Raw genomic sequence first — 55,884 nt, 5'->3', positions numbered from 1 at the left:
ATCCGCAATGGTCGTCGCTTAATCCGCAGGCGCGGTTGAGCCAGACTGAACGCCAGGAACAGATCGAGCAGTTGGCCGAGCAGCTCTAGATGACCCACCCCCTGTGGCAAAGGAATGTGTGGGAGCAAGGCTTGCCCGCGATGAAGACACCGCAGCCTCTGGGGAAATGAGGCGCCTGCATCGCGGGCAAGCCTTGCTCCCACAGATAAACCCCCTCGCCACAAAAGCAATCCATCAGTCGCTGATCAAGGCCTTGAGCGCCGCAGCAGCTTCGGCCAATTCCAACTCACTGAACACCTGCACACCCTGACGTTTGAGCAAGGCTGCCGTTACGCCTTCGCCAGGCACCTTCAGGCCGCTGAACGTCCCGTCGTAGGTCAACAGATTGCCGCACGACGGGCTGTTGGCCTTGAGCACGGCGATACGGATAGCGTGTTCGCGCACCCGCTCCAGCGCTTGATACGCGCCGGACAAAAACTGCGCACTGACATCATCACCCTCGGTGGTGATCACCGCCGCCTGGCCGTCGAGCACCTGCGCGCCTTGCCCACCGGGAATTTCCGCCGCCGCCCGAGGCGTGGGCAAGCCGCCGGCGACTTCCGGGCACAGTGGCACGACCCGACCTTCGTCGAGCCAGCGCTGAAGCTGATCGAACGGGCCGCTGGCACCGCCGTCGTAGCGCACGCGATGTCCGAGCAGGCAGCGACTGACGAGGATCTTTTCCATGCTCAGAACAGCTCAGTGCCACGGCGCCGGAACCAGCCGGTCAAGGACAGGCGATCCCGCGCGGCCGGCAGGACTTCATGGGGTATGTCCTCAGACAGGAACACCACCAGACAACCGCCGGTGGGTACCACGTCGTGCTCCACGCCATCGTCCAGGTACATGCGTAACTGGCCGCCATGCGCCGGCAGCCAGGCGTCGTTGAGGTAAAGCACCGCTGACACTATGCGTCGATCGTCATCGCGGAAACGGTCGACGTGCTTGAGGTAGAAAGCGCCGGGAGGGTACAGCGCGAAGTGGCTTTCAAAATCCTCCAGCCCCAGGAACAACCCGCGATTGATCGCCTCCCGCAGGCTGTCCATCAAGCCCAGGTAACGGTCGCACGCTTGCGCCTGGCCGGGCTCGATCCATTGGATACGATCACCCCGAATCCCTTCACGAATCTCCGAAAACGGTCCGCGCCCGACCGCGGCCGGGGCCAGTTCGCCTTCGGCGGCGCGCTGGCGACATTCGGCAGCCAGCGCGCGGGTCAGCGCATCCGGCAGGAAGATATTCTGCTGCGACCAGCCGCGCTCGGCCAGGTCGTCGACGATACGCAACAGCAGTGGGTGATCAGAAGGTATTTGCATGGCGCGCATAGTATTCCTGTGCCTGCAAAACCGACAGCGCCGCGCAGCGGGTTTGTCACGCTTGATGGCGCAGGTGCAGGAACTTGATACGAATTCTCGACAAGTCCCCACACCCCACGGAGAATAGTCGGCTGCTGACAGGAGTCCCTATGCGCCGTTTGCTTTTCTCATTGTTGATGTTCTGTGCGTTGCCCGCCTGGGCAGACAGCTACGACCAGTTGTACAAGGTCGCCGGCTGGCCGGAACAACGGGCGCATTTCAATGATGCCTTGAGCGCCGCGCAGCAGCGTTACCAGAGCAGCCTGCCACCGGCAGTGTTCCAGGCGCTGGTGAACAACAGCAATCAACGCTTCGCCCCTCAGGCCATGGACCAACGGGCCGAGGCGCAATTGCGCAAGAACCTCACCGACCCAGCCCCGGCCCTGGGCTTTTTCCAGTCGCCCCTGGGCCGCAAAGTCGTGGCAGCCGAGTTGCTGGCGACCCGTCGCGATCAATTGGCGAAGAACGCCAAGGGTCTGCCGAAGATGCAAGTCAGCGACAACCGCCTGTTGATCATCGGCCACCTGGCCCAGTCCCTGCCCGCCCGCGAGGCCGGCGCCGAAGTCAGCCTGGCGATTGCCGGCGTGGCGGCGGACAGCCTGAGTTCGATGATCCCCGGCCTTCTGGGTGCCGGCCAGGCCCAGGGCATGCTGAACGGTCAGCGCCAGCGTCTGATGGACCAGATCGGCACAGACTTGAACAACACGCTGCTGTACGTCTACCGCGACCTGACGGACACCGAGCTGGAAGAGTTCGCCACCTTCGCCGAGTCGGCTGAGGGCCAGGCCTATTATCAAGCGGCCTTGGCAGCGATTCGCGCGGGGTTGGCGGTGGGACAGAGTGCTTCGAGTCTTCAATGAATCTTTAGCGCCTGTGAGGCAGGCATCGCGAGCAGGCTCGCTCCCACATTGGATCTCGGACAATCACAATATCTGGATTTACCCGACACTCCTGTGGGAGCGAGCCTGCTCGCGATAGCAATAGCCCGGTCAGCGCCGAACCCGGCTCATCCGCTTCGTCAGAAACCCAAACATCTCCTGTCGCATCGCCAGTGCCTCATTCGCCAGGTGATGCCGGCCTTCGGGCAACATCAGCACCTGCGGCCGATCGAACTTGCTGCGCAACACCTGCAGGTTATGCGCCCAATCCACCGTCATGTCTGCTTGCCCCTGCACGATCAAGGGTTGACGCGGGCTGCTCGGGGCGGCTTCGATGCGCTTGATCCATTGCCCCAACGCGCCCACCCACGCGGTGGGCAGGCGCAGCGGTTGCAGCGGGTCGGCTTGCAGGAAAGGCAGGAACTGCGGGTCGGTGGAGTTCTCGCTGAAACGCCGGGCGATCCCGCTTACAAAAGGTTTGAGCAAGTAGTAACTCAGACGTGACCAGCCCCAGGCCCGAGGCCGCACCAAGGGCGACAGCAGTATGACCTGACCTTGGGCCGGGCTGTGTTCGCCCTGGTTGAGCACGTGATCAACCACAATGGCCCCGCCGGTGCTTTGTCCGCATAGATGCCAGGGTTTCGGCAGGTCCAGTGTCCCGGCCTCAGTCAGCAGGCCCTGCAACGTGGCCTGGTACTCGGCGAAATCACCGATGCTGGCGCGTTCGCCACTGGACAGGCCATGGCCGGGCAGGTCGCAGGCGATCACGGCGAATTTCTGCTCCAGCGCCCACTCGATCAAGTGCCGGTACAGCCCCATATGGTCGTAATAGCCGTGGAACAGAAACAGCGTTGCCACGGCTTTCTCCGGCCACCAGACCTGACCGACCAGCTCATATCCGTCTATTTCGAAACGCCCCAGGCCCTTGCGCAAGGTGTGGTGGGGAAAATCCAGGCCGTAGAAACGCTGATAAGCCAGCGCCTGCGCAGACAGCGGCTGCCACTGAGCCAAAGGTTGCAGGCTGGCACGCAGGTGATCGGGGTCGAAACTGACGGGCATAGGATTTCCAGGCAAAAGCGCAAAGCGCGAAACAGACTTTGTAGGCCTGCGATATTCATCTGTCGCGCCAGGCATGGCAAGCTACGCGGCCTCAGAGGATCGACTCCATGCGCCCGTCTCACCGCACGACCTTGCTTGCCAGCCTGCTTGCCCTCGGGTGCGCCGCCGTATTGTGGATCGCCTATGACTGGTTCCAGGGACGCTTTGTGCGAGCGTTCAGCGAACACACGGCGTTATTTTCCGGCGACCCTTTGCGCCTGCCCACCGACCTCGCCGGCCCTGGCCCGATCCGCCTGGTGCATTTCTGGGATCCGGCGTGCCCGTGCAACGTCGGCAATCAACAGCACCTTTCCGAGTTGGTGGAGAAATACGGACCGCAAGGTGTCGAGTTTTACGCGGTGCAAAAAACCGGCAGCCAGGGCCAATTGCCGACCACGCTGAGCAGCCTCAAACCTCTTGCAGTGCTCCCCGGCTCAAGCCAGATTCCCGCCAGCCCGGCGGTGGCGATCTGGGATCGCAGCGGCAAACTGGCGTACTTCGGCCCCTACAGCGAAGGCCTGACCTGCAACTCGAGCAACAGCTTCATCGAGCCGATTCTCGAGGCTTTGAGTGTCGGCCGGGAAATTAATGCGACTCACACGTTGGCGGTGGGCTGCTATTGCTCATGGTCGGTTTCAAACTGACCAATCAACTACAACACGTATTGCCATGTTCCTCTTGGCTGGCGACACAAAGTTAAGCTTAGTGCTGGGCTCTAGAGCTATTGCTCAAAGTAAGGGCCTGAGCTGAACCGTTTGTCGGATCCAATTTTCCCAAAGGACGGCACGACCAATCCTTTTCGACCTGTGCCCCGTACCAGGCGGGTTGTACAGGGCAATTGAGCCCGGCTGCGCCCTTAGCTGAATCGATTAACAGGGGCTGGGCCAACGTGAACTTTTTTTTAATCTCTTCTCTAAACCTCGTAACCAGCAAAATGTTGATTTCCAGTGCAGTCGCGCGGCGACGCTGACGCGAGGAAGTTTCACATGCCTTTTCATCTTTCAACTTGTCGACCCTCCTAACCAAACAATAAATGGAATCGTCAGTGATGCAAAAGCTGCTATGCGCTGCACTTTCCAACCCCTATAAAGAGGATGCCCCCAACCTCGAGGCGTTTATCCAGTGTGTCGCCCCGCTCATGATCGACGTGCTGCTGCGCGGCGAGACCGGCACCGGTAAAGACACGCTGGCAGAAAAGATCCATCGCATGTCCGGTTGCTCCGGCAAGTTCGTTGCCATCAACTGCGCCGCCATTCCCGAAACCCTCGCGGAGAGCCAGCTCTTCGGAGCCAACACCGGCGCCTTTACCGGGGCCAGCCAAAATCGCGCAGGGTTCGTCGAAGCCGCGCATAACGGCACGCTCTACCTGGACGAAATCGACAGCATGCCGTTGAGCCTGCAAGCCAAGCTGCTGCGAGTCCTGGAATCCAGGACGATCCAGCGGCTGGGCTCGACCCAGAACATCCCGGTGAACATGCGAGTGATCGCCTCCGCGCAGTGCCCGCTGGGAGAAATGGTCGAACGTGGCGAGTTTCGCAGGGACCTTTATTTTCGCCTGAATATCATCAGCCTCAAGCTGCCCCCACTGCGCAGCCGCAAGGAGCGCATCGTGCCGCTGTTCCAGTCGCTGGTGCGCCGGGAGGCCCAGGCACTTGACCGGCCCTACGTCGCACCGTCGCCAGCGCTGTTGCGCCAACTGCTCGGCTACGCCTGGCCTGGAAACATCCGCGAACTGCAATCCGCCGCCAAGCGATACGTGCTCGGCTTGCCGGCACTGCCCCGCGCCGAGCAACTGGAACACAGCAGCTCGACGCTCAAGTTGAAGGAGCACCTGCAGCAGTTCGAAAAAATCCTCATCGAGGACTGCATGCGCCGCCACCATCACTGCATCGACAAGGTCATCGCCGAACTGGGTATCGCCCGGCGCACGCTGTATTACCGAATGAAGTGCCTGCAAATATCGACGAGCTGAATGGGATCGGTGGAACCGTTTACGCACCGGTCACCACTTAACCGTCGAGACGCTCACGATCGTCTCGCCATTCCACAACCCGGAGATACGACTATGAGTTTTGGTGGACTTTCACTCGCGGCTTCCACGGCTGCCATGCAGCAGATGGATGCTACCTCGGCTGCGATGACAACCATGAAATCCCAATTCGACCAGAAGAAACTGGTCGCCGACACCATGAACGCAATCGCGGCAGGGTCGATGGACACCGCAACCAAAGCCATCACCGCCATGGGGGAGGCCTCGAAAAACATACGATTCTGACCCTCTCGCTTCAGCCCCGCTCCGGCGGGGTAACCTCAAGCGCGATGCGAGGAGGCCCTATGCACATCGACTTGCCAGACAGCCTTCATGCCCAGAGAGACCTGCCCCATGACGAGCCCACGCGGCGCCCCGCTCCAACTCCGCCCGGCCTGACGAACGTGGTCGCCGAGCACCTGGCGCTGCAGGGGGCCGGCGACCGGTTGCGGGAGTCGCTCGTCCAGTGGGGCGACGAACAGCGTTCGGCGGGCGGACAGTCTCGGTTCGGCTGGCCGAGCCCCCAGGACAGATTGGCCGCAGAGACCGACGATCCTTTGCGCCTGGTACTGGAAGACATCCTGGAAGAAATCAACGGTGGTACCGGCTCCAATCTCGACGTCGACATCGATGATGCCTATTCCAATGAAGACCTGTTCAACGATTTGGCACAGATGCTCGCCCATCGCCGGCAGCCCATCGGTGACAACGATGTCGACAGCCAAAGTGAATTCGGGAGTGCCAACAACCCCTTCTGTGGCGCGCTGTTCGGCGCCTGGGAGATGGAGGGCGATCACGCCACCCGGCGCAGTCGTCATGACGCGAGCCTGTCGCTGCTGCTCAAGATCATCGCGGTCCTGGGCCGAAGGAAGCTGATGACGCTGTTGGACATCGACGAAGGTGACGGCCAGGCGCGGTATGAACCAGACGACCAGGACCTGTTGTTCGAGATTGCTGCATTCATGGACCAGCACCCGGCGCGCTATCCCCCACCGGCGCCCCCCGACGCAGAACGGTGGACGTGGACGGAACGCATTGCCCGCGGCACAGCGCTGGATGCTCACGAAACTCGATTGTTCCAGCTTGCCCTTGAAGAACTGGACTTCGCCCTCGCCCGCTTGGCCGGCCAGCAGCCCTCACCGCGCCAGCGCGCCCGGCGCGGCCGGGAAGAAATCGAGTTTCACCTGAGCGTCACCGGTAGCGCTCGCAACGTCTTGAGGCTGATGTACGCCTGAAGGCACCCACTCTTTGAATGCTCAAACAGGCCTTTTGAAACAGGAGAAATTCCATGGACATACACGCCATCGACCCCAGCGACCTCGCCTCCACTTCCGCCAAGACGAGCGCCAGACCACAGGCGAGCGCCGAGACCAGCGATGTCAGTTGGTTCAACGCACAAATGCGCGAAAAAGCCCCCGCCCCGAACAGCGAAAACAATGTCGCGGCACGCATCATTGACTCGTTGTCGAACCGCTCCGGCGAACTGCAGCGCCTGGGTGATCGCGCCAACCGGGACATGCTCAAGGCCGTCCGCACCGCCGACCCACAGGATATGTTGCAGTCGAACCGGTCGTTGTCGTCCTTCCACCTGGAAAGCCTGATGACCGCAAAAATAGTCAGCAAAGGCTCCCAGGCGATCGAGAAGCTCACCAATCTTCAGTAAAGGGAAGGCCGGTCATGTCTATGCGCGCGTTCTCAACACTGTTGCTGTGCCTGCTGCTCATCGGCTGCGACGAACGGACGGCATTGCACAGCCATCTTTCCGAGCAGGATGCCAACGAAGTGATTGCCGAGCTGGCGAACAAGAAAGTGGAGGCGAGCAAACAAGTCGACAAAGACGGGCTGACCGTGCTGGTCGAGCCTGCCGACATGAACAGCGCCGTCCGGGTACTCGAAGCCGCAGGCCTGCCACGTCGCTCCCGTTCCAGCCTGGGGGAGATATTCCGCAAGGAAGGGGTCATTTCTACGCCGATGGAAGAGCGTGCCCGCTACATCTATGCGCTGTCCCAGGAACTCGAATCGACGCTTTCACAAATAGATGGTGTGGTGCTCGCACGGGTCCATGTGGTCCTGCCAGAACGGGTGGCCCCAGGTGAGCCGGTCCAACCCGCATCGGCCTCGGTCTTTATCAAGCACACCCGTGCCCTGGACCCCGACAGCATTACCCCGCGCGTACGCAACCTGGTCGCCAGCGGGATTCCCGGCATGGCCGACGCCGCTCAGAACCCGACCAAACTATCGGTGGTATTCGTTCCCGCCGCGCCGTATCAGGAACGGCGCAAGATGGCGTATTTCGGCCCCTTCCTCATGCAGGCCGACGATATCGGCTATTGGCGGGCGGTGACCGTGACGGCAAGCATCACGTTGCTCGCTCTCCTGGTGGGCGCCTTGTATGGCCTCTATCGGCTATGGCGCAACGGCGTGTTGCTGCTGCCACGATTTCTCGATCACAAACTCACCAAGCCAGGCGGGACACCCGCCGCCGCCCAAAGCAGCGCGACACCTGGACTGTTTGCCGTGAAAACCCCGGGGATCAAGCCCGACAGTAACGGGACCGCCGCATGACGGTGGAAATTGAATGGGTTCGCTGGTGGAGCCAGGCATGGCGCGAAGCAGACCGGGACTGGTATTCATCGGCGCTTTGTCATCTGACCGCGCTGCAAATCGACACCCTCTCCCGAGGGCACCATGCGGCGCTTGCGCGCAGCTTCGGTATGACGCCGTGCACGCCACCACAACCCAGCCCGGCGCTGCAATCACTGTTCTGCGGCACGCCCCGGACCTTGCCCCTTGCCTGCGAATTGGTGGCGAGCACCTGCGCACCGTTAACGGCAACACAGGCACTTTCGGCGCAGGACCAGGCCTGGTGCGAGCGCACCGCCAAAGCCCTGCGCCCAGGACACTGGCTCGAACAAGGCCAGGATCCGCTCGCACTGCTGCGCGCCTGGCTGGGTGAACGGGCCTGGGAACGTGCGCGCCTGGCGTTCCCACGCGACAGAATCCTCGCTATCGAATCGGTACCCGCCCCTCAACCGCCCGCCGCCAAACTCAACACGCTTTGGCAGTCCGCTTGCTGGAAGGCTGAGCAAAGCCTGCCACCCTCGGCCCCGATCCAAACGGAGAGACACGATGCTCGCTCGGCGTTCGCTTGAACTGCGCCCCGATGGCCAGGGCTTGTCGCAGCCCTACATCGCGCGCGAAACCCTGGTTGATTGTGCCCGCGCCCAGGTCGTCCTCGAACAGGCCCAGGTGCAGGCTGCGCAATTGCTTGAACGCGCCAGCGCAGAGGCGGACGCGACCGTGCTGCAGGCTCAAGCGCGATTCTGGGAAAAGGCTGAAACCTTGCTCGCCGCGTGGGAAGCCCAGCGCCAAGCCATGTGGGAGCGGATCGAGACGAGTGCTGCACATTTGGTCAACGAGGCCCTGGGGAAACTTTTGGACGAAGTCCCGGAACAGGTACGCATCGATGCGCTCGTCCGCCAGATTGCATCTCGCCAGGACGATCCGGTCAGCGCCACCCTTCGCTGTCATCCTGAAGACCTGGAAAACCTGACCCAGAGCCTGGGCACCGACGGCCGACGCCCCTGGACACCGGTGGCCGACGCCGACATGGCACGACATCAACTGAAGCTGGAAACGCCAGGCGGCACATACCTGCTCGACTGGCCCACCGCCGTCGAAGCCCTGCGCCTGCCCGAACCACAACACATCACCGCAAGCTGACCCACCGCTTTCGCGAGCAAGCCCGCTCCCACAGGGGATTCGGAGTGACTGCCATGCCTGTGAACACCCCGGAAAAAACTGTGGGAGCGGGCTTGCTCGCGAAGACGGCGGTACAGCCAACATCTTTACCAACTGACCCATCGCCTTCGCGAGCAGCCCCCAAACACATCCCAACGCCCATTTTTTCCTCATTTACGCGGAACCGCCAACGGCATACCCACCACTCACACCGTGAACATGCCTAGCCCAGAGGAATCGCCCATGTCTTCCACCGATGCCGTCCAGCGTCGCCTCGACACCTACTTCCAACGCGCGACCGACAACGTCAACAACGCCGCGATGAACGCGGCAGAAACCCAGTCGCTCGACGACATGCACTCCTTCGTGACCAGCATGAACGGCATGTCCGTCGCAGTGAACGCGGCGACTCAACAGACCACGGCCCATCACAACCTCGCCAAGGCGATCATCGATGCAATGCCATGAGCTGCGAACACAGCTCACCCGCTGGAGCACCAGCGTCGATGGTCCAGAGCACTTCACTGTTGTCATCGACGATGGCGAAGCAAGGTTCAGCAAGCTCGAAGAAGGCCTGCTGGCATCGGTCGAACTGACCGCACCGGTGACCCATGAGGTGGCTCTGGAAGACCTGCTTCGGCTGGCGCACCCAAGCCTCTCGCGATTTCCCGGCGCGCTGGCCCGTTCGCCCCAAGACAGTCGGTTATGGCTGGTGGCGCAACAGGCGCCGGGCGGGCACATCGACGACTTGATCGAGGTGCTCGAAGCACTGCTCAACCAGCGTGACACCTGGCAATCCATTCTCAAAAAAGACCAACGTGCTGTTGCGGCGCCTGTGGCGCGACGCCTCTCGCACTCTCACTTGCTCGGAACAGGAATCCGTCATGCCTAACAGGTGGCTTGCATCGTACCGCTTGATGACCGCAGGCAAGGTACACCTTCGCCAGTTGGTCGCACGCCGCTGGGCGAAACCTTCGCTGATCGCACTGGTATTGGCCGGCGCGCTTGGCGCGGGCATGCCGGCACAAGCGGCCATACCGACCGATTGGAAAAACACACCTTACGCCTACGACGCCCAGAGCACACCGCTGGCCAAGGTACTCGGCGACTTTGCCAACACCTTCGCGGTGCAGCTGGTGCTCGATGGCACGGTCAAAGGCACCGTTGACGGTCGGATGCGCGCCGAAAGTCCCCAGGCGTTCCTCGACAGGCTCGGCCTCGAAAATCGTTTCCAGTGGTTCATGTACGGCACCACGCTGTACGTCAGCCCCTTGCAGAACCAGGACTCAACGCGCCTGGAAGTGTCCGCCGATGCCGTGCCGGACATGAAGCAAGCCTTGACCGACATCGGTCTGCTGGATCCGCGTTTCGGCTGGGGTGAATTGCCCGACGAAGGTGTGGTCCTGGTCTCCGGCCCGGAGCGCTATGTGCGCTTGGTCGCGCAGTTTGCTGAAGCGCGCAAGACCCCCGAAGAAAAGCAGGAAGTGATCAGTTTCCCACTGCGCTATGCCACCGCCGCCGACCGCAACGTCAAGTACCGCGGCGAAACGCTGGTCATTCCCGGGGTCGCCAGCATCCTGAAAGGTTTGCTGGAAAGTCGCAGCGCCGTGTCGGGGGGCATGCAGAAGGCCTCGCCTCAAGCATCGTTCCAGAACATGCAGACCCAGCAATCGATGACCATGGGCAACATCGAGCAGTTGGCACTCAACGGCATGGGTCGTCCAAACACCCACCGTGTAGCGTCCGGCGCGAGCGGCGGTGGAGGCGGCCGGGGCAGGATCCGCGTCGAAGCCGACGTGCGCAACAACGCGGTGCTCATCTACGACGCGCCCAAGCGACGGGAAATCTATACGCCACTGATTCGCGATGTGGACGTACCGCGCAAGCTGGTGGAGATCGATGCGATCATCCTCGACATCGACCGCACGCAACTGGCCGAGCTGGCCTCGAACTGGAACGTCGAGAGCGGCGACCTGATCGGTGGGGCCTCGATGATTCGTCCAGGCGCCAGCTCAACGGTATTCATTCAGGATTACGGCGATTTTTCCGCGCAACTGCGGGCCCTGGAGGGCCGTGGCCTGGCCTCGGTGGTCGCGAACCCGTCGGTACTGACCCTGGAGAACCAGCCGGCGGTCATCGACTTCAGCCGGACCGAGTACATCTCGGCCATCGGCGAGCGTGTGGCCACCATCGAGCCCATCACGGCAGGCACCAGCTTGCAGGTCGTGCCCCATGCCATCGAGACCGGAGGCCGCAATCAGATCCAGATGTTCCTGGACATCGAGGACGGCCGCATCGAACCCTCAGAGGTCGGCCAGCAGACGCCCAGCGTGCGCCGGGGCGTGGTCAGCACGCAGGCCGTGGTGGGGGAAAGCCGGTCGTTGGTGGTCGGCGGTTTTCATACCGAAGAGACCGGCGATAACCTCGAACGGGTGCCGTGGCTGGGTCGCATCCCGCTGATCGGGCCGCTGCTGTTTTCCTCGACCACGCGCGAGACCAGCCGCCGCGAACGAGTCTTCATCCTGACGCCCCGCCTGATCGGTGACCAGGTCGACCCGTCCCGCTACATCTCCACCCTTGACCGCGAACAGGTCGACAGCGCCATGGCTCGCCTGGAAGAGCGTCGCAACGGCACCCGTCCCATCGGCCGAATCGAGGTCAGCGATGTGCTCGCCCAGCTCGCCGACGGCAACATTCCTGCCACGTTCAAGCAAGCGGCGTCGATTCCTTATTCGCCCGACACATTGTGCGCGTTGCAACCCGGGTTATCGCTGGACGCTGCACGGGCCCAATGGTTCGCAGGCCCCGATTACGGCATCGCCGTGGGCGTGGTACGCAACGACGACCAGCAGCGCTTGCGTTTCGACGAGGCGAGCTGCGGCAGCCGCTGGGCCTTGGCCACCTCTGCCTGGCCAAAGGTGTGGCTTGAGCCCGGTGAGGAAACCGAAGTGTTCGTGGTCATGAAACAACCCACGCGCACGCCAGGCGGCGAGCGCCCTTCTCTTCTGCAAACCAGCGCGAGGACCCTGCCATGAGTCGCACGCCATTGCTGCTCGTTTTATTGCTGAGCCTGCCGGTGTTCGCCGGCTGCGCGAACCGCTCGGGCTGCCAGGGCGATGCCTGCAGCCGCGCCGAACCGGAAAACGGTCGGCTGGTGATCTGGTGGCCACCCGGTATGCGCGGCGGTCTTGGCTCCCCCGAACACCCACTGGACCATACGGTCGTCCCATTGGAGAACTGAAACGCTATGTCTTTTTCGGTACACAGCGTAAGCACTCGCCAGGCCTTTCAGAAGAACATCATCGCCGGCATCGCGACGTATTGGGAAATAGCGCCAGGCATTGAGTTCTGTCTGCGACGCGAGCCTCAAAGCGTGGGGCTCGCCTTACAGATACAAAGCCAGGCACTGCGCGCAAACCAGATCCAGCATGCGCTCGAACGGCGCTTCGCCCACCCGACCGACTACGCGCAGCTGTTCGTATTTCTCGATCCGCAGCGAGCACTCGTGGTCTGGCAGGCGCTGCCCGACGCACCGCTATCCACTGAACTGCTCGATGAAATCCAGTCCCGTCAGTTGTCGCTGCTGGGCCTGGAAGACCTCGATGACTACTCGGCCACGTATTGAGGGCAATGCTGTTCGCCCAGGAGCAACGCTGAACCCGTGGCCAGAGATTGCTCCCGCTCGGCTCTGTAGGAGCTGGCGAAGCCTGCGATCTTTTGATCTTTTGATCTTTCGCTTGAGATTCAAGTGTCTTTGAAAAGATCGCAGCCTCGTTGCACTCGACAGCTCCTACACAGCTCCTACACACAGCTCGTACGGCCCAGCGGGAGCAATCTCTGGCCACAGTGATTCATCCAGAGACTTTATGAGGGAGGTTTCCCATGACCGTTGCACCGCTTGCCCAGCGCTTGATCTCGGCCCTCGCGGAACATCTGCATGCGGACTTGCAGTTGGAGGGTGGCGTATGCGCGCTGTATGACACGAGCAACCGCGAAGCCGTGGTCATCGAGCTGCCCGATCGCGGCGATGTCGCCATTCTCCATTGCTCGATCGATGTACCTGCCCACGCGCCCGGCTTGCACAAGCGCTTGCTGGAACTCAACTTTCGACTGGATCTGCTCGGCGGCAGCTGGCTGGCCCTGGACGACAAGGGCAGCGTTCGCCTGTGTGCCCATTGCCCGCTGGTGATGCTCGATGAGGTGCAGTTCTGCCATTGGATCGTAGGCTTCATCGCCCAGGTCGGCGAGGTTCGTGCACGCTTGGCGGTGCCTGCAACGCCGGGCGGCCCTCGTCCGGCCTCGCTCAACACAAGCCGCACCCGACTGGGATAGACGCCCGTGGCCTGGAATTACTACCGCGGGACTCTGTAGGAGCTGGCGAAGCCTGCGATCTTTTGATCTTTTGATCTTTCGCTTGAGATTCAAGTGTCTTTGAAAAGATCGCAGCCTCGTTGCACTCGACAGCTCCTACACAGCTCCTACGCAGCTCCTACAGAGCGCCTACACAGCTTTACGCAGGCTCATCGTTTTATCGAAGCTTCATCGCCTCGCCACCCTCCTGCATGACTTTTCTCGCGCTGTCCATGAAGCCCTTGGTGACCTCCGTCACCGTATCGCTCATCAACTTGGTCATGTCGGCGGAGCTTTTGATCAGCATCATGGTGCTCTGGCGCTCTTCCATGCCCATTTGCATATTGAACTGCTTTTCCATCAACTGCTTTTGACGGGTTTCCATCTCGCTCATGAAAGAGTCCGGGGTGCGAGAGGCCGAAGTGGGGCTGGACGTTTGCGCGTCATCCAGCGGTTGAGTGTCATTCGGTGCCGCCGCGTGGTTGGCGTCTCGCGTTCGGGAGCGGCCACGCTGATGCACCGCAGGTGGCGCCGAGGACGAACGTCCTCGGTCATGCAGGCTTTGGGTGCCTTGGCGTTGCTGCGCGTCGCGGGAGCGCTGGCTCAACGAGGGTGAGCGCGATGGCGATAAGCTGTCGGTGCCGTGCAGGGCACCTGTGCCCCTTAAGGGGCTTGTCAGGGAACTGGGATCAGCCATGGGAAATCCTCCACGAGTCGATGTCGGTGTGGTGGGCACTGTCGGCAGGCCGGTATCGGCCGGCCGAACCTGGCTCACTCCCTGAGTGGCAACCGCGTGTGCATCGGTTCCATCGACCTCAACGCAGGTTCAACTCCGGAATCTCGATGACCTCGCCCTTGGCCTCGTCATCCAGTTCGCGCAGCACCCGATAAATATGGGCAACCGCTTGGAGCGTCTCCCGGGGGATATAACCACCGACGTCTTCGCGGTAAATCGTGCGCGCCAGCCAGATGCACTGAATAACCGGGACCCGCGCCGCCTTGGCCCGTTCGATCATCGCCCGGGCATCGGCATCGACACCTTTGACGATCAACTGCGGCAGTGCCGTTTCCTCGGGGCGATACAGCAACGCGACGGCAAAGTGGGTGGGGTTGACCACCAGCATGTCGGCTTCTTCCACCGGCTTGGTTTCTTTGCTGACGGGCTGGTCGACCAATTGCCGGGCCAGGCTGCGGCGGTGCATTTTTACGTGGGGGTCGCCTTCCATTTCCTTGAACTCCTTGCGCACCTCCTCCTCGCTCATGCGCAGGCGCTTGGCGAAGAAATATTTCTGCAGGCCGAAGTCGAGAATCGCCAGCACCAGCAATACGGCCAGGCAAATGTGCATGATGTGTCGAAACAGGCTGGCCAAGCCGCGCCAATAGCTGTGCAAGTCGCCGTTGACCAGATTGATCAACGCGCCGAGAGCCGGAAAGGTCACCAGATAAATCACAGTGCCGATAAACACAGCTTTGACCAGCCCCATGAACAGGTTGATCAACGCCTGGCCGGAGAACATCTGCTGGGCCTGGTTCATCGGGTTCAAGCGGTTCGGGTCCGGCTGCAGGGCCTCGGGCGCGAACAGGAAACCGAACTGTATCCAACCGGCCACCAGGCGCGTGACGATCGCCAGCCCCACGGTCATCACGGTGAAATTGAGCAACACACCACCGGCATGGGCCAAGGTTTCCTCGAAGGCACGCACGAAGTCGACATCCAGTCGATGCAGCGGGAACGCCACCATGTTTTCCAATGCCTGCATGCTGTCGTCGGCCTGGGTCAATGCCACTTCGGTGATCGCAGCAAGCACTAGGAGGCTGCTCAAGTCCTGGCTTTGGCCGACCTGGCCCTTGTTGCGCGCGTCACGAATTTTCTTCGGTGTCGCCTGCTTGGTCTTTTCGCCACTGTCTTCGCTCATGCCCGAAGCCCTCCTTCAGGGTGCCTGCAACAACAAGTGCAGCAGATGCCGGATTTCCCCATAGCGGTCAAGACGGCCCGTCATCGCGTCCCACAGCGTGGGCAGGTAGAACAGCAGGAAGCCCAGGCCGATCAGGCTCTTGGCCGGCATGGCGAGGACGAACACCTGCAATTGCGGGCTATACAGGCTGAGCAGCGCCAAGCTGAACTCCACCAGCAACAGCAAGCCGATAAAGGGCGCCGCGTAGAGCATCATGTGCATGAACATTTCGGCGAGCAGCCCGAGAAACACGCCGAAGCCATCCGCGCCAGGCAATGGAAACCAAACGGTGGGCGACCACACCAGATAGCTGTCCCAAATCACCTGGGTCAACGTGCCAATGCCCAGGGTGGCGACCAGCAGCAAAACTGTCATCTCCTTGAACAGCAGGCCCAGGGGCGTGGTGTCGGTGCCGAGCGCCGGGTTCAACTGGCCACCGATGAGCGCTCCGCGCTGGTTGTCCAGCAAGGCGCCCACCGATTCGAACAACCAGAACGGCATCGCCAGCAGCACCCCGAGCAAAAAACCCAGCACCAGTTCCTTGAACATCAACCCGGCCAGCGACAGCCAATTGACCTGCGCGTCGATCAGCGCCTGGCGAATACCGGGCGCCGGCAACATGCTCAGGGCAAACACAACGGCATGGCGCGGCAAGCCTCGCAGGTGCTGGAAGCAAAACACCGGGACCAGATAAGCAACTGGATAAATGCGCGCCATGCCGAGCGCGATCGACAGCAGCAAGTCGAAATACGGGACAAAAGCCTGGGCCGTCATCAGGTGTTGGCCATCATTTCGAATGCCCGGCGAAGCAGTCCCAGCAACTCCACACCGATCCAGCGGCCCGTGACCAGCAAGGTCACACCGACCGCCACCAGCTTGATGCCGAAGGGCAAGGTCTGGTCCTGGATCTGCATCAATGCCTGCACCAGGGAGGTCAGCACACCGACGACCACCGCCACGATCAAGGGCGGCGCGGAGAGCAGCACCACCAGCAGCATGCCTTCCTTAAACAACGTCAGCGCGTCCATCGCACATCCTCAAAGATAGGAATAGAAGAGGCTGTCGAGCAATTGCGTCCAGCCCTGCACGAGGACAAAAATCAGCAGTTTGAGCGGCAACGAAATGGTCATCGGCGCGACCATCTGCATGCCGAGCGCCAGCAGCAGGTTCGATACGATCAGGTCGATGACAATGAACGGGATATAAATCAGGAATCCCATCTGGAAGCCGGCCTCGAGCTCCGACAGCATGAAGGCCGGGATGAGCAGCATCAGGTCGTCACGGCTGGCCTGCTCGGCGCGCTCCTTGGGCCACATCCGCTGGGTGTTCTCCAGCAAGTGGGCGAGGATGTCCGGGTTGGTATTGCGCGACATGAAGGCCTGCAACGGTTTTACCGCGTTCAGAGCAGAACTTTGCAACGCCTCGGTACTGCTGAAATCCAGCGGCCGCTCCTTCAGCTCTTCGGCGATGTTGTGTCCCACCGGCGCCATGATGAACAGCGTCGCGGCCAGTGCAATGGCATACAGGGCCATATTGGGCGGCACCTGCTGCACGCCGATGGCGTTACGGGTGATCGTCAACACGATGGTTATCTTGAGAAAGGCGCTGCAGATGATCAGCAGCAGGGGGACCAACGAAATCCCACCGATGAACAGCGCCAGCAGAAAGGGGTCGATCCCCTGGAAGCTCATCCAGCCACATCCACGCGAGCGATTTGCAGGCCCAACCGGCCATCGACCTCGACCAGCTCGCCATGGGCCAGGGCACGCTCGCCATAGAACAGTGCCGCTGCCCCCGGTGTCACGCCCTGCACTTGCAGCACGGCGCCGGGCACCAGATTGCGCAGCTCGCCCAAGGTCAGGTGCAAATGACCGCAGCGTATCGTGAGCGCCAGCGGCAGATCGTCGAAACGCTCCGGGAGATCGGCAGCGACCGGCTCCGCCATCGGCGCCTCCTCGGTTTCAGCAGCGGCATAGGCCGGCTCCGGGTGATCGGCCGTCTCGGGGGCTTGGGCGTCAGGTTCGTAGGCGGTGGTATCGTCCCAGTCCGGCGTCAGGATATCGGTGTCGGCGGTGGTGCTCATAACGGTCTCCTCCAGAGCGAGCAAGGTCAGGCGTAACGGCGCGGCACGGCTGTGTACCCGCACCTGCAAACAATGCCGGCCCAGGCGAATCAGCCCTTGGCCGGATGAGTCGAACAGAGGGGTTTGCGGCACCAACACATCACCGGGGCGCAGCGTCGCCAACTGCCCGGCAGCCAGCGCCAGGTGTCCCAGCTCCAACGGCACATGCAGCGCAAAGCCCGCGATCCCTGGCGCGGTTCGCCGCTGCCAAGGCGTAGCGCCAAGCAGCCCCAGCAGGACCGAACCGGTCATTTCCAATTGGCTCGTGACGCGGGCCGTGCCCACCCTCACGTCGAGCCGGCAGGCAATGCCCTGCACCGCGGGCCCGGTCGCTGGTTTGATAAAGCCGAATGCCTGGCGCAGGGGCTCGCTCAGGGTTTGCTGGAACAGCGACCAGAACCACGCGTCATCCGGTCCGGACTCGGCAGGCAAGACCACCGGGCACTCACCGAACAGGCTCAGCACCGCGCCGGGTTCGTCCAAGGTAAAGACACCATGGGCACACCCCAGCACACACGGCGTCCCCCCAGCCGCGCCACCTGGGGTCAGCTCCAGCAGGCCCGTCTCCCCCGCCACCTCGAAGGGCAAACTGACGCCGATCCCCAATAACCGCCGGGCGGTGGCGTCCTCGATGCTCACAGGCGGCAGTGTCAATGCATGTACCGTCATGTCGTGCTTGCCTCCTCTTCCCGCGCCACGCGCAGGTGCACCGGCTGACCCAGGCTCTGGGTCAGCGCGTCTTCGAGGCGGCCGGATCGACTCGACAGCCGCGCCTGTACGTCTGCACTTTCGCCGCTCAAGCCGATGTCCCACCCGGACGCCTCGCCTAGCCGCCGGGCGGATACCTTGATGCGGCCCAGGTTGGGAAGATGCAGTAGCAGGTCCAACTGCTGGTCGAGCGTGGCGCGCAGACGTGGCGTGAGTTGGTCGACAAAAGCCTCCACTTCACTGCTCGAAAGATTCACCAGGCCCGACAGCGAACCGCTGCCTGCGGTGTCATCCTGCGCGCCACCCCGTGGCGCATCGACCCACTGGCGAAACCAGTAACCGTCACTGCGCCCTGCCGTCACGTCGGGATCACGCCCGGTGGCAGGGTCGGACTCGCGTGCCGCCGGACGGCTTGCCCGGCTCACCTGGGCGGGCGGTTGCTCATACGCCCGCGGTGGATGCCGAACGGGGGCAGCCGAGGGGTTGCTGTGCGGTGTCGGCCCACCGCGCACAGTGCGTTCATTCATCGCTGGGGACCTCCACCAAGTGCTCCAGCATTGCGCTGAGCTTTTCCAGATCTCGCCGACGCCCTTGTAGCCGCTGCTGGGCAGCGGCCGTGTGCTGTGCCTGTTGCACCTGTTCATCGTCCAGTGCCTGCAATGCCCGCGCTTGCTCGGCCAGTTCGCCGATCAAGCGACGTTCCTGGGCACTCCAGGCATTCAGTTCGCACACGCTCAGCGCCCGGCCACGGTGTTCGCCGTACAACGCCTCGCGCTGCACGGCCTGCTGCTCACGACTCGCCTGCATGCGCGCCCGCGCGGCAACAACCGCGGCTTCGCGCTCACGCAAAAGCTCACGCTGCTGGCGCCACGCCCGTTCGGCTTGCGCTTCGCGGTGGCGGCGTATCGGCGCCAGGGCGTCCAGGTCAACCCGGGACATAAGCGGTCAACTGCTGCAGGTGGGCGAGCGTGGACGCAAAGGGTTCCGGCTCGCGCAGGTCCTGGCGCAGGAAAGCGTCCAGGGCGCCATGCGACTCCACCGCCAGATCGGTCAAGGGGTCGGCACCGGCCTGGTATTCGCCCAAGCGCAACATCAATTCGATTTGCTCATAGGCCGACAGCAATCGACGCAGATTGATACCTGACCTCAGGTGCTCCGCCTCGGCCACGTTGGCCAAGGTTCGCGACAGGCTGGCCAGCACGTCGATTGCCGGATAGTGGCCACGCTCCGCGAGCTTGCGCGACAGTACGATGTGACCGTCGAGCAGCGAACGCACTTCATCCGCCACCGGATCGTTCATGGAGTCTTGCTCGATGAGCACCGTATAAAACGCGGTGATGGCGCCCTCGTTGGTCAGCCCGGCCCGCTCGACCAGACGCGGCAGCAAGCTGTAGACCGACGGCGGCAGGCCGCCGCGCCCCAACGGCTCGCCCGCGGCCAGGCCTATTTCACGCTGGGCCCGGGCGAAGCGGGTCAGCGAATCGATGAGCAGCAGCACGCGCTGGCCTCGGGCACGAAACCCCTCAGCCAATGCCGTCGCGGTGAACGCTGCACGGGCGCGTTCCATGCTGGAGCGGTCGGAGGTGGCACACACCAGCACCGCACGGGCACGCAGTTCATCATCCAGCTCATGGTCGAGAAATTCGCGCAGTTCACGCCCGCGCTCGCCGATCAGGCCGAACACGATGACATCGCAGTCAACGTTGCGGGCAATTTCCGCCAACAGTGTGGTCTTGCCGCAACCGGCGCCGGCGAACAGCCCCACACGCTGGCCTTCACCGAGCGTCAGCGGGCCGTCGATGGCCCGTACGCCGGTCATCAAGGGCCGTTGGATGCGCGGTCGTGCGGTGGGCGCCGGGGCCTCGCCAATCACCGGTGATGCGTGCTGCACGTGCGAACCGGCGAACGCTCCCGTGCCGCCGTCCACCAGTGGCCGGCCGAATCCATCCAGCACCTGGCCAAGCAACTGCGGACCCACGCACACCCGATGCGGCATGCCCAGCGGCTCCACCGCCGCACCGACCCGAACGCCCTCCAGGCCGCCCAAGGCGCTGAGCAAGGCATCGTGCTGGTCGAAGCCGACAATTTCGGCGAGCAGTGGCTCGCGTGCGTCACGCTCGACCCGGCAGAGATCGCCGATCTGCGCCCCCGGCAGTCGGCACTGCAACAGAATGCCGCTGACCCGCTGCACCCGTCCGCGCACCATGACCGGCGCGAAGCGACGCAAATGCGCCAGTTGCCCGGCCTCCCAGGCCGCCAGTCGCGCAATGGCCGCCTGTGTCATCACCAGGTGACCTCGTAGCGTTGGTCGCCTTCGAAGGTGACTTTACCGCTGTCGATGGCGGTCAAGCGCAGGCCATCGATCTGGTCGCCCAGGAACAACCGACGTCCATCGGCGGTGACCACGTGGCCATGCTTGCCACCCACGATCTGGGCGATCTGGAACGGCAACTGCGTCAGCTGCTCCTTCACGCTGGCCGTGATCCCGATGGGCGTCTCGTAGCGGTCATGGAAACGTTCGATCAGCCGCTGGACCACCGCCAGGCGTGGGCGCGGCAACTCGCCCACCAGGACCAGCCGGTCGCCCTGGCTCTCGACCCGCACACCGGCACCCAAATCACGTTCCTGGAGCATGCGATCCAGCGCCACGCGGACCGCCTCGACATTGGCCAATGCCACCTTGCTGTGTTTGAGCTGCTGGGCCGGGCTGCGCGCCACGGCCTGCGTCGGCTGGCTGGTAAAGGCCCAGGCGCTGGAGGCGACGGTGATCACCGCCGCGGCGATTGCCAGGCGTTTGGACCACGATGGCCGCACGGCGAGCCTGCGGGTTTCCCGGTCCGCCGCCAGACCCGCGGCGTCATCCAGCGCCGCCTCTTCGGGCCAGGGTTGATCGGCCGGGGCCAGGCACAGCCAGACGCCTGCCACGGCAAACGGGGTATTGCTCTGCAAGGGCTCGGCCGCTGCCCAGGGCTGACCTTGAGCATCGCAAACCGCACCCTCCAGCAGCTCCAGCAGCCATTGCCCCTGCACCTGCCGAAGGGCCACGTGACGCCCACAGATGCCCGGATCGTAAAGCGCCAGGTCGGCATCCTCCGCCGCCCCCACCACCCATTGCTCGCCAACCAGGGGCAACGCCGCACCCCGGTGCAGACCACTCAATACGCGCAGTTCGAACATGGTCAGTTCCTCAAGGGGCGACAGATACTCGCCCACGATCCGGTTGTACGACGGGGCACCGGCGGCCCCCGTCCTCTGTCACAGCCAGGCCATCGAACGCACCTGGATTTGCATCGTTACGTGGAGGCTCCGTTGCCGGTGCGCCGAGACCAGCCCGTCACGCCGCATCCTCCATCCGGAGTTTTTCTTGCTCAAGGTCAAAGCGTCCCAGCACCGTGACCTGGGCGTTGCTGTGCAACTCGCTGAAGGCGAGCACGGGCACATGATTGAATTCGTCGCGCAACAAATCGCGCAGCGGAGCCCGCAGGTCTTGCGCCACCAACAGCACGGCCACGCGCTTGGCACGCAACGGGAAACCTTCGCGCAACTGCATCACCAAGGCGCGGGTATGCAGGCTTTCCAGGGCAAAAAAGGTTTCCGTCTGGGTCTGGCGCAGCGCGTCGCGCAACAGGCCTTCGGTTTCCGGTGTCAACAGCCACACGTGCAGGCCGTCTTCGTCGCGGTACTGGTGATAGATCTGCGACTTCAGGGCGATGCGCGCGTAGTCCGTCAGCGCACCGACGTCACGCTCGTGCTGCCCATGCTCGATCAAGGACTCGGCGATCAGGCGCACCGCGCGCAGCGGGACGCCTTCGCCGGCCAGGCGCTGGAGCACGGCGGCGAAACGGGCCAATGGCATGGTCCGCTGCAGCTCCTGCACCAGCTCTGGCTGGCCCGCTTCGAGCCAACTGAGAATCGACTTGCTCTCCTGAAGCCCCAAGAATTGCGGGCCGGTGGCAAACATGGCGCGGCTCATCCGCTCCACCAGCAACTCGGCGGCAGACACTGCCTCCACGCGCTCGTCCGCCAGCAGCGGATCGTCAGGCGTCAGCCATAACCACTGATGCTCGTCACGCACCTCGCTGCCGACCTGCCCGTCGAGCGGTTCGAACGGCAGCGGCCCGCGCGCCACGGCCACACGCTCACCGAAGGTTGCCCGCAACATCGGCACCTCGTGCACACAGAAGCGGAACTCGTCGTCCTCCAGCAGCGCGCTGTATTCGATCTCAAAGGGCGGCAAGGTCAGGCCAAAGCCAGCCACCAGCGCATTACGCTTCTTGCGGATCGCCTGGATGACCTCCCCGGCCGCCGCGTTGCCTTCCATGGCTTTGGAAAACTGCAAAAGAAAGGCACGGGTCGGGTCGAAGCTGCGCAGGTCTTCAGCGCCGTTCTGGGCGGGGGCCACGACGTCGATTGACTGCTCGCTCTGGCGCGCCTGCCGTGCGCGGGCGTACAGCTGAACGATGCCCGCGGTGCCGGTGATCAAGGCGATAACGACGAACACCAGCGTGGGCATGCCAGGCAGGGCCGCGAAGCCGAGCATTCCCACCGAAGCAATCACCCAGGCCTTGGGTTCGGCGGTCAACTGCTGGGCGATTTCCTTGCCGACGCTGCTACCCGCCGGCTGCCCTTCGGGCGACACCCGGGTGATGATCATGCCCGCAGTGAGCGAAATCAGCAGAGCCGGAATCTGCGCGATCAGACCGTCACCGATGGTCAACACGGCATACAAGTGCATCGATTCGGACGCGCCCATGTCGTGCTGCATCATCCCGATCGAAAAGCCGCCTATGAGATTGATCACTACGATCACCAAGCCCGCGATGGCATCGCCCTTGACGAACTTCATCGCCCCGTCCATGGCACCGAACAGCTGGCTTTCCTTGTTCAATTCCTCGCGGCGACGCCGCGCTTCGCTGACATCGATCAGGTTCGCGCGCAGGTCGCTGTCGATGGACATTTGCTTGCCTGGCAGCGCGTCCAGCGTGAAACGCGCCGCCACTTCGGCGACCCGCTCCGAGCCCTTGGTGATCACCAGGAAGTTGACCACCGTCAGAATGAGGAAGATGACCAACCCGACCGCCAGGTTGCCCCCCACCACAAAATCGCCGAACGCCTGGACGATATGACCGGCGTCGCCCTGGAGCAGGATCAACCGGGTGGTCGCCACCGACAACGCCAGCCGAAACAGCGTGGTCAGCAGCAGCACTGCCGGAAACGAGGAAAACGCCAACGGCCGTGGCAGGTACAGCGACAGCACAATCAGCAGGCAGGAGATGCAGATGTTGATCGCGATCAGCGCATCGACCACCGGGGTCGGCAAGGGCAGGATCAGCATGAACACGATGCCGAGCACCACGAACGCCGCAACCACCTCGATGCGCCGCACCGCTTCATTGGCGACTTTGTTCAACAGGGCGATCATGAGCGCGCTCCAATCACCGGGGCAGCGGTCTGGCAGCGGGGCTCGTCACGGGAGCGCTCATCGAGCAGCACCAACAGGTTCTTCAGCGCGGTCTGTCGACTTTTGCTATCACGCCAGAGTGGCAGCGGCAAACGCTTGAGCAAGGGGTACAGGCCGTTCAGGGAGACCAGTTGGTCCCGCTCCGCTGCTCCGCCCAATTCACGCCCGATACGCCGTACTTCCGCCGCCGACAGACCACTGCTGACAAACCCCAGCATGCGCTGGAGCAACAGCACGGCCGTGAGCTGGCTGGCCGGGCAACTGTAGGCCAGTTGCTCGAGCAAACGGCGGCAGCTGTGCAGGACACTGCCCAGTTGCGTCGAGGCGGCCAGGCCGATCAACAACGTGCGCAACAAGGCGGTAGGACGTGACGGTGTGTGCGCAGCGATGTCGTCAGCCAGTGCCCGGCGCATCATGTCCAGCCCCGGCACGAACGCTGCCTCGCCGAACAGCCCAAGCAATGCCTGCATCATGGTGGACAACGACTGCTTGAGCACCACGGTGTCGTAGTAGAGCCGCCTTACCGCCTGGCGCAGCTCGGGATCACCGCCCGAAGCGCGCAAAGCCTCGGCGATGTTCATGCCCGCCTGGATCTGTGCCGCATAACGTTCGCGCAATAACTGCAGGTAGTCGCGAGCGCGCTGGGCTTCGACGAGACGACCTTGTACTTGGGCATCGCGCAAGGTTTGCTGCAGGATCAGGTCGGTACGGGCCGGGTCACCACCGGTGGACTGCACCACCTCTTCAAGCACCGGCTCGCCACACAGCAACATACCGGCCTGGGCCGCCATTGCCCCCAGGCTCTGCTTGCCTGGATGACCGAGTTGGTCGTACCACTCCTCCAACTGCTCGCGCGTCTCGACCCGCACCTGGCCCACCTCGCTGCGGGCGTTGCGTATGCGCCGCTGGCTCAGCGCCTTGGTATTGCGCTCCACGTGATGGCTGAAGGTCATGCCGACCTCCTCCATCGAATTGGACTGCACGGCCTGGAGCGATTCGACAGGCTTGCCCATGCCCACCAGGGCCGAAGCGGCCTGGGCGAGGTTGACGGCAGTATGCGCATTTGTCGGGGCTTCTACTTTCATGATGGCCGTGAGCGTGGTTTCGGACGCTCAGTGGGTGGCGGCGATCCAGCATTCAGTTCCATCACCGGCATGGCCTTTTTTGACCGATTCGGGTGGGTTGTCGGCAGGTCCCTTCCCGAGCGTTCGCTCGGTGCAATTTCATGCAGTGAAACTCGGCGCGGCTGTGCACCTCCTTGCACAAATAGAGCAGAAGCACTAAATAAAAAACCTTATTTATCAAATTGATAAGTCATTAATCTGGCTTGGCACAGGTCCTGCTGATAGGGGAAACGTCGACATGTTGATCGACGCTATGGAACCTATTCAGAGGGATTTATTGATGAACAGCCTGAACCTCATGGCCCCCCCGCAAACCTCCCCGGCACCCGCAGGTGCGCCAGGCATCTGCTTCGGCGAGGAACGCAAGCTGCGTCTGTTTGTGCAAAAACGTGTACTCAATCAAGACGACGCCGACGACATCATCCAGCTCACGTACCTGGAAGCCTGGCGCAACCAGCAGAAGTTCAAAGGGCTGGCAAAGCAGGACACTTGGTTGTGTGGCATCGCCCTCAACCTGATCCGCAACCACTTCCGCCGCTTCTACGCGCAGCCACCGCTGAGTACTTTCGACGAAAGCGAGTTCCACGAGTCCAGTGACGACATTGACCTGAGTGAACTGTGCGACAACCGTCGGCTGTTGGACCGTACGCTGTTAGCCATGGACGCGCTGTCCAAGGACATGCGCGATACCCTGTGGACCGCCGTGGACACCGAGAGCAGCTACCGCGATGCCGCCGAACGGCTGGGCGTCCCCATTGGCACCGTGCGCTCAAGGTTGTTTCGCGCGCGTGAACAACTCAAACGAAGCGTCTATGGAGAAGCCCGGCCATGACCCATAATCGTTTGAACAGCCGGCCCGACCTGCCACGCGGCGTGCGCCGCTACACCCCCGACGACTTGCCGGTGATGACAGCCATCTTCAACGAAAGCGCTCTGGGAGGGACAAGTTCCCCCGTACTCAGAGCATTTTCCCTGAAGGAAATGACGTTCTTCGTCGACTGTTTCGTCAAGGAGGGTGACCCGATCTATGTGCTCGAGCGTGGCGGCGAAGTCGTCGCCTGGTTGATCGTCAACCGCTTCTGTTGGGGAGCCCAGGCCTGCCGACTGACCGGCGAAGTGTCGATCTACGTGCGCAACGACCACATCGGCAGCGGCGTAGGCATCCGCCTTGGCCAAGCCGCAGTGGTGTTGGCCAGGCAGTATGGTTTCGAGACGCTGGTGGCCTGGATTATCGAGCACAACGAAACCAGCAAACGCGGCGTACAGGGGCTTGGCGCCACGCAATGGGGACGTTTCCCCGGCATTGCCCGGTTCGCAGATAGCCGCGCGGACGTCGTGCTCTATGGACTGCACCTGACGCCAGGCGACACGGCGCCCACCACCCTTTCAGCGCCGGCGCAAAACGAGGAGGCCAGCCTGGCGTGAGTCTGCGGCTCGTCCGGCTGGACGTCGGATGAGCCGCCTCTTTCTCAGGCATGGGCCTGCGCTCATTCGAGCCTATGCCATTTTTTGCACAAGCCCTGTGACTCCCGCTGGAGGCACTGCGTAGGAGCTGCGTAGGAGCTGTCGAGTGCAACGAGGCTGCGATCTTTCCCCAGACACTTGCATCTCAAGCGAAAGATCAAAGGATCAAAGGATCAAAGGATCAAAGGATCAAAGGATCAAAAGATCGCAGGCTTCGCCAGCTCCTACAGAACCCAGCGCGAGCTTGCTCGTTCTCATCAATCCACCGACCAACACACCGGCAACCCGGCCGGCCCCCTGAAGTTGGGCACATAGCGCCAGCGTACAGCGCCGGGATCGACCGCCAATTGCAGCCCAGGGCAGCGCCGAAGAAGTGTATTCAAGCCAATTTCCAGCTCCTGCCGGGCCAGCGAGGCGCCCAGGCAGTAGTGCGTGCCTTTGCCGAAAGACATGTGCGGGCAGGCCGGGCGAGTGATGTCGAGCGTGTCAGGATTTGCACACAGTCCTTGGTCACGATTGGCCGAGCCCACCACCGCAATCACCAGTTGCCCGCGCAGCAAGCGCTGCCCGGCCAGTTCGGTGTCCCGGGTGACGAAGCGAACCATGGCCCGCTCCACCGAGGAGTCATAGCGCAGAAACTCTTCGACCGCACCAGGCATCAACGCCGGCTCGTCACGCAATCGCGCCAGCGCCTTGGGGTGCTGCACGAGCATGTGCACAGCATTGCCGATCATCGACGCCGACGTTTCGTGCCCGGCGATGATCAGCAGCGCGATCATGCTGCACAGCTCACTTTGGCTGAGCATGCTGCCCTCTTCCTCGACCTGCGCCAGCGCCGAAACCAGGTCGTCGCCCGGCTGTGCTCGACGCTGGTCGATCAACGCAAGCATGTAGCCGGCGAATTCGTTGTAGCAACGCTGCAACTCGCTCAGGTCATGCCCCACCTGCTGGACGATCATGTGGGACCAGCGGCGGAAATCGTCACGGTCTTGCGCGGGGACGCCAAGCAGTTCGGCGATGACGGTGATCGATAACGGAAATGCATATTGGCTCACCACATCCATTTGCCCGCTCGACCGCACTGGCTCCAGCAACGTCTCGGCGATCTGTTCGATACGAGGCCGCAGGGCGTTCACCGCCTTCAACGTGAAGGCCTTGTTGACCAGGCGACGCAAGCGGCGATGACTGTCGCCATCGCGGTTGAGCATGTGGTCGTTAAGAAACGCGATGGATTGCTCGCCGCCGAGCATCGCGGCGAACTGCGCATCGATCCGCGACGGGTCCCGGGCGAAGCGCTCGTTGTCCAGCAGCACCTGCTCGACTTCCCGCGCACCGGTGACGTACCACATCGGCAACTGTCCTTCGGCCTGGCTGAGGAACACCGGGGACGCCTGGCGCAGCGCCGCATAATGCCGATAAGCTTCGCCGCGAAACGCGTCGCTATTCAAATCAAGGGTACGCTCGTAAGCCATGAACACTCTCCAGGGGTATGAATCGTTGCTCCTGAGTGGCAGGGCTCGCCAAAAAAGATCCCACAGGGGGTCGTCCTATCGATGAACCGTTTGCACGGCCAGCGTCACTCAAAGGGAAACACCAACCCTGCGTGGAGCCGACATGACGCGTGCACTTGTTATCCATGGCCAATGCGACACTCGCTTCGAACCGGTCAAAGAGGCTTTTATCCAGCTGATGCAGAGCCCTTTCGAACGCGGCGCCGCCCTTTGCATCCAGATTGACGGCGAAACCGTTATCGATCTGTGGGCCGGCATTGCCGGGCCGCAACCGGACAGCCATTGGCAGCGCGACACGCTGCTCAATCTGTTTTCCTGCACCAAGCCCTTCACGGCGGTGGCGATCATGCAACTGGTCGGCGAAGGACGCCTGGAGCTGGACGCGCCGGTCTGCCACTACTGGCCAGCCTTCGCCAACGCCGGCAAAGCGTCGATTACCCTGCGCCAGGTGCTTTGCCACCGTGCCGGGCTGCCGGCGCTGCGCACGCCCCTGGCACCGGAAACCCTCTACGACTGGACCACCATGACGGACCTGATCGCCGAGGAACATCCCTGGGCCGCGGCCGGCGAACAGCAGACCTATTCGCCCTTGCTGTTCGGCTGGATCCTCGGCGAACTGCTACGCCGGGTGGATGGCCTGCCGCCGGCGCAAAGCATTCACCAACGGGTGGTGGCGCCGCTCGGACTGGACTTCCACCTCGGCCTGGACGACGCGACCATCGCGCGCTGCGCCTACATGGCACGCACCAAAGACGAGATCGACGATGAAGCGTTTGGCAGGGTGCTCAAGGACGTGCTCAACGAGCCGACCGCCATGAGCGCACTGGCCTTCGCCAACCCGCCCATGGTGCTGGGGCGCAGTAACGAAGCCGGCTGGAAGCGCATGACCCAACCGGCAGCCAACGGACACGGCAATGCCCGCAGCCTGGCGACGTTCTATGCCGGCCTGCTCGACGGGCAGTTGCTGGAATCGCCGCTGCTCAACGAAATGTTGCGCGAGCACAGCGCCGAATACGACCCCACCATTCAAACCCCAACACGTTTCGGCCTGGGCATCATGCTCAACCAGCCGGACGTGGCGAACGGCAGCTATGGCATGGGCAACGAGGCATTCGGCCACATGGGCGCCGGGGGCACCATCGGGTTTGCCGACCCTGAACGCGGGGTGGCGTTCGGCTTCGCCTGCAACACCATTGGCTCCTACGTCTTGATGGACCCACGCGCTCGCGGCTTGGCCAATGTCGCGATGGGCTGCCTGTAGACCCCGGATGAGCGACTCACACCCCTGGCGGCACGGCCACCTCCACCACCTGCGGCTGGGCCGTGCCAGTATCGGGTGAGGCAACCACCTGTTCTTCGCTAGCGGCCACACGAGGCAGCGCGGCCTTGGCGATCATGTCCGGTTGGGCCAGCAACCTGCGCGACGCTTCCAAGGGCATCAACAAGCGCCCCCTGGCCCGGCCACGCGCGGCAGGGTTGAGCATGTGCAACTCTCGCTCATGCACACCGGACAACCGCGCCAGGTGTGCCAGGTCCACGGACTGCGCCAAGGCGACCATCTGGAAGTACGGCTGGTCGGCAATGGGCGCCAGGCTCACGCCATAGTCTGCGGGTGTATTCACCAGTTGCGACAGCGCCAGCAGTCGCGGCACATAGTTCTGGGTCTCACCGGGCAACGACAGGTTCCAATAGTTGGTCGCCAGGCCACGGGCGCGATTGCGCTTGATGGCGTCGCGTACCCGCCCTTCCCCGGCGTTGTAGGCGGCCAGCGCCAGCAACCAGTCGCCGTCGAAGTAATCGTGCAGGTAGGACAAATAATCCAGGGCGGCCCGCGTCGATGACGGAATGTCGCGGCGCTCGTCATAGTCGCCTCGCTGTTGCAATTGGTACCGGCGCCCCGTAGCGGGAATGAATTGCCAGAGGCCGAGGGCTTGGGCAGGCGATCGGGCGTTTGGATTGAACCCGCTCTCGATAGCCGGCAGCAGCGCCAGTTCCAGCGGCATGTTGCGCTTGTTCAGTTCGCCCACGATGAAGTGCAAGTATCGGCTGCCGGCGCGTCCGGTCTGGGTGAGGAACGCCGGACGTGCCATCAGCCAGCGGCGCTGCTCATCGATGCGCGCCACCCCCTGGGTCTTGGCCTGCAAGAAAAACCCCTGGCGCATGCGCGCCCACAGGCTGCCGCCACTTTGCGGGGCTGACTCGCCGATCTGGATGATCGTGTCCGTAGGCGCCGGCTCAAGCCAGCGCAGTTGCGAGCGGTAAGGCTCATTGGCGAAAGGATCGCCGATGGTCAGCTGCGGTTCGAGGTGCTGGCAACCATACAGCAAGGTCCCCACGGCCAGCATGGACAACCCTTTGGGGACGAATCGAAGGGCCGGCAAAGGTGCAAGTGATCGGGACATGGGCGGTCAACCTTGAATGAGGTGGCGCCATTGGGTGGCAGATCGCAGGACAGCGGTTCCACGCGGCTCACTCAGGCATCGGGCTGCAGCGGCGCTCGGTTGGAACCGAAATGCCGCAGGTGTCACTCACCATGGGCAGCAGGCGCTCGTCGGCGCCTGGATGACAATGCGAGGTCACTCATGGCGTCACCCACCTATTGCAAGCTGATCGATCAGCTCTGCGAACTCACGATGATTCCTTCCCCGTCAGCGTTCTACGAACAGGCAAACCTGTCGGTCAAGGATGTGGACTTTTCCCTGAAACACACCCCTGGCGTGGGCGAGGGAGATGTCTTTATCTACTGCGGCTTCGGGCCGTTGCCTGTGGCGAATCGCGAAGCGGTCCTGCAACGGCTGCTGGAGACCAACCTGTACCTGCTGAGCGGGGCGTTCTGCCCTTCCCTGTCTTACAACCGCGACAGCGAACAAGTGATCCTGATCGGCCACGTCCCCCTGGAAAACCTCACGGCCGAGCGCCTGCTCGGGCTGATGGGCGGCGCCGCGGACATGGCGTTGATTTGGCGAGATGGCTACTTCTTCGACGCCGCCAGCCCAAACGACGCCGCCAAGACCACCCAGCACAAACCCACCCCCCGTAGCACCGGGCTCAACAGCGCCCTGTCAATCTAGGAGAGCACGACATGCCAGATTTATCAGTAGGACGAAGCACCGGTTCGGCGGCGCTGCACCAGCAGGACGATCGAATCACGCCGGCGGGAACCAGCCTGTCCGGGCAGGTTCGTCCCTCCACCAATCCCCTGGTGCCTTATCACTTCGAAGGGAAACCGACCGACAAGACCCAGCAAACGCTCAAGACCAGGCAGCAGCGCCTGACAGGGCTGGTCAACAACCTCAGCGAGAAAACCCCTGATAGTGATCCCATCGGCTATGCCCGCGAGCATATGAGCCTGGAAGGCAAAGTATTGGGCTACGCGCCTGGCACAAGCTATCAAGACGTACAAAAACATTTGGGCGAGCTGGGCGGCACGGTCCACCCGATGCTCTCGGGCCAGGAAGAAACCGAGGCATTCACCAAGGACTTCGACGAGTACCTGAGCAAGAACGAGGGCGACCGGAAAGAAGGCGGCGGTTTCAAAGCCGTCTGGGACAAACATTGCGAGCGCATGGGTAACACCCTTGGCGCCTATCATTCGTTGTGTCAGGAAGTCATCGATAGTACCTCGCAAGAAAAGGATCTCCCGCCTCTAAAAAGCAGCCATGACGCCTTTCGCGGCTATGCCAAAGGTGTCATGCAAGCCATGACGCAAGACATGCCCACGCGCTTGAATACCTTTATGGAAAGCCGAATCGAGCATGCGCAAAGTGCAGCGACCAACGAGAGCCTTTCCCAGCCCAAACGAGACCAGGCGACCGCTGAACTGAGCCAGTTGACCAAGGTCCAGGAGGAACTTGGCGAGTTCCTGAAAAAGGAGGACGACAACCCTAGCGAACTGGCAAAAGCAACGAAGAAAAACGACACATTGAACACCGCACTGAAGAACGTCGGACGCCAGGACTATGTCGCTGACCTCAAGACCCACAGTGGATTCTTGACGGGCTTGGCGGTATTTGCCGACGCGGGCATCCCGCAGGGCTTCGCCTCCTCGGCTCACTTCGGTGCCAGCACCGCGGCAATCGACGAGCAACTGGAGGGTACGCACCTCGCCGCACATTCTGCGGGAACGTCGGCTGTCCTGGGTGCCGCCCATAAAGTGGTCAGCGACAGCGCACGCCCCATAATCCAGACCATCGTCGACAAAACCATCGGCAGTGGCCTGGAAAAGGTTGATCCGCTGTCGGTGTACCCCAAGGCCCTGCAGGACATTACGGTGGGCGGACGTCGGGTCGCTAATCCTCAACGCGAGGCCATCGACAGGGCGCAGGAAGACAAGCGCACCGGTTTCCTGCTTAAACAAAACGCCAATAACTTTGGCACCATCAGTGGCGACTTCACCGGTTACCTCGCTTTCGGCGCGGCTCACGCGGTACGAGAGACCCTGAATCAGTTCACGAGCGTGAGTGCCTCGGGCATCGGCGCTCGCAGCCTCGCCTCCGCCGTCGGTGGCGCCTTCATGGCCGGCGGCCAGGCAGTGGCCAAATACTCTCAAACCCACGGTGACGAGAAGATTCCAACCTATCGGGTCAAAAACGAAACGCGCGAATGGAAGGAGCTGCTGCCCAAGGCATTTGCCGAATCAAGCAAAGTGCTGCCGACCAACATGACCAATATCAGTGACTATGCCAACCGGATCGTTGGCGTAAGCGCAGGTATTACCATGCGTACCGCAGTGGGAGACGCCGCAGCGGTAGGGGAAGATGCCGAGACGCTGGAAAAAATGCAGCAGATCATCACGACCTTCTTCTCCTCGGGCCTGACGTTGCTTCCGTTCTTCGCCAACAGCGTAGCGGCACCGCTGGAAAACAAAGCGCTGAACGACGGCAAGGACGACCTGACCGCGCGCGCAAACGTACCGTGGCAGAACATCACCAATCCAAACCGGGACAGCCTGCCCCATACCCAACCCCCAGGTTTGGGACGCGCTGGCGAGAACCTCTATACCGTCACTCGCGGCGCTAGCCAGCTGGCTACGCAAGCCACTGTCGCCGGGCTCAACGTAGGTGCCGAGTGGATTCAGAGCTTGGCCACGAGGCCTAAAAACCCTGGCGCTGGCGACAATATGGAGCTGGCGGAACGAGGCGAGGCGCGTCCCCAGGGCGGGCCGTCCAACGAACCCGCACCCAACACCCGGCCAAGCTGATGAACCCGTCGGGCCATCCTTCGCTGGCTTGACGCTCACCGGTTGAAACCGCCCTCCTAAGCCGGCCGCAGGAACCTCCTGTCGCCGGCCCTCGCGACACACGCCGACTCATATCCCCTTGCGATTCGCGGCGCCGGCCTTCAAAGCCCAGCCGCTGCCCGAGACCTTCCACCGCCTATACTCCCGCCCGCGAGTCGACTTGGGGAAAATCCCTCCGACGGACGATGCGCTGAGAAGCAGCCGTATGCTAAACAGGGAATCAACAGCGAGACCATGGAGCCGCTGTCACCAGAATAAGGACTCACCATGAAACGCACCCTCATCGCCTTTCTGTCATTGGTCGTCACCACCATCATCGTCGCGGGCGGCTACCTCTACAGCAAACAGCCCACCCGCCAGGGCACCGTGCAGTTGCAAGGCCTGCACGGCTCGGTGACGGTGCGCTACGACGAACGCGGCGTGCCGCATATCCGTGCTGAAAACGAAACCGACCTGTACCGCGCCCTGGGTTATGTCCATGCCCAGGACCGGCTGTTCCAGATGGAGATCATGCGCCGCCTCGCCCGTGGCGAACTGGCCGAGGTACTGGGGCCAAAGCTGCTCGACACCGACAAACTGATGCGCAGCCTGCGCATTCGCGAACGCGCCGCGACCTACCTGACGGAACAGGACCCACAGTCCCCGGCCTGGATCGCGATGCAGGCTTACCTCGATGGCATCAACCGCTTCCAGGAAACCCACACCAGGCCGGTGGAGTTCGATGTGCTGGGCATCCCCAAGCGTCCTTTCACCGCAGAGGACACCGTGAGCATTGCCGGCTACATGGCCTACAGCTTCGCGGCAGCGTTTCGCACCGAGCCGCTTTTGACCTACGTACGCGATCAACTGGGCAGCGACTACCTGAGCATTTTCGACCTCGACTGGCAGCCCAAGGGTGTGCTGGCCGCAGGTCACAAGAGCGGCCTGCCCCTGGCCGCTGCCGACTGGAAAGACCTAAACGCCCTGGCTCGCCTGAGTGAACAGGCCCTGGCCGAAAACGGCTTGCCGCAGTTCGAAGGCAGCAATGCCTGGGCGGTCTCCGGCAGCCGCACCCACAGTGGCAAGCCGCTGCTGGCAGGCGACCCGCATATCCGCTTTTCCGCGCCCTCGGTTTGGTACGAGGCGCATCTGTCAGCACCAGGCTTTGAACTCTATGGGCATTACCAGGCGCTGATGCCGTTCGCGTCGTTGGGCATGAACAAGGATTTCGGCTGGAGCATCACCATGCTCCAGAACGACGATCTGGACCTGATCGTCGAACGGGTCAACCCGGATAATCCCGAACAGGTCTGGTATCGCGACCAATGGGTGGACATGACCCGCAGCGAACAACAGATCGCGGTCAAGGGCCAGGCGCCGGTGACGCTGCAACTGCGCCAGTCGCCCCATGGCCCGATCGTCAACGACGCCCTCGGCGCCCACGCCGGCAAGACGCCCATCGCCATGTGGTGGGGGTTTCTGGAAAGCCGCAACCCGATCCTCGAAGCCTTCTACCAGCTCAATCGCGCCGACACCCTGGCCAAGGCTCGCAGCGCGTCAGCCAAGATCCACGCGCCAGGGCTGAATGTGGTGTGGGCCAACGCCAAGGGGGATATCGGCTGGTGGGCCGCGGCGCAATTGCCCAAGCGGCCGGCCGGCGTGAAGCCGGGCTTCATGCTCGATGGCGGTAGCGCAGAAGCGCAAAAGGAAGGTTTCTACCCCTTCAGCAGCAACCCCCAGGAAGAAAACCCGGCGCGAGGCTACATCGTGTCGGCCAACTTCCAGCCAGTGTCGGCCAGCGGCATGGAAATTCCGGGTTATTACAACCTTGCCGACCGCGGCCAGAAACTCAACCTCCAGTTGGGCGACAAGCAGGCCAAGTGGGACATCGACACCACCCGTGAACTGCAACTGGGCACCACCACCCCCTACGGCCGGCGCTTGCTCGCGCCTTTGCTGCCGGTGCTGCGTAACGAGGTCAGCGACCCCCAGGAGCGCAAATGGGTGGAGCAACTGGCCCAATGGCAGGGTGACTATCCGCTGGACTCCATCAGCGCCACGCTGTTCAACCAGTTCCTGTTCAACCTGGCCGACGCCGCCCTGCACGATGAATTGGGCGACGGGCTCTTTGAAACCGCGCTGTCGACCCGGGTGATCGACGCCGCCCTGCCGCGCCTGGCGGCATCAGAGGATTCGCCTTGGTGGGATGATCGCACCACCCCGGGTAAGGAGACCCGTGCCGAAACGGTGATGAGCGCCTGGAGCAAGAGCCTGGCGCACCTGAAGACCACCCTGGGTGAGGATGCCAGCCAATGGCAATGGGGCAAGGCGCACACCCTGACCCATGGTCATCCGTTGGGCCTGCAAAAGCCGCTGGACCGGATCTTCAACGTCGGCCCCTTTGCTGCCCCCGGCACCCATGAAGTGCCCAACAACCTCTCGGCCAAAATCGGTCCGGCGCCCTGGCCGGTGACCTATGGCCCTTCCACCCGGCGCATCATCGACTTCGCCGATCCGGCGCACAGCGTCACCGTCAACCCCGTTGGCCAAAGCGGCGTGCCGTTCGACAAGCATTACGAGGACCAGGCCGAGGCTTACATCGAGGGGCTGTACTACCAGGCGCATCTGGCCGAAATAGAGGTGACGGCCAATACCCGCAGCACCTTGAAGCTGCTGCCGGTCGGGACCGAGCCCTGAGCCCAATGACGGGCAGTGCTTTTCATCAATTAACAGGCTTGGTCGTTATTTATGGTCAAGACTGGAAGGGTTTAACCCAATCCCTCTCTATGGAGTCTACCCAATGTTCATCAACTGGACCGAGCTGCTGCCCACCATCAAAAGTGCCTTCGGCGCCCTGGGCAAAAGCAACCCGAAAATGGTCAAGGCCTACATGGCCCTGGATGAAGCCGCGGCCGATAATAACGTGCTCGATGCCAAGACCCGGGAGCTGATCTCCATCGCCGTGGCGATCACGACCCGCTGTGACGGTTGCATCGGCGTGCATACCGATGCGGCCATCAAGGCCGGCGCCACCCGCGAAGAAATCGCCGCCACCCTGGCCACCGCTGTTTCGCTGAATGCCGGTGCGGCGTATATCTATTCCTTGCGGGCGCTGGAAGCGCATGATGCGTTGAAAAAATAAGGGCAGAGGTGCCTAAACCATCGCGCCGAAATTCAGCCTGAACTGTTGCGGTGTCACGCCCAACCTGCGATTGAACACGCTGCGCATGTGCTGGGCATCACGAAAACCGCATTGATAAGCCACGGTCTTGAGCGGCGCACGACTGCTTTCCAGCATGACCCGCGCCGCGTCCACCCGGGCCCGTTCGACAAATTGTGCCGGCGTGACCTTCGCTTCCCGGGCAAACACTCGCGAGAAGTTGCGCTGGCTCATGTTCGCCGCCGTGGCCAGATCGGCGATGGTCAAATCACCGTTGAGATTCGCCAGGACATACGACTGAACCTTGGCCACCGCCGAGGTCGGTTCGGCGTGGGGGACGAGAAAGGGGCTGAACTGCGATTGGCCGCCCGAGCGCTGGGTAAAGACCACCAGGCGCTTGGCGACGTTCAGTGCCACGTCCGGGCCGTGGTCCTGCGCCAGCAGGAACAACGACAGGTCGATCCCCGCCGTGACCCCGGCCGAGGTGCAGAGCTTACCGTCCTGGATGTATAAACGATCCGCTTCGACCCGTGTCGATGGACACATCTGCGTCAGCGCCGCGGCGTCGTTCCAGTGGGTGGTGACAATGCGTCCCTCGAGCAGTCCGGCCCGGGCGAGCAGGAACGCACCATTGCAGATCGAGCCAAAACGACGGGCCCGAGCGCAGGCATCGCGCAGCCAGGCGTCGAACGCTGCACCAAAACTCATCGACGGCAACTGGGGCCCGCCCGCGACCAATAACAGGTCATAGGCCTGTAACGCCTGGCCGAAATGTCGGTGGGCATTGAGAGATAATCCATTGGAGCAGGACATCGCTCCATGCTCGACGCCGATCACTTCCAGCCCATAGCGATCCTTCGGGGCGAGGAAACTATTGGCTTCGCAGAACACATCCAGGGGGCCGGTGACATCCAGTGACTGGACACCCGGGAACACCACGATGGCAACGGTTCTTTGCATGCTCTTGCTCACCTTTCCAGACTGACCCCCGCACCCTAGCCAATCCACCAACCAGAAGCCAGTTGGCACGAAACCCAGGGTCATTGGCCGGGATCGCAGCCATGGCGCGATTGTCCCGGTGTCCGCCTGCGAACAGACTCAAACCTCCGGCGCCATCAAGGCGCAACGCCAGGAGCAGAACAGCATGAACAGCATCGCCGGCATCAGCATCCCCGACAGCGCCCTTGCCCGCGCTACCACTGAATACATCCGCGATATCGAGTCCGAACTGTTGTACCACCACTCGCGTCGGGTGTTTCTTTTCGGTGCCTTGAGCGGCGAACGACAGCAGTTGGCCTACGACCCGCAATTGCTCTACGTCGGCGCGATGTTCCATGACTTGGGACTGGTGGATGGCCACCGCAGTGATGACGAACGTTTCGAAGTGGATGGCGCGAATGCCGCTGCCGCTTTCCTCAAACCCTACGGGTTGAGTGATGACGACATCGAACAGGTGTGGCTCTCCATCGCCCTGCACACCACGCCAGGCGTGCCTAAACACCTGCGCCCGACCGTCGCCCTGGTCACCGCCGGCGTGGAAATGGACGTCCTGGGCATGGACTACGCCGCTTTCCCCGCTGCGCAACGTGATGCTGTGGTGCACGCGCATCCGCGGGGCGAAGGGTTCAAGGAATGCATCATCTGCGCATTCGCCGACGGGTTGCGTCATCGCCCGCAGACCACCTTCGGCAATGTCAAAACCGATGTGTTGGTGGATCAGGAGCCGGGCTTCAGGCCGTTGAATTTTGTCGAAATCATCCGCTCCTCACCCTGGAGTTCGTAATCCAACCACCCTTTCATCGACTGATACACGGCTTCGCGAGCAGGCTCGCTCCCACATTGGACTTGGGCCTGACCCCGGATTTGTGGGCAACAAAAAGACCTGTGGGAGCGGGCTTGCTCGCGAAGGCGGACTGACATTCAACATCTTCGTCGACTGTCACACCGCTTTCGCGAGCAAGCCCGCTCCCACATTTTGACCGACGCTGGGTTCAGACTGGCGCGGGCGCCCGGCGCGGGTCTGGCTGTTTCCAGGAGTCGGCGGCGCTCTCTTCGATGGCTTGCTGGATCGCTCGCTTGCGGTTCTCTTCGGCGCGACGGCTGAAGTACCAGACCAGGAAAGTCACCAACGATACGGCCAGCAGAATCAGGCTCGCCACGGCGTTGATTTCCGGCTTGACCCCCAGGCGTACCGCCGAGAACACTTCCATCGGCAAGGTGGTCGAGCCTGGGCCGGAGACGAAACTCGCCAGCACCAGGTCGTCCAGCGACAAGGCGAACGACATCATGCCCCCCGCCGCCAGCGAGGGTGCGATCATCGGGATGGTGATCAGAAAGAACACCTTCCACGGCCGCGCACCCAGGTCCATGGCCGCTTCTTCGATGGACAGGTCCAGTTCACGCAAGCGCGCCGAGACCACCACCGCCACATAGGCCGAGCAGAACGTAGTGTGGGCGATCCAGATCGTGACGATGCCACGCTCCTGGGGCCAACCGATCATCTGCGCCATCGCCACGAACAGCAGCAACAGCGACAGACCGGTGATCACTTCCGGCATCACCAGCGGTGCCGTGACCAGGCCGCCGAACAGCGTGCGGCCCTTGAAGTGGGTGATGCGCGTCAGCACGAAGGCCGCCAGTGTACCCAGGGCCACCGCAGCGATCGCCGTATAGCAGGCGATTTCCAGCGAACGCACGACCGACCCCATCAACTGGCTGTTATCCAGCAGACCGACGTACCACTTGATCGACCAGCCCCCCCACACCGTTACCAGTTTCGAGGCGTTGAACGAGTAGATCACCAGGATCAGCATCGGCGCATAAATGAACAGCAGACCCAGCACCAGCATCAGGCTTGAAAAACTGAAGCGCTTCATTCCTTGCCCTCCATTTCTTTGGCCTGACTGCGGTTGAACAGGATGATGGGCACGATCAGGATCGCCAGCATCACCACTGCCAGGGCGGACGCCACCGGCCAGTCACGGTTGTTGAAAAATTCCTGCCACAGCACTTTGCCGATCATCAGCGTTTCCGGGCCGCCCAGCAGTTCCGGTATCACGAACTCGCCCACCACCGGGATGAACACCAGCATGCCGCCAGCGATGATGCCGTTCTTGGACAGGGGCACGGTGATTTTCCAGAAGCTGTTGAAGGTGCTCGACCCCAGGTCGGACGCCGCTTCCAGCAGACTGGGATCGTGCTTCACCAGGTTGGCGTAGAGCGGCAGGATCATGAACGGCAGGTACGAGTAGACGATGCCGATGTACACCGCCAGGTTGGTGTTGAGGATCTGCAGCGGCTCGCTGATCCAGCCCATGGTCATCAAAAAGCCGTTGAGCAGACCGTTGTTGCTGAGGATGCCCATCCAGGCGTAGACGCGGATCAGGATCGCGGTCCAGGTCGGCATCATGATCAGCAGCAGAAGTACCGTTTGCAGGTCCTGGCGGGCCTTGGCGATGGCGTAAGCCATCGGGTAGCCGATCAGCAGGCACAAGACAGTGCTGATCAGCGCCATCTTCAGCGAGCCAAGGTAGGCAGCGATGTACAGATCATCTTCGCTGAGCAGCACATAGTTACTGAAGTTGAGCAGCACCTGCAGCTTCTGGTCGATGTAGCTGTAGATCTCGGTGTACGGCGGAATGGCCACATCGGCTTCGGCAAAACTGATCTTCAGGACGATGAAAAACGGCAGCATGAAGAACAGGAACAGCCAGATGAAGGGCACCCCGATAACCAGTTGACGGCCACCGGGTGTTATTCGGTCGAGTCGGCGTTTGAATTTGCGCATGTTCATGAGCGAAGCACCACGCCGCTGTCGTCTTCCCACCACACGAATACCTGGTCGCCCCAGGTCGGACGCTGGCCACGGCGTTCGGCGTTGGCGACGAAGGATTGCACCAGCTTGCCGCTTGGCAACTCGACGTAAAACACCGAATGGCCGCCCAGGTAGGCGATGTCATGAACCTTGCCGCTGGACCAGTTGTGCTCGCAGTCCGGCTGTTCGGCGGTGACCAGCAGTTTTTCCGGGCGGATGGCGTAGGTGACCGACTTGTCCTGCACCGAGGTACTGATGCCGTGGCCCACGTAGATGTTGCGGTCCAGGTCCTTGCAGGTCAGCACCGCATGGCCTTCGGCGTCTTCCACCACTTCGGTCTCGAAGATGTTGACGTTGCCGATGAACTCGCAGACCAGCCGGCTGGTGGGGGTTTCGTAGATATCGATCGGGCTACCGATCTGGGCGATCCAGCCCAGGTGCATGATCGCGATGCGCTCGGCCATGGTCATGGCCTCTTCCTGATCGTGGGTCACCATGACGCAGGTTACGCCAACCCGCTCGATGATCTCGACCAGCTCAAGCTGCATCTGCGAGCGTAGCTTCTTGTCCAAGGCACCCATCGGCTCGTCGAGCAGCAACAATTTTGGCCGCTTGGCCAGGGAACGGGCCAGGGCCACACGTTGACGCTGGCCGCCGGAGAGCTGGTGCGGCTTGCGCTTGGCGTACTGGCTCATTTGCACCAGCTTGAGCATTTCGGCCACGCGGGCGTCGACCTCGGCTTTCGGGATCTTGTCCTGTTGCAGGCCGAAGGCAATGTTCTGCGCCACGGTCATGTGGGGAAACAAGGCGTAGGACTGGAACATCATGTTGATCGGCCGCTCATAGGGCGGCATGTCGGTGATGTCTACACCGTCGAGGAAAATGCGCCCCTCCGTGGGCCGTTCGAAACCCGCCAGCATGCGCAGCAAGGTGGATTTGCCCGATCCCGAACCGCCGAGCAGGGCGAAGATTTCGCCTTTCTTGATTTCCAGGGACACATCGTCCACGGCAATCGTCTCGTCGAACTTTTTCGTGACCCGGTCGATTTTGACCAACACCTGCTTGGGTGTCTGGTCGCCCTCGAGGGCTTTCTTATAGGCGCCGGAGGCAACTGCCATTTACGAAACTCCCACAAAATTTGCAGCTCGCCCTGCGCGGACGAGCCTTGGAATAGTTAAAGCGCTTGACGCTATTTGCCTGACTTGACCCTGGTCCAGCTGCGGGTCATGACACGCTGGATCTTGGGCGGCAGCTCGGAGTTGACATACAGCTTGTCAACGACCGCTTGCGGTGGGTAAACCGCTTCGTCGGTGCGCACTTGCTGGTCCATCAACTCGCCGGCCTTGGGATTGGGGTTCGCATAGCCAACGGAGTCACTGACTTGGGCGATCACCTCAGGCTTGAGTAAATAGTTGATAAAGGCGTGCGCTTCTTTGACATTGGAGGAATCGCGCGGGATCGCCAGCATGTCGAACCAGAGGTTGGCGCCCTCCTTGGGAATCACATAAGCGATCTCGATGCCCTTTTTCGCTTCTTCAGCACGTTCGCGGGCCTGGAAGATGTCGCCGGAGAAACCGGCAGCCACGCAGATCTCGCCATTGGCCAGATCGGAGATGTATTTGGAGGAGTTGAAGTAGGTTACGTAAGGCCGGATCTTGAGAAGTTGAGCCTCGGCCTTTTTGTAGTCTTCAGGGTTCTGGCTGTTGGGGTCCAGCCCCAGGTAATTGAGCATTGCCGGGATCATCTCGTCGCCCGAATCGAGGAACGAAACGCCACAGCTGGAGAGTTTCTTGATGTTTTCCGGTTCGAACAGCATCGCCCACGAGTCGATCTTGTCGACGCCCAGTGCAGCCTTGACCTTCTCGACGTTGTAGCCGATGCCGTTGGTGCCCCACAGATAAGGCACGGCGTACTGATTGCCCGGATCATTCTTTTCCAGGCGCTTGAGCAGCACCGGGTCCAGGTTGGCATAGTTGCTCAACTGCGACTTGTCGAGTTTCTGGAACGCCCCAGCCTTGATCTGCTTGCCCAGAAAATGGTTGGACGGCACGACCACGTCGTAGCCGGTACGGCCGGCCAGCAATTTGCCTTCCAGGGTTTCGTTGGAGTCGAAGACGTCGTACACCGGCTTGATCCCTGTGGCCTTTTCAAAGTCCGCCAGGGTGGTCTCGCCGATGTAGTCCGACCAGTTATAAATATGCACGGTGGAGGCAGCCTGGACGCTGACGGCAAGCGTCAGTCCGGCACCGATCAACATGGCATTGCGTAGCAAAGAAAAAACAGGCACGTGGAGGTCCTCTTAAATAGTTGGGCCCAAGTTGCCCCCCGTTACCTGGCAGCGATGTGCCCTGCAACAAAACCGGCGCGCAACTTACCCTCGATAAACCGATCCAGCAAAACTTTTAGTCATTTAATTGTTCCTGTTGCCGCCGCCGCGATGCCGGCGACAACAGGAAGATGCTTCAGACCGGCTTATTTACCGGACTTGATCTTGGTCCAGCTGCGGGTGATCAGACGCAATGTGGCGGCATCCAGATCGCTGATTGCGTACAGCTGCTTCTTCACTTCGTCAGACGGGTAGATGCTCGGATCGCTGGTGATGTCCTTGTCCACCAGTGGCGTGGCCGCCTTGTTACCGTTCGGGAAACGTACGGCGTTGGTGATTTCAGCCATGATTTGCGGCTGCATCAGGAAGTTCATGAACTTGTAGGCGGACTCGACGTTCTCGGCGTCCTTGGGAATGGCGACCATGTCATAGAACGTGCCGGCGCCTTCTTTTGGAATGACGTAGCTGAGCTTGACCTTGTCTCCGGCTTCCTTGGCGCGCTCCTTGGACTGTTCGAGGTCACCGGAGTAGCCCACGGCCACGCAGATGTTGCCGTTGGCCAGGTCCGAGATGTATTTGGAGGAGTGGAAATAGGCAACCGAAGGACGAATCTTCAGGAACAGGTCTTCAGCGGCCTTCAGGTCGGCCTTGTCCTTGCTGTCGGTCGGCTTGCCCAGGTAATGCAGTGCCGCCGGAATCATCTCGGTCGGTGCATCGAGGAAACTCACGCCGCAGCTCTTGAGCTTGGCCATGTTTTCCGGTTTGAACACCACGTCCCACGAATCGATCTTGTCGATACCCAGTGCGGCCTTGACCTTCTCCGGGTTGTAGCCAATACCGATGGAGCCCCACATGTACGGGAAGGCATATTTGTTGCCCTTGTCGCTGGCGTCACCCACGGCTTTGAGCAAGTCCGTATCCAGGTTCTTCCAGTCCGGCAGCTTGGACTTGTCCAGCTCCTGGTAAACGCCGGCCTTGATCTGCTTGGCCAGGAAGTTGTTCGACGGCACCACGATGTCATAACCGGACTTGCCCGCCAGCAATTTGGCTTCCAGGGTCTCGTTGCTGTCGAACACGTCGTAGACGACCTTGATCCCCGTCTCTTTCTCGAACTTGGCGACCGTGTCCGGGGCAATGTAATCGGACCAGTTATAGACGTGCAGCACTTTGTCGTCCGCCTGAACAGGACTCGCCATCACGCCCGTCAGGGACATGGCGAGGAGGGTCTTGCCAGCCATCTTCATACCTAATGTCTTCATGCCTAATGCCTTCATGAAAAATGCTCCAGTTATTCTTCTTAGCCGTCGTTCAGCAGCCGGCTCGCGGGCAACTTGAACAGCCGGTAGTCTGGCAAGTTACAGGCCAGCCTTTCAACAAAAGCCCAGCCTTTTGTTTACGCTGGACGAGGCCCGTACGGGCGCCTCGCTCAGAGCCTAGCACTTAGCCTTGCAACGCACTGAGCGTCAGGTCCAGGCAGTGCCGCGCCTTGGCCACCAGCTCATCGATCTCGGCCTTGCTGATCACCAGCGGCGGCGCAATGATCATGGTGTCACCCACGGCGCGCATGATCAGCCCGTTATCAAAACAGAACTGCCGGCAGATCATGCCCACACCCCTGCCTTCGTAGCGCTTGCGCGTGGCCTTGTCCTGAACCAGTTCAATCGCCCCCAGCAAGCCGACACCGCGCACCTCACCCACCAGCGGATGATCGTTCAGTTCCCGCAGGCGCTGTTGCAAATAGGGTGCCGTTTCGCCATGAACACGCTCGACGATCTTTTCGTCGCGCAGAATGCGGATGTTTTCCAAGGCCACCGCAGCGGCTACCGGGTGACCGGAATAGGTAAACCCGTGGTTGAAGTCGCCGCCTTCGTTGAGCACCGCCACGACATCGTCGCGCACGATCAGCCCGCCCATGGGGATGTAGCCGGAGGTCAGGCCCTTGGCGATGGTCATCATGTGGGGTTTCAACCCGTAATGATCGGTACCGAACCACTCACCGGTGCGACCGAAACCACAGATAACTTCATCGGCCACGAACAGGATGTCGTACTTGGCGAGGATTTCCTTCATGCGCGGCCAGTAGCTGTCCGGCGGCACGATGACTCCGCCCGCGCCCTGGATCGGCTCGGCGATGAAGGCACCGACATTGTCCACGCCGATTTCCAGGATCTTTTCTTCCAACTGGTTGGCCGCCCATACGCCGAACTCTTCCGGGCTCATGTCGCCGCCCTCGCCGAACCAGTATGGTTGGGCGATGTGGACAATGCCGGGGATCGGCAGGTCGCCCTGCTCGTGCATGTACGTCATGCCGCCCAGGCTCGCGCCGGCCACGGTCGAGCCGTGATAACCGTTCTTGCGGCTGATGATGACTTTTTTATTCGGCTGGCCCTTGATCGCCCAGTAGTGGCGGACCATACGCAGCATGGTGTCGTTGCCTTCGGAGCCGGAGCCGGTGAAGAACACGTGGTTCATGCCTTCAGGGGCGATGTCGGCGATGGCTTTGGACAATTCCAGCACCGGCGGGTGGGCGGTCTGGAAGAACAGGTTGTAGTACGGCAGCTCGCGCATCTGCTGGCTGGCGGCGTCGGCCAGTTCGTCGCGGCCGTAGCCGACGGCCACGCACCAGAGGCCGGCCATGCCATCGAGGATCTTGTTGCCTTCACTGTCCCACAGGTAAACGCCCTTGGCGTGGGTGATGATGCGCGGGCCTTTCTCTTTGAGCTGCTTGAAGTCGCTGAATGGCGCCAGGTGGTGATCGTTGCTCAGGGCCTGCCATTTACGGGTTTGCGGATTGTTGCCGGTCATGCGAATTCTCCTTGTGTATCGGTGGGGACGGAACTGCCTGAGGCAGTCCCGCCCGGCGCTTCAGACGGCAAAGAGCAGGAATTCCCGCTCCCACGAACTGATGACGCGCTTGAAGTTTTCATGCTCGGCCCGCTTGACCGCGACGTAGCCTGTGATGAATTTCTTACCCAGGTACTTCTCGATGGTGGCGCTGTTTTCCATGCGCTCGAGGGCATCTTCGATGGTCAGTGGCAGACGCAGGTTGCGACGCTCATACCCTCGTCCCACCACCGGCGCGCTCGGGTTGATGCCTTCGACCATGCCGATGTAGCCGCACAACAGGCTGGCGGCGATCGCCAGGTACGGGTTGGCGTCGGCGCCCGGCAGACGGTTTTCCACCCGACGGTTCTGCGGCCCGGCTTCCGGTACGCGCAGGCCCACAGTGCGGTTCTCTTCACCCCATTCCACGTTCACCGGCGCCGAGGTGTCGGGCAGGAAACGGCGGAACGAGTTGACGTTGGGGGCGAACAGCGGCAGCAGCTCGGGGATGAACTTCTGCAGGCCCCCGATGTGATTCAGGAACAGCGTGCTCATGGTCCCGTCGTCATTGGAAAAGACGTTCTTGCCGGTGTCTTTGTCGATGATGCTCTGGTGCAGGTGCATCGCACTGCCGGGCTCGCCGGTCATGGGCTTGGCCATGAAGGTGGCGGCTACGTTGTGCTTGAGCGCCGCCTCGCGCATGGTGCGCTTGAACACCAGGATCTGGTCGGCCAGGGACAAGGCGTCGCCATGACGGAAATTGATTTCCATCTGCGCCGTGCCGTCCTCATGGATCAGCGTATCGAGGTCCAGCTCCTGCAGTTCGCACCAGTCATAGACGTCCTCGAACAACGGGTCGAATTCGTTGGCCGCTTCAATGGAGAACGACTGGCGGCCGGTTTCCGGGCGACCGGAGCGGCCAATGGGCGGCTGCAATGGGAAGTCCGGGTCGTCGCTGCGCTTGGTCAGGTAGAACTCCATTTCAGGCGCGACGATCGGTTGCCAGCCCTTGTCGGCATAGAGCTTGAGCACTTTCTTGAGCACGTTGCGCGGCGACAGTTCGATGGGGTTGCCATGCTTGTCGTACGAGTCGTGGATAACCTGGGCGGTGGGCTCGATGGCCCACGGCACAAGGAACACTGCGTTTTCGTCCGGGCGGCACATCATGTCGATGTCGGCAGGGTCGAGCAGTTCGTAATAGATGTCGTCTTCGACATAGTCGCCCGTAACGGTCTGGAGCAGAACGCTCTCGGGCAGGCGCATGCCTTTTTCGGCAATGAACTTGTTGGTCGGCGAGATCTTGCCCCGGGTAATGCCGGTCAGGTCGCCAATCATGCATTCGACTTCTGTGATCTTATGGTCTTTCAACCAATCGGTGAGCTGGTCGAGGTTGTTACTCATAAATGCCTCTAGGCGTGAGTTTCCTGGCTGCTATTAGTAGTCAGGCGTTGTTTGACGCATCGGCGTCGCGTTGTGTTGCCCTTGCCCGGCAGGCATCGCCAAATGCCTGGAAAATCGCAAGGTAGTACGGATTGGAGCTGACCTCCCATTCAGGATGCCATTGCACACCTAAAGCAAAAGCCTTGCCTTGTGCCATCGAGACGGCCTCAATCAAACCATCAGCCGCCAGCGCTTCGGCCCGCAGGGCTGGCGCCAGGCGCTCGATGCCCTGGCTGTGGATCGAGTTGACCTGAATCACCTGCGGCAGCCCCAGGCCTGCCAGGATACCGTCAGGCTGGATATGTATGGCATGGGCCGGGCCGTACTGGACATCCACCGATTGAGTGTCATCTTCACGATGATCGATGAAGGTTCCCACTTCATGAACGTTCTGATGCAGGCTGCCGCCAAAGGCTACGTTCATTTCCTGGAAACCACGGCAGATACCCAGCACCGGGATACCCGCATCGACAGCGGCGCGGATCAACGGCAGGGTGGTGGCATCGCGTGCAGGGTCATGATCAGTGCCCGGCGCGCTGGCGGGGCCTTGATAATGAACAGGTTCTATATTGGAAGGAGAGCCGGTAAAAAGAATGCCGTCCAGGGCGTCCAGAATATCGGACGGGGAGAACAGATCCGCCAGCGACGGGATCAGCAGGGGCAAGCCCTTGGCGGCTGTCGCGACAGCCCGGGAATATTTGTCGCCGCTGATGTGATACGCATGCAGGCCAATCTGCCTGGAGCAGGTGGTGACGCCGATTAACGGCAGGCGAGACATGAAGCACCCCGGTATTATTGCTGTTATGGGTTTGAATCGAGCTTAGCCTTGTTCATTTTTTTACACAACACCCCCGTAAAAAATACAACACGGCCCGCTCAAGCCTGCGGGCATCACCGCCCCCAAAGGGAAAAAAACGCCCCAAATTGCCTCAAAAAAGCCCCGCAGGTGCTTTTTTAGAGCAAAAAAGGCCCTGCTTGACTTCGGCATGCCGTTCGGGTTGACTGGGTTTAGAAGAGATCAATGATTGATATTTTTAACAACAAAGGTGTTGCATCATGTCGGTACCCCCGCGTGCCGTTCAGCTTAACGAAGCGAACGCGTTCCTTAAGGAACATCCTGAGGTTCTGTACGTTGACCTTCTGATTGCGGATATGAATGGTGTGGTGCGCGGCAAGCGCATCGAACGCACCAGCCTCCACAAGGTTTACGAGAAAGGCATCAACCTGCCGGCCTCTTTATTTGCCCTGGATATCAATGGCTCCACGGTGGAAAGCACCGGCCTGGGCCTGGACATCGGCGACGCTGACCGGATCTGTTATCCAATCCCCGACACCTTGTGCAATGAACCCTGGCAGAAGCGCCCTACCGCGCAACTGTTAATGACCATGCACGAACTTGAAGGTGACCCTTTCTTCGCTGACCCTCGCGAAGTCCTGCGCCAGGTCGTGACCAAGTTCGATGAACTGGGCCTGACCATTTGCGCGGCATTCGAGCTGGAGTTCTACCTGATCGACCAGGAGAACGTGAATGGACGCCCGCAACCGCCCCGCTCGCCGATCTCCGGCAAACGCCCGCACTCGACACAGGTCTATCTGATTGACGACCTCGACGAATACGTCGATTGCCTCCAGGACATTCTGGAAGGAGCCAAGGAGCAAGGCATTCCCGCCGATGCCATCGTCAAGGAAAGTGCCCCGGCGCAGTTCGAAGTGAACCTGCACCACGTTGCCGACCCGATCAAGGCCTGCGACTACGCGGTACTGCTCAAGCGCCTGATCAAGAACATCGCCTACGACCATGAAATGGACACCACCTTCATGGCCAAGCCGTATCCGGGCCAGGCGGGTAATGGTCTGCACGTTCACATTTCGATTCTGGATAAAGATGGCAAGAATATTTTTGCCAGCGAGGATCCCGAGCAGAACGCCGCACTGCGTCACGCGATCGGCGGTGTGCTCGAGACCCTGCCGGCGCAGATGGCTTTCCTCTGCCCGAACGTGAACTCCTACCGTCGTTTCGGCGCACAGTTCTACGTGCCGAACTCGCCGACCTGGGGCCTGGATAACCGCACCGTGGCCCTGCGCGTACCCACAGGCTCCGCCGATGCGGTGCGCCTGGAACACCGCGTGGCCGGTGCCGACGCCAACCCGTACCTGCTGATGGCCGCCGTACTGGCGGGCGTGCACCATGGCCTGGTCAACAAGATCGAGCCCGGGGCTCCGGTGGAAGGCAACAGCTACGAGCAGAACGAGCAGAGCCTGCCGAACAACCTGCGTGATGCCCTGCGTGAGCTGGACGACAGCGAGGTCATGGCCAAGTACATCGATCCGAAATACATCGATATCTTCGTGGCCTGCAAGGAAAGCGAGCTGGAGGAGTTCGAACACTCCATCTCCGACCTTGAGTACAACTGGTACCTGCATACCGTGTAAGCGGGTTGCAATAAAAAACGCCACAGGCCTTTTTTGGGGCTGCGGCGTTTTTTTATGTCTTTTGCTGGATGCCCGCCTTCGGCGGATCGCGAGCAGGCTCGCTCCCACATTGGCCTCTGCCGACTACATCTGCGTGTTCGCTGCAGTTCCGTGTGGGAGCGAGCCTGCTCGCGATGACGGCTTGGCAGACAACACAGAAGCCGGCTCGTACAATGCCCGGCAGCCCCGCAGGAGACACCCATGACGCGCACCGCCACCCCTCGCAAGCCTCGCGCCCGCAGCCAGGCCCGGATCGACTCGATTCTCGATGCCGCCCGCACGCTGCTTGCTGCCGAAGGCGTGGCCAGCCTGTCGATCTACAGCGTCGCCGAGCGCGCCAGCATCCCGCCCTCCTCGGTGTATCACTTCTTCGCCAGCGTCCCGGCTCTGCTTCAAGGGCTGACCGCCGACGTCCACGCCGCCTTTCGCGCCTGCCTGCAAGTGCCGATCGATCATCACCGACTGAACCACTGGCACGACCTGTCGCGGCTGGTGGAGCAACGCATGCTCGCCATCTACAGCGAGGACGCCGCCGCCCGCCAACTGATCCTGGCCCAACATGGCCTGACCGAAGTCATCCAGGCCGACCGTCAGCACGATCTCGAACTCGGCGAATTGTTGCACAAACTCTTCGCTCGCCATTTCGAGCTGCCGACATTGCCCAATGACGTTGATGTGTTCGCCCTGGCCATGGAACTGGGCGACCGCGTCTACGCCCGCTCGGTGCAACAACACGGCCTGATCACCCCGCGCATGGCCGAAGAAGGCATGCGGGTGTTCGATGCTTACCTAGGGTTGTATTTGCCGCCGTATTTGCCCAAGCGTGAGAGCGTCTGACGCGACCTCAACGCTTCATGCGATGGGCACTCATAGCGGCGGCGACAAGGCTCATATCCTTTTGTTGTGGGTCGCGCAAAACCCGCTCGCCCACCTTAAAAAAGCCTTCTAAACGACCCGATTTCTTGACGCACAGAGCCCTCCTGTGGGAGCGAGCCTGCTCGCGATGGCGTCGGATCTGCCAGTGACGATGTCGACTGATAGACCACTATCGCGAGCAGGCTCGCTCCCACAGGTTTTGCGTTTTCCTCAGCGATTGGGCTGCGGGGTGAGGCGCAGGTATGGCTTCACGGCGCGGTAACCCTTGGGAAAACGCTGCTTGAGTTCTTCCTCATCCTTGAGCGACGGCACGATTACCACTTCATCGCCATCCTGCCAGTTGGCCGGTGTCGCCACCTTGTAGTTGTCGGTCAATTGCAACGAATCGATCACCCGCAGGATCTCGTTGAAATTGCGCCCGGTGCTGGCCGGATAGGTGATGGTCAGGCGAATCTTCTTGTTCGGATCGATCACGAACAGAGAACGCACGGTCAGGGTGTCGCTGGCGTTGGGGTGGATCAGGTCATACAGGTCCGAGACTTTACGATCAGCGTCAGCCAGAATCGGGAAATTGACCACCGCGTTCTGGGTTTCGTTGATGTCCTCGATCCATTTGTGATGCGAGTCCACCGGGTCTACCGAGAGGGCGATGGCCTTGACGCCACGCTTGTCGAATTCACCCTTGAGGTTGGCGGTCAAGCCCAGCTCAGTGGTGCAGACCGGGGTGAAGTCCGCCGGGTGGGAAAACAACACGCCCCAGCTATCGCCGAGCCATTGGTGGAAGCGGATCTTGCCGGTGCTGGAATCCTGTTCGAAGTCGGGGGCGATGTCGCCCAGTCTGAGGCTCATGTGCAGCTCCTGATGGCGTGCTTGGGGAGCCCACTGTGCCTGCGTTTGAATGGGCTTAGAAAGACCGAATGTCGATTTGTTTATAACGTTTTCAAATATTAAATAACTGTTCACTGGCGCCGGATCGCCATCGGAGCCAGGATTGCCCTGAGGTTCGAGAAGGCCTCGATTTGCTGAAAGAAGAGAAGGTTCGAGGAAGGCTACAGGGGTGGGCCCAACTCGAAAATGCAAAAAGCCTCGCCCGGCGTGTTGCCGGGCGGGGCTTTTTTTCGATTTTTTTATCGGCTTTTTTTGCGCTCCCGGTGAGTAAATTATTGACCCGCTGTCTGGGCGAGCGGCTAGGATAGGCAGCATGAACACTCAAGCCTTGTTGACTCATCTGCAAAACCATTTGCCTGATTTACTCGCGGTATACCTGTTCGGTAGCCATGCGCAGGGGACCGCAGGACCGGACAGTGATGTCGATATGGCGGTGCTCTTGTCCGGCGAGGTCGACCCTGTGTCGTTATGGCAGCTTTCAGGTGATTTGGCGGATATCGCGGGCAGTCCGGTGGACTTGATTGACCTGCGTGCGGCAACTACCGTCATGCAATACCAGATCGTGACCCGAGGCCAGAGACTCTGGGCCAGAGACGTACAGGCGGGGTTGTTCGAATGTTTTATTCTCAGCGAAAAGACCGCTCTCGACGAGGCTCGGGCAGACCTGCTCAAGGATATTCAGAAAGAAGGCATCGTGTATGGCCGATGACGTACTGATCAACAAAGCTGCGAGCATCGAGCGTTGCGTCTCGAGGGTACGGGAGGAATACGAGAAGGATCCCGCTACATTTACCACCGATTTCACTCGCCAGGATTCGGCAGTCCTGAATATCCAGCGTGCGTGTGAAGCGGCACTGGACATGGGACAGCATCTGATTCGACGTGAGCGATTGGGTGTCCCGCAAAGCTCCCGGGATGTGTTCGAGTTGCTTTTCCAAAATGGCTGGGTGGAAGAAGGTTTGGTGAAAAATCTGAAGAACATGGTGGGTTTTAGGAACATCGCCGTGCATGACTATCAAGCTCTGCAACTGCCAATCATGGTTGCAATCATTACCCAGCACCTGGGTGATTTCCTGGCGTTCAGCGCGTTCATCCTGCGTAAAGACGCCACCCAGTCCGCGCCATAGCGCTGACCCAAAAACGCAAAAAGCCCCGCCCGGTGTGTTGCCCGGGCGGGGCTTTTTTACTTCGCTACGTCTTACATGAAGTTGTAAGTGTAGTTGAAGATCACGCGAGTCTGATCCTGATCGGCGATACCAGTGCTGCTGCCACGGTAGGTGCCGTGACGCAGGGTAGTGCCGAACCCTTTCAGAGGGCCTTGTTGGACGACGTAGTCCAGGCGCAAGTCGCGTTCCCATTCGGAGGAGTCGCTGCCGCCCGTGGCGGATTTGATGTCGTCACCATGGAGGTAAGAAATCGAGGCTTTCAGACCCGGAGCACCCAGCGAAGCGAAGTCGTAGGAGTACTGACCGAAGGTCGTGTTCTCACCTGCGCGAACGAACTGGTGGATCATGCTGTCGGTGAAGAGGTAGAAGCTCGCACCACCGGCCCCTTCATTAGCCAGACTGCCTTGGTTCATGTAGACAAAACCACCGTCATCACCGATTTGCTGATGACCCAACAGGAAGGCACTGCCACCCAGGGTGTAGGTGAACATGGCGCTCCAGGTCTTGTTATCGACCTCACCGGGGTTCTTGGCATAACCACCGTTGTTGCTGAACCGATAGCCGGCATCACCGTTACGGCCATCCGAGCTGCTGTCGAAGTAACGCAGGTCAGTCTTGAACGATTGGTTTTCGCTGATCGGAAAAACGTGTACCGCACCCAGGAAGTGCTGCTTGTAATAGTCTTGCAGGTTGGCGTAGTAGTACTGGAAGGTCAGGTCTTTTGTGACCTTCCAGTCGGCACCAGCATAACGGAACTGGTTGCTTTCCTCGGTACCGCCAGCCACTGCCAGACCGGTGCTGTTGCTCGACGCACGACCTGTGGCGTGCTCCAACTGACCGGCATTGAAAGTCACCCCGTCAATTTCCTTGGAGGTGATAGTGCCACCTTCAAAGGTCTGTGGCAGCAGACGAGCATCGTTGGCGATCAGGATCGGCAGGTTAGGTGCCAGTGCACCACCTACGTGAGCCTCGGTCTTCGAGAAGAGCGCTTTCACATTACCCGACAGACGACTCCAGTTATGCACAGCCGAACCATCGGTGTCGCTTGGAACAAAGGAGTTGTTATCCGGGTGATGACCTCTGCCGCCATCCAGATGGATACCTACCAGCGCCTGGGCATCGATACCAAAACCCACGACCCCTTGGGTGAAGCCGGACTTGTAGTCGAACTTCAGACCGGTGGCTGTCTCACGCTGGTCGGCACCGCCTTCACGGTTATCGTTATTGAAATACATCGTACGAGAACTGACAGACGCCTTGCTGTCCTCGATAAAACCAGCGGCGCCTGCCTGCTGCGCCAAAACCCCGACAGCCACGGCCAGGGCCAAGGTGGACTTGTTCATGCTTCGCTCCTTTCGTTTTCTAATTCTTGTGTGTCTTTGGTTCCGGACCGAACGCCCGGAGTCCGCGGATGCTTGATTAGTGCCAGACGTGACTGGCAAGTCAATCGTAACCATTTGTGACTACGACTATGGTCTAACCCCGCGACACCGGCCCGCAGAATAATGGTTTGTTTATAAATCTAAAAAGAATTGTTTCATAAGTTTTCAGCTCATCTGGAAATATAACCGCCATCAAAGCGTCATCCAGCCGTGACATGGCATATCGGCCAGTCTGGGGGATTACTGAATGTTTTTTATTGATAGAGGTTTTGCACTGTAGCGATCCGGGGAAACGCGGCTGGCTCCCAAGTCCTGAAATGCAGCACTCATGGACAAAACAGCGTAGCTACGATCTTGATAGATTCCAGCCTGATGGGTCATTGTCTGGAATCAAGAAGGTCGCCGCTACGCGGTTCAATCCGATGTACGGCTCACCCAGGCATGGCGGCTACAGGGCTTTTTCGAAGATTTTCGAATTACGCTGATAGTTGTACAGCGATGCCCGCGCCGCTGGCAGGCGCTCGACACTGCTGGGTTCAAAGCCACGCTCGCGGAACCAGTGGGCCGTACGGGTGGTGAGTACGAACAGCGTCTTGAGCCCTTTGGTCCGAGCCCGGTTTTCGATCCGCTCCAGCAGTTCATCGCCACGACCGCCATGGCGGTATTCCGGATTGACCGCCAGACACGCCAGTTCCCCGGCATCCGAGTCGGCGATCTGGTACAGCGCCGCGCAGGCGATGATCATGCCTTCGCGTTCGACCACGCTGAACTGTTCAATCTCGCGCTCCAGTACTTCGCGGGAGCGACGCACCAGAACCCCCTGTTCTTCCAGCGGACTGATCAGGTCGAGCAAACCGCCAACATCTTCGATGGCCGCTTCGCGCACCACCTCAAATTGTTCCTGGGCCACCAGCGTACCGCTGCCATCGCGGGTAAACAGTTCGGCCAGCAACGCACCGTCTTCGACGTAGCTGACGATATGACTGCGAGCCACACCGCCGCGACAGGCCTGGGCCGCTGCATCCAGTAGCTCGGCCTGATAGTCGCTGCCCAGCCGTTGCATGTGAGCCGGAACCTGTTGCGGGCGCAACTCGCGCACCAAACGACCGTCTTCGCCGATCAGCCCCTGCTCGGCACCAAACAGCAGCAGCTTGTCGGCGGCCAGGTCGATGGCCGCCCGGGTGGCGACGTCTTCGCAGGCGAGGTTGAAAATCTCCCCGGTCGGCGAATAGCCCAACGGTGACAACAGCACGATGGAGCGTTCGTCCAGCAGGCGATTGATGCCCTTACGATCGACCCGACGGACTTCGCCGGTGTGGTGATAATCCACGCCTTCAAGTACGCCGATGGGCCGCGCCGTCACCAGGTTGCCGCTGGCGACCCGCAGGCGCGAACCCTGCATCGGCGAGGACGCCATGTCCATCGACAGGCGCGCCTCAATGGCTATGCGCAACTGGCCGACAGCGTCGATCACGCATTCCAGGGTTGCTGCGTCGGTGATGCGCATACCGTGGTGGTAATGCGGCGTCAGGCCCCGCGCGGCGAGACGGGTTTCGATCTGTGGGCGCGAACCATGAACCAGCACCAGGCGCACGCCAAGGCTGTGCAGCAACACCAGGTCATGGACGATGTTGCCGAAATTAGGGTGTTCGACCCCATCGCCGGGCAGCATGACGATGAAGGTGCAATCACGGTGGGCGTTGATGTAGGGCGAAGCGTGACGAAGCCAATTGACGTATTCGGGCATGAACCTGGGCCTGTAATAAATAGCAGCCGAAAAAAGACGAAACGGAACGCACAGCGGGCTGATGGTTATCGTCGGAACAGGCTTGGCGACACGCGCGCTCTCCTCATGAATACGGGCCCGGATGCGGGAAATTTAGCCGGCCGTGGCCGGTGCCAGGCAGTAATGTTCGATCAGTTGCCGCAATAGCTGCACGGTAGGTTGCAAACGTGACATTTCAAGGTACTCGCCCGGTTGATGGGCGCAGGCGATGTCGCCGGGGCCGAGCACCAGGGTTTCACAGCCAAGATGCTGAAGATAAGGCGCTTCGGTGCCGAACGCCACTGCTTCGGCACGATGGCCGGTGAGTCGCTCGGCCACACGCACCAGTTCGCAGTCTTCGGCCTGCTCGAAGGGGGGCACTTCGGGGAACAGCGGAGCGTAGTCGATCTTGACTTTATGGCGCTCGGCGATGGGATTGAGCTTCTGTTGGATGGCCGCTCGCAACACGTTCGGGTCCATGCCAGGCAATGGCCGCAGGTCGAACTCCATGGAGCACTGGCCGCAAATCCGATTAGGGTTGTCGCCGCCGTGGATGCAGCCGAAATTCAGGGTTGGCTGTGGCACGGTGAACTGCGGGTTACGATATTCGCGCTGCCATTGCAGGCGCAGGCCACGTAACTCGCCCATGGCGTCGTGCATGGCTTCGAGGGCGCTGTGGCCCAGGCTCGGATCGGAGGAATGACCGCTGCGCCCGAGGATGT

General features: G+C 61.3%; 58 protein-coding genes (2 of these 58 cut by a window edge). 28 read left to right on the top strand and 30 right to left on the bottom strand.

The window, feature by feature from the left end:
- Positions 1 to 89 carry the 3' end of a GTPase/DUF3482 domain-containing protein gene (locus tag MA884_RS08095; protein ID WP_256229948.1) on the top strand. Its footprint begins 1,285 nt before the window's first position, so the window shows 89 of its 1,374 coding nt (coding positions 1,286–1,374); its start codon lies beyond the left edge, outside the window; its stop codon occupies positions 87 to 89.
- Positions 90 to 234: 145 nt separating this feature from the next.
- On the opposite strand, the gene MA884_RS08090 is transcribed toward MA884_RS08095, so the two are convergent.
- Both MA884_RS08090 and MA884_RS08085 read right to left on the bottom strand, forming a co-directional pair.
- Positions 235 to 726, bottom strand: coding sequence for a DUF523 domain-containing protein (locus MA884_RS08090; RefSeq protein WP_256229947.1), 492 nt, complete (start codon positions 724 to 726; stop codon positions 235 to 237).
- 2 nt (positions 727 to 728) lie between these two features.
- Entirely contained in the window at positions 729 to 1,361 is a 633-nt protein-coding gene (locus MA884_RS08085; protein ID WP_256229946.1) for a 2OG-Fe(II) oxygenase, read from the bottom strand.
- 140 nt (positions 1,362 to 1,501) lie between these two features.
- Between MA884_RS08085 and MA884_RS08080 the strand changes: the two genes are divergently transcribed.
- Entirely contained in the window at positions 1,502 to 2,251 is a 750-nt protein-coding gene (locus tag MA884_RS08080; RefSeq protein WP_256229945.1) for a DUF2059 domain-containing protein, read from the top strand.
- A 129-nt stretch (positions 2,252 to 2,380) separates the two neighbouring features.
- On the opposite strand, the gene MA884_RS08075 is transcribed toward MA884_RS08080, so the two are convergent.
- A complete protein-coding gene (locus MA884_RS08075; RefSeq protein ID WP_256229944.1) occupies positions 2,381 to 3,328 on the bottom strand; it encodes an alpha/beta hydrolase in 948 nt (315 codons plus the stop codon).
- Positions 3,329 to 3,435: 107 nt separating this feature from the next.
- On the opposite strand from MA884_RS08075, the gene MA884_RS08070 reads away from it, so the two are divergent.
- From MA884_RS08070 to MA884_RS08005, 14 genes are all read left to right on the top strand, one after another.
- On the top strand, positions 3,436 to 4,011 hold the full coding sequence (locus tag MA884_RS08070; protein WP_256229943.1) for a DUF6436 domain-containing protein: 576 nt from the start codon (positions 3,436 to 3,438) through the stop codon (positions 4,009 to 4,011).
- Between the two features lie 404 nt (positions 4,012 to 4,415).
- A complete protein-coding gene (locus MA884_RS08065; protein ID WP_256229941.1) occupies positions 4,416 to 5,339 on the top strand; it encodes a sigma 54-interacting transcriptional regulator in 924 nt (307 codons plus the stop codon).
- Between the two features lie 93 nt (positions 5,340 to 5,432).
- Positions 5,433 to 5,642, top strand: coding sequence for an ATP-dependent helicase HrpA (locus MA884_RS08060; protein ID WP_256229940.1), 210 nt, complete (start codon positions 5,433 to 5,435; stop codon positions 5,640 to 5,642).
- A 59-nt stretch (positions 5,643 to 5,701) separates the two neighbouring features.
- Positions 5,702 to 6,631: a type III secretion protein gene (locus MA884_RS08055; RefSeq protein ID WP_256229939.1), complete on the top strand. Its 930-nt coding sequence runs from the start codon at positions 5,702 to 5,704 to the stop codon at positions 6,629 to 6,631.
- Between the two features lie 53 nt (positions 6,632 to 6,684).
- Positions 6,685 to 7,059, top strand: a complete 375-nt coding sequence (gene sctI, locus MA884_RS08050; protein WP_256229938.1) for a type III secretion system inner rod subunit SctI — start codon at positions 6,685 to 6,687, stop codon at positions 7,057 to 7,059.
- A gap of 14 nt (positions 7,060 to 7,073) precedes the next feature.
- On the top strand, positions 7,074 to 7,961 hold the full coding sequence (gene sctJ, locus MA884_RS08045; RefSeq protein WP_256229937.1) for a type III secretion system inner membrane ring lipoprotein SctJ: 888 nt from the start codon (positions 7,074 to 7,076) through the stop codon (positions 7,959 to 7,961).
- On the top strand, positions 7,958 to 8,548 hold the full coding sequence (locus tag MA884_RS08040) for a hypothetical protein (RefSeq protein WP_256229936.1): 591 nt from the start codon (positions 7,958 to 7,960) through the stop codon (positions 8,546 to 8,548). The genes sctJ and MA884_RS08040 overlap by 4 nt, the downstream gene beginning before the upstream one ends.
- Positions 8,526 to 9,119, top strand: a complete 594-nt coding sequence (sctL, locus tag MA884_RS08035) for a type III secretion system stator protein SctL (protein WP_256229933.1) — start codon at positions 8,526 to 8,528, stop codon at positions 9,117 to 9,119. The genes MA884_RS08040 and sctL overlap by 23 nt, the downstream gene beginning before the upstream one ends.
- Before the next feature lie 261 nt (positions 9,120 to 9,380).
- The gene (locus MA884_RS08030) at positions 9,381 to 9,605 is read left to right on the top strand and encodes a type III secretion protein HrpF (protein WP_256229932.1); all 225 of its coding nucleotides are present in this window, start codon (positions 9,381 to 9,383) and stop codon (positions 9,603 to 9,605) included.
- Complete coding sequence (locus MA884_RS08025) at positions 9,592 to 10,029, top strand: type III secretion system chaperone (protein ID WP_256229931.1); 438 nt, start codon at positions 9,592 to 9,594, stop codon at positions 10,027 to 10,029. Before MA884_RS08030 ends, MA884_RS08025 begins: the two co-directional genes overlap by 14 nt.
- Complete coding sequence (sctC, locus tag MA884_RS08020; protein ID WP_256229930.1) at positions 10,022 to 12,172, top strand: type III secretion system outer membrane ring subunit SctC; 2,151 nt, start codon at positions 10,022 to 10,024, stop codon at positions 12,170 to 12,172. Before MA884_RS08025 ends, sctC begins: the two co-directional genes overlap by 8 nt.
- Complete coding sequence (gene hrpT / locus MA884_RS08015; RefSeq protein ID WP_256229929.1) at positions 12,169 to 12,378, top strand: HrpT family type III secretion system protein; 210 nt, start codon at positions 12,169 to 12,171, stop codon at positions 12,376 to 12,378. The genes sctC and hrpT overlap by 4 nt, the downstream gene beginning before the upstream one ends.
- Before the next feature lie 6 nt (positions 12,379 to 12,384).
- Complete coding sequence (locus MA884_RS08010; protein WP_256229928.1) at positions 12,385 to 12,762, top strand: hypothetical protein; 378 nt, start codon at positions 12,385 to 12,387, stop codon at positions 12,760 to 12,762.
- 257 nt (positions 12,763 to 13,019) lie between these two features.
- Positions 13,020 to 13,469 carry a type III secretion system chaperone gene (locus MA884_RS08005; protein ID WP_256229927.1) on the top strand — a complete coding sequence of 150 codons (450 nt, stop codon included), beginning with the start codon at positions 13,020 to 13,022 and terminating at the stop codon, positions 13,467 to 13,469.
- 196 nt (positions 13,470 to 13,665) lie between these two features.
- Here the strand turns inward: MA884_RS08005 and MA884_RS08000 are convergent, their stop codons facing one another.
- From MA884_RS08000 to MA884_RS07945, 12 genes are all read right to left on the bottom strand, one after another.
- Positions 13,666 to 14,184: a type III effector gene (locus MA884_RS08000; protein WP_256229926.1), complete on the bottom strand. Its 519-nt coding sequence runs from the start codon at positions 14,182 to 14,184 to the stop codon at positions 13,666 to 13,668.
- Between the two features lie 118 nt (positions 14,185 to 14,302).
- Positions 14,303 to 15,403, bottom strand: a complete 1,101-nt coding sequence (gene sctU / locus MA884_RS07995; RefSeq protein ID WP_256229925.1) for a type III secretion system export apparatus subunit SctU — start codon at positions 15,401 to 15,403, stop codon at positions 14,303 to 14,305.
- A gap of 15 nt (positions 15,404 to 15,418) precedes the next feature.
- Positions 15,419 to 16,216: a type III secretion system export apparatus subunit SctT gene (gene sctT, locus MA884_RS07990; protein WP_256229924.1), complete on the bottom strand. Its 798-nt coding sequence runs from the start codon at positions 16,214 to 16,216 to the stop codon at positions 15,419 to 15,421.
- Positions 16,216 to 16,470 (bottom strand): type III secretion system export apparatus subunit SctS, encoded by a 255-nt coding sequence (gene sctS, locus MA884_RS07985; protein ID WP_256229923.1) that lies wholly within the window; start codon positions 16,468 to 16,470, stop codon positions 16,216 to 16,218. The genes sctT and sctS overlap by 1 nt, the downstream gene beginning before the upstream one ends.
- Positions 16,471 to 16,479: 9 nt before the next feature.
- A complete protein-coding gene (gene sctR / locus MA884_RS07980) occupies positions 16,480 to 17,133 on the bottom strand; it encodes a type III secretion system export apparatus subunit SctR (protein ID WP_256229922.1) in 654 nt (217 codons plus the stop codon).
- Positions 17,130 to 18,233, bottom strand: coding sequence for a type III secretion system cytoplasmic ring protein SctQ (gene sctQ / locus MA884_RS07975; RefSeq protein ID WP_256229921.1), 1,104 nt, complete (start codon positions 18,231 to 18,233; stop codon positions 17,130 to 17,132). The genes sctR and sctQ overlap by 4 nt, the downstream gene beginning before the upstream one ends.
- On the bottom strand, positions 18,230 to 18,799 hold the full coding sequence (locus MA884_RS07970) for a type III secretion protein (RefSeq protein WP_256229920.1): 570 nt from the start codon (positions 18,797 to 18,799) through the stop codon (positions 18,230 to 18,232). Before MA884_RS07970 ends, sctQ begins: the two co-directional genes overlap by 4 nt.
- A complete protein-coding gene (locus MA884_RS07965; RefSeq protein ID WP_256229919.1) occupies positions 18,792 to 19,211 on the bottom strand; it encodes a hypothetical protein in 420 nt (139 codons plus the stop codon). Before MA884_RS07965 ends, MA884_RS07970 begins: the two co-directional genes overlap by 8 nt.
- Positions 19,198 to 20,556: a FliI/YscN family ATPase gene (locus tag MA884_RS07960; protein WP_256229917.1), complete on the bottom strand. Its 1,359-nt coding sequence runs from the start codon at positions 20,554 to 20,556 to the stop codon at positions 19,198 to 19,200. The genes MA884_RS07965 and MA884_RS07960 overlap by 14 nt, the downstream gene beginning before the upstream one ends.
- Positions 20,556 to 21,449, bottom strand: a complete 894-nt coding sequence (locus tag MA884_RS07955; protein WP_256229916.1) for an FHA domain-containing protein — start codon at positions 21,447 to 21,449, stop codon at positions 20,556 to 20,558. Before MA884_RS07955 ends, MA884_RS07960 begins: the two co-directional genes overlap by 1 nt.
- Positions 21,450 to 21,606: 157 nt before the next feature.
- Positions 21,607 to 23,694, bottom strand: a complete 2,088-nt coding sequence (gene sctV / locus MA884_RS07950; RefSeq protein WP_256229915.1) for a type III secretion system export apparatus subunit SctV — start codon at positions 23,692 to 23,694, stop codon at positions 21,607 to 21,609.
- A complete protein-coding gene (locus MA884_RS07945) occupies positions 23,691 to 24,818 on the bottom strand; it encodes a TyeA family type III secretion system gatekeeper subunit (protein ID WP_256229914.1) in 1,128 nt (375 codons plus the stop codon). Before MA884_RS07945 ends, sctV begins: the two co-directional genes overlap by 4 nt.
- A 319-nt stretch (positions 24,819 to 25,137) precedes the next feature.
- Here MA884_RS07945 and MA884_RS07940 point away from each other — a divergent pair, with 319 nt between their 5' ends.
- Together MA884_RS07940 and MA884_RS07935 are read left to right on the top strand one after the other, a co-directional pair.
- The gene (locus tag MA884_RS07940) at positions 25,138 to 25,689 is read left to right on the top strand and encodes an RNA polymerase sigma factor (RefSeq protein WP_256229913.1); all 552 of its coding nucleotides are present in this window, start codon (positions 25,138 to 25,140) and stop codon (positions 25,687 to 25,689) included.
- Positions 25,686 to 26,282 (top strand): GNAT family N-acetyltransferase, encoded by a 597-nt coding sequence (locus MA884_RS07935; protein WP_256229912.1) that lies wholly within the window; start codon positions 25,686 to 25,688, stop codon positions 26,280 to 26,282. The genes MA884_RS07940 and MA884_RS07935 overlap by 4 nt, the downstream gene beginning before the upstream one ends.
- Before the next feature lie 296 nt (positions 26,283 to 26,578).
- Here the strand turns inward: MA884_RS07935 and MA884_RS07930 are convergent, their stop codons facing one another.
- Positions 26,579 to 27,793, bottom strand: coding sequence for a cytochrome P450 (locus MA884_RS07930; protein WP_256229911.1), 1,215 nt, complete (start codon positions 27,791 to 27,793; stop codon positions 26,579 to 26,581).
- A 142-nt stretch (positions 27,794 to 27,935) separates the two neighbouring features.
- Between MA884_RS07930 and MA884_RS07925 the strand changes: the two genes are divergently transcribed.
- Positions 27,936 to 29,093 carry a serine hydrolase domain-containing protein gene (locus tag MA884_RS07925; RefSeq protein WP_256229910.1) on the top strand — a complete coding sequence of 386 codons (1,158 nt, stop codon included), beginning with the start codon at positions 27,936 to 27,938 and terminating at the stop codon, positions 29,091 to 29,093.
- A gap of 16 nt (positions 29,094 to 29,109) precedes the next feature.
- On the opposite strand, the gene MA884_RS07920 is transcribed toward MA884_RS07925, so the two are convergent.
- Positions 29,110 to 30,234, bottom strand: a complete 1,125-nt coding sequence (locus tag MA884_RS07920; RefSeq protein WP_256229908.1) for a transglycosylase SLT domain-containing protein — start codon at positions 30,232 to 30,234, stop codon at positions 29,110 to 29,112.
- A gap of 180 nt (positions 30,235 to 30,414) precedes the next feature.
- On the opposite strand from MA884_RS07920, the gene MA884_RS07915 reads away from it, so the two are divergent.
- The 4 genes from MA884_RS07915 (at position 30,415) to MA884_RS07900 (ending at position 36,192) form a co-directional block, all read left to right on the top strand.
- Entirely contained in the window at positions 30,415 to 30,903 is a 489-nt protein-coding gene (locus MA884_RS07915; protein ID WP_256229907.1) for a CesT family type III secretion system chaperone, read from the top strand.
- A gap of 11 nt (positions 30,904 to 30,914) precedes the next feature.
- Positions 30,915 to 33,032, top strand: a complete 2,118-nt coding sequence (locus MA884_RS07910; RefSeq protein ID WP_256229906.1) for a type III effector — start codon at positions 30,915 to 30,917, stop codon at positions 33,030 to 33,032.
- Between the two features lie 306 nt (positions 33,033 to 33,338).
- Entirely contained in the window at positions 33,339 to 35,747 is a 2,409-nt protein-coding gene (locus MA884_RS07905; RefSeq protein ID WP_256229905.1) for a penicillin acylase family protein, read from the top strand.
- Between the two features lie 103 nt (positions 35,748 to 35,850).
- On the top strand, positions 35,851 to 36,192 hold the full coding sequence (locus MA884_RS07900) for a carboxymuconolactone decarboxylase family protein (RefSeq protein WP_256229904.1): 342 nt from the start codon (positions 35,851 to 35,853) through the stop codon (positions 36,190 to 36,192).
- Positions 36,193 to 36,204: 12 nt separating this feature from the next.
- Here MA884_RS07900 and MA884_RS07895 read toward each other — a convergent pair whose 3' ends face one another.
- Positions 36,205 to 37,170 carry a GlxA family transcriptional regulator gene (locus MA884_RS07895; protein WP_256229903.1) on the bottom strand — a complete coding sequence of 322 codons (966 nt, stop codon included), beginning with the start codon at positions 37,168 to 37,170 and terminating at the stop codon, positions 36,205 to 36,207.
- 184 nt (positions 37,171 to 37,354) lie between these two features.
- Here MA884_RS07895 and MA884_RS07890 point away from each other — a divergent pair, with 184 nt between their 5' ends.
- Positions 37,355 to 37,993 (top strand): HD domain-containing protein, encoded by a 639-nt coding sequence (locus tag MA884_RS07890; protein ID WP_256229902.1) that lies wholly within the window; start codon positions 37,355 to 37,357, stop codon positions 37,991 to 37,993.
- Between the two features lie 208 nt (positions 37,994 to 38,201).
- On the opposite strand, the gene MA884_RS07885 is transcribed toward MA884_RS07890, so the two are convergent.
- From MA884_RS07885 to MA884_RS07850, 8 genes are all read right to left on the bottom strand, one after another.
- Positions 38,202 to 39,086 carry an ABC transporter permease subunit gene (locus tag MA884_RS07885; RefSeq protein WP_256229901.1) on the bottom strand — a complete coding sequence of 295 codons (885 nt, stop codon included), beginning with the start codon at positions 39,084 to 39,086 and terminating at the stop codon, positions 38,202 to 38,204.
- The gene (locus tag MA884_RS07880) at positions 39,083 to 40,003 is read right to left on the bottom strand and encodes an ABC transporter permease subunit (protein ID WP_256229900.1); all 921 of its coding nucleotides are present in this window, start codon (positions 40,001 to 40,003) and stop codon (positions 39,083 to 39,085) included. The genes MA884_RS07885 and MA884_RS07880 overlap by 4 nt, the downstream gene beginning before the upstream one ends.
- The gene (locus tag MA884_RS07875; protein ID WP_256229899.1) at positions 40,000 to 41,142 is read right to left on the bottom strand and encodes an ABC transporter ATP-binding protein; all 1,143 of its coding nucleotides are present in this window, start codon (positions 41,140 to 41,142) and stop codon (positions 40,000 to 40,002) included. The genes MA884_RS07880 and MA884_RS07875 overlap by 4 nt, the downstream gene beginning before the upstream one ends.
- 71 nt (positions 41,143 to 41,213) lie before the next feature.
- A complete protein-coding gene (locus MA884_RS07870; protein ID WP_256230018.1) occupies positions 41,214 to 42,281 on the bottom strand; it encodes a polyamine ABC transporter substrate-binding protein in 1,068 nt (355 codons plus the stop codon).
- Between the two features lie 215 nt (positions 42,282 to 42,496).
- On the bottom strand, positions 42,497 to 43,609 hold the full coding sequence (locus tag MA884_RS07865; RefSeq protein ID WP_256229898.1) for a polyamine ABC transporter substrate-binding protein: 1,113 nt from the start codon (positions 43,607 to 43,609) through the stop codon (positions 42,497 to 42,499).
- Positions 43,610 to 43,790: 181 nt separating this feature from the next.
- The gene (locus MA884_RS07860; protein WP_188251423.1) at positions 43,791 to 45,155 is read right to left on the bottom strand and encodes an aspartate aminotransferase family protein; all 1,365 of its coding nucleotides are present in this window, start codon (positions 45,153 to 45,155) and stop codon (positions 43,791 to 43,793) included.
- A 60-nt stretch (positions 45,156 to 45,215) separates the two neighbouring features.
- Entirely contained in the window at positions 45,216 to 46,574 is a 1,359-nt protein-coding gene (locus MA884_RS07855) for a glutamine synthetase family protein (protein ID WP_256229897.1), read from the bottom strand.
- Positions 46,575 to 46,614: 40 nt separating this feature from the next.
- Positions 46,615 to 47,391: a gamma-glutamyl-gamma-aminobutyrate hydrolase family protein gene (locus tag MA884_RS07850; RefSeq protein WP_256229896.1), complete on the bottom strand. Its 777-nt coding sequence runs from the start codon at positions 47,389 to 47,391 to the stop codon at positions 46,615 to 46,617.
- 278 nt (positions 47,392 to 47,669) lie between these two features.
- On the opposite strand from MA884_RS07850, the gene MA884_RS07845 reads away from it, so the two are divergent.
- Positions 47,670 to 49,046, top strand: a complete 1,377-nt coding sequence (locus tag MA884_RS07845) for a glutamine synthetase family protein (RefSeq protein ID WP_047226058.1) — start codon at positions 47,670 to 47,672, stop codon at positions 49,044 to 49,046.
- A gap of 240 nt (positions 49,047 to 49,286) precedes the next feature.
- Positions 49,287 to 49,922 (top strand): TetR/AcrR family transcriptional regulator, encoded by a 636-nt coding sequence (locus tag MA884_RS07840; RefSeq protein WP_256229895.1) that lies wholly within the window; start codon positions 49,287 to 49,289, stop codon positions 49,920 to 49,922.
- Positions 49,923 to 50,171: 249 nt separating this feature from the next.
- On the opposite strand, the gene MA884_RS07835 is transcribed toward MA884_RS07840, so the two are convergent.
- A complete protein-coding gene (locus tag MA884_RS07835) occupies positions 50,172 to 50,810 on the bottom strand; it encodes a peroxiredoxin (protein WP_256229894.1) in 639 nt (212 codons plus the stop codon).
- A 352-nt stretch (positions 50,811 to 51,162) separates the two neighbouring features.
- On the opposite strand from MA884_RS07835, the gene MA884_RS07830 reads away from it, so the two are divergent.
- Both MA884_RS07830 and MA884_RS07825 read left to right on the top strand, forming a co-directional pair.
- Complete coding sequence (locus MA884_RS07830) at positions 51,163 to 51,558, top strand: nucleotidyltransferase domain-containing protein (RefSeq protein WP_256229893.1); 396 nt, start codon at positions 51,163 to 51,165, stop codon at positions 51,556 to 51,558.
- Complete coding sequence (locus MA884_RS07825) at positions 51,548 to 51,976, top strand: DUF86 domain-containing protein (protein WP_256229892.1); 429 nt, start codon at positions 51,548 to 51,550, stop codon at positions 51,974 to 51,976. Before MA884_RS07830 ends, MA884_RS07825 begins: the two co-directional genes overlap by 11 nt.
- Positions 51,977 to 52,047: 71 nt before the next feature.
- Here MA884_RS07825 and MA884_RS07820 read toward each other — a convergent pair whose 3' ends face one another.
- The 3 genes from MA884_RS07820 to argE all read right to left on the bottom strand — a co-directional run.
- Positions 52,048 to 53,358, bottom strand: coding sequence for an OprD family porin (locus MA884_RS07820; RefSeq protein WP_256229891.1), 1,311 nt, complete (start codon positions 53,356 to 53,358; stop codon positions 52,048 to 52,050).
- A 487-nt stretch (positions 53,359 to 53,845) separates the two neighbouring features.
- Entirely contained in the window at positions 53,846 to 55,144 is a 1,299-nt protein-coding gene (argA, locus tag MA884_RS07815; protein ID WP_256229890.1) for an amino-acid N-acetyltransferase, read from the bottom strand.
- Between the two features lie 132 nt (positions 55,145 to 55,276).
- A protein-coding gene (gene argE, locus MA884_RS07810; protein WP_256229889.1) for an acetylornithine deacetylase crosses the window boundary here: on the bottom strand, positions 55,277 to 55,884 show its 3' portion. The gene runs 550 nt beyond the window's last position; 608 of the gene's 1,158 nt are visible here — the last part of the coding sequence; its start codon lies off the right edge, out of view — the gene reads right to left on this strand; its stop codon occupies positions 55,277 to 55,279.

This window comes from Pseudomonas sp. Q11, from assembly GCF_024494355.1.
Classification (GTDB): Bacteria; Pseudomonadota; Gammaproteobacteria; order Pseudomonadales; family Pseudomonadaceae; genus Aquipseudomonas; species Aquipseudomonas hefeiensis.
Note: the sequence above shows the minus strand (reverse complement) of the source record. Positions and strands in the feature narration are given on the sequence as shown.

Coding starts and splice junctions, on each gene's coding strand:
- MA884_RS07925 (WP_256229910.1), top strand. CDS start 27,936: ATGACGCGTGCACTTGTTATCCATGGCCAATGCGACACTCGCTTCGAA.
- MA884_RS07820 (WP_256229891.1), bottom strand. CDS start 53,358: ATGAACAAGTCCACCTTGGCCCTGGCCGTGGCTGTCGGGGTTTTGGCG.
- MA884_RS08090 (WP_256229947.1), bottom strand. CDS start 726: ATGGAAAAGATCCTCGTCAGTCGCTGCCTGCTCGGACATCGCGTGCGC.
- hrpT (WP_256229929.1), top strand. CDS start 12,169: ATGAGTCGCACGCCATTGCTGCTCGTTTTATTGCTGAGCCTGCCGGTG.
- MA884_RS08000 (WP_256229926.1), bottom strand. CDS start 14,184: ATGGCTGATCCCAGTTCCCTGACAAGCCCCTTAAGGGGCACAGGTGCC.
- MA884_RS08070 (WP_256229943.1), top strand. CDS start 3,436: ATGCGCCCGTCTCACCGCACGACCTTGCTTGCCAGCCTGCTTGCCCTC.
- MA884_RS07910 (WP_256229906.1), top strand. CDS start 30,915: ATGCCAGATTTATCAGTAGGACGAAGCACCGGTTCGGCGGCGCTGCAC.
- MA884_RS08010 (WP_256229928.1), top strand. CDS start 12,385: ATGTCTTTTTCGGTACACAGCGTAAGCACTCGCCAGGCCTTTCAGAAG.
- MA884_RS07965 (WP_256229919.1), bottom strand. CDS start 19,211: ATGTCCCGGGTTGACCTGGACGCCCTGGCGCCGATACGCCGCCACCGC.
- sctV (WP_256229915.1), bottom strand. CDS start 23,694: ATGATCGCCCTGTTGAACAAAGTCGCCAATGAAGCGGTGCGGCGCATC.
- sctI (WP_256229938.1), top strand. CDS start 6,685: ATGGACATACACGCCATCGACCCCAGCGACCTCGCCTCCACTTCCGCC.
- MA884_RS07850 (WP_256229896.1), bottom strand. CDS start 47,391: ATGTCTCGCCTGCCGTTAATCGGCGTCACCACCTGCTCCAGGCAGATT.
- MA884_RS08005 (WP_256229927.1), top strand. CDS start 13,020: ATGACCGTTGCACCGCTTGCCCAGCGCTTGATCTCGGCCCTCGCGGAA.
- MA884_RS07870 (WP_256230018.1), bottom strand. CDS start 42,281: ATGTTGATCGGTGCCGGACTGACGCTTGCCGTCAGCGTCCAGGCTGCC.
- MA884_RS08025 (WP_256229931.1), top strand. CDS start 9,592: ATGCAATGCCATGAGCTGCGAACACAGCTCACCCGCTGGAGCACCAGC.
- MA884_RS07840 (WP_256229895.1), top strand. CDS start 49,287: ATGACGCGCACCGCCACCCCTCGCAAGCCTCGCGCCCGCAGCCAGGCC.
- MA884_RS07830 (WP_256229893.1), top strand. CDS start 51,163: ATGAACACTCAAGCCTTGTTGACTCATCTGCAAAACCATTTGCCTGAT.
- MA884_RS07935 (WP_256229912.1), top strand. CDS start 25,686: ATGACCCATAATCGTTTGAACAGCCGGCCCGACCTGCCACGCGGCGTG.
- sctU (WP_256229925.1), bottom strand. CDS start 15,403: ATGAGCGAAGACAGTGGCGAAAAGACCAAGCAGGCGACACCGAAGAAA.
- MA884_RS07970 (WP_256229920.1), bottom strand. CDS start 18,799: ATGAATGAACGCACTGTGCGCGGTGGGCCGACACCGCACAGCAACCCC.
- MA884_RS08075 (WP_256229944.1), bottom strand. CDS start 3,328: ATGCCCGTCAGTTTCGACCCCGATCACCTGCGTGCCAGCCTGCAACCT.
- sctR (WP_256229922.1), bottom strand. CDS start 17,133: ATGAGCTTCCAGGGGATCGACCCCTTTCTGCTGGCGCTGTTCATCGGT.
- MA884_RS08040 (WP_256229936.1), top strand. CDS start 7,958: ATGACGGTGGAAATTGAATGGGTTCGCTGGTGGAGCCAGGCATGGCGC.
- sctL (WP_256229933.1), top strand. CDS start 8,526: ATGCTCGCTCGGCGTTCGCTTGAACTGCGCCCCGATGGCCAGGGCTTG.
- MA884_RS07920 (WP_256229908.1), bottom strand. CDS start 30,234: ATGTCCCGATCACTTGCACCTTTGCCGGCCCTTCGATTCGTCCCCAAA.
- sctQ (WP_256229921.1), bottom strand. CDS start 18,233: ATGACGGTACATGCATTGACACTGCCGCCTGTGAGCATCGAGGACGCC.
- sctC (WP_256229930.1), top strand. CDS start 10,022: ATGCCTAACAGGTGGCTTGCATCGTACCGCTTGATGACCGCAGGCAAG.
- sctJ (WP_256229937.1), top strand. CDS start 7,074: ATGTCTATGCGCGCGTTCTCAACACTGTTGCTGTGCCTGCTGCTCATC.
- MA884_RS07875 (WP_256229899.1), bottom strand. CDS start 41,142: ATGGCAGTTGCCTCCGGCGCCTATAAGAAAGCCCTCGAGGGCGACCAG.
- MA884_RS08085 (WP_256229946.1), bottom strand. CDS start 1,361: ATGCGCGCCATGCAAATACCTTCTGATCACCCACTGCTGTTGCGTATC.
- MA884_RS07930 (WP_256229911.1), bottom strand. CDS start 27,793: ATGGCTTACGAGCGTACCCTTGATTTGAATAGCGACGCGTTTCGCGGC.
- MA884_RS07895 (WP_256229903.1), bottom strand. CDS start 37,170: ATGCAAAGAACCGTTGCCATCGTGGTGTTCCCGGGTGTCCAGTCACTG.
- argA (WP_256229890.1), bottom strand. CDS start 55,144: ATGCCCGAATACGTCAATTGGCTTCGTCACGCTTCGCCCTACATCAAC.
- MA884_RS07860 (WP_188251423.1), bottom strand. CDS start 45,155: ATGACCGGCAACAATCCGCAAACCCGTAAATGGCAGGCCCTGAGCAAC.
- MA884_RS07835 (WP_256229894.1), bottom strand. CDS start 50,810: ATGAGCCTCAGACTGGGCGACATCGCCCCCGACTTCGAACAGGATTCC.
- MA884_RS07885 (WP_256229901.1), bottom strand. CDS start 39,086: ATGAAGCGCTTCAGTTTTTCAAGCCTGATGCTGGTGCTGGGTCTGCTG.
- MA884_RS08065 (WP_256229941.1), top strand. CDS start 4,416: ATGCAAAAGCTGCTATGCGCTGCACTTTCCAACCCCTATAAAGAGGAT.
- MA884_RS08055 (WP_256229939.1), top strand. CDS start 5,702: ATGCACATCGACTTGCCAGACAGCCTTCATGCCCAGAGAGACCTGCCC.
- MA884_RS07915 (WP_256229907.1), top strand. CDS start 30,415: ATGGCGTCACCCACCTATTGCAAGCTGATCGATCAGCTCTGCGAACTC.
- MA884_RS07865 (WP_256229898.1), bottom strand. CDS start 43,609: ATGAAGACATTAGGTATGAAGATGGCTGGCAAGACCCTCCTCGCCATG.
- MA884_RS07960 (WP_256229917.1), bottom strand. CDS start 20,556: ATGACACAGGCGGCCATTGCGCGACTGGCGGCCTGGGAGGCCGGGCAA.
- MA884_RS07845 (WP_047226058.1), top strand. CDS start 47,670: ATGTCGGTACCCCCGCGTGCCGTTCAGCTTAACGAAGCGAACGCGTTC.
- MA884_RS07855 (WP_256229897.1), bottom strand. CDS start 46,574: ATGAGTAACAACCTCGACCAGCTCACCGATTGGTTGAAAGACCATAAG.
- sctS (WP_256229923.1), bottom strand. CDS start 16,470: ATGGACGCGCTGACGTTGTTTAAGGAAGGCATGCTGCTGGTGGTGCTG.
- MA884_RS07945 (WP_256229914.1), bottom strand. CDS start 24,818: ATGAAAGTAGAAGCCCCGACAAATGCGCATACTGCCGTCAACCTCGCC.
- MA884_RS07955 (WP_256229916.1), bottom strand. CDS start 21,449: ATGTTCGAACTGCGCGTATTGAGTGGTCTGCACCGGGGTGCGGCGTTG.
- MA884_RS07890 (WP_256229902.1), top strand. CDS start 37,355: ATGAACAGCATCGCCGGCATCAGCATCCCCGACAGCGCCCTTGCCCGC.
- sctT (WP_256229924.1), bottom strand. CDS start 16,216: ATGACGGCCCAGGCTTTTGTCCCGTATTTCGACTTGCTGCTGTCGATC.
- MA884_RS07900 (WP_256229904.1), top strand. CDS start 35,851: ATGTTCATCAACTGGACCGAGCTGCTGCCCACCATCAAAAGTGCCTTC.
- MA884_RS08030 (WP_256229932.1), top strand. CDS start 9,381: ATGTCTTCCACCGATGCCGTCCAGCGTCGCCTCGACACCTACTTCCAA.
- MA884_RS07940 (WP_256229913.1), top strand. CDS start 25,138: ATGAACAGCCTGAACCTCATGGCCCCCCCGCAAACCTCCCCGGCACCC.
- MA884_RS08060 (WP_256229940.1), top strand. CDS start 5,433: ATGAGTTTTGGTGGACTTTCACTCGCGGCTTCCACGGCTGCCATGCAG.
- MA884_RS07880 (WP_256229900.1), bottom strand. CDS start 40,003: ATGAACATGCGCAAATTCAAACGCCGACTCGACCGAATAACACCCGGT.
- MA884_RS08080 (WP_256229945.1), top strand. CDS start 1,502: ATGCGCCGTTTGCTTTTCTCATTGTTGATGTTCTGTGCGTTGCCCGCC.
- MA884_RS07905 (WP_256229905.1), top strand. CDS start 33,339: ATGAAACGCACCCTCATCGCCTTTCTGTCATTGGTCGTCACCACCATC.
- MA884_RS07825 (WP_256229892.1), top strand. CDS start 51,548: ATGGCCGATGACGTACTGATCAACAAAGCTGCGAGCATCGAGCGTTGC.